This is a genomic window from Azospirillum sp. P4_B5 (genome assembly GCF_056402275.1).
The window spans coordinates 1-55,518 of the sequence record NZ_JBFUHT010000003.1; the positions used below are offsets into that span (position 1 = coordinate 1).

Annotated in this window: 53 protein-coding genes, 1 pseudogene and 1 riboswitch; of the genes and pseudogenes, 33 read left to right on the top strand and 21 right to left on the bottom strand. The window is 68.5% G+C overall.

The genetic code is table 11. The features are described 5' to 3' along the window. A pseudogene (locus AC1DVI_RS02665) lies at positions 1-224 on the top strand (oxalate/formate MFS antiporter); the annotation flags it as partial. Positions 225-311: 87 nt separating this feature from the next. Here the strand turns inward: AC1DVI_RS02665 and AC1DVI_RS02670 are convergent. After that, on the bottom strand, positions 312-500 hold the full coding sequence (locus AC1DVI_RS02670) for a hypothetical protein (protein WP_145626533.1): 189 nt from the start codon (positions 498-500) through the stop codon (positions 312-314). Positions 501-705: 205 nt separating this feature from the next. Beyond that, a riboswitch (TPP riboswitch) is annotated at positions 706-818 on the top strand. Positions 819-933: 115 nt separating this feature from the next. Between AC1DVI_RS02670 and thiC the strand changes: the two genes are divergently transcribed. Then, on the top strand, positions 934-2,775 hold the full coding sequence (thiC, locus tag AC1DVI_RS02675) for a phosphomethylpyrimidine synthase ThiC (RefSeq protein ID WP_476956654.1): 1,842 nt from the start codon (positions 934-936) through the stop codon (positions 2,773-2,775). A gap of 82 nt (positions 2,776-2,857) precedes the next feature. Here the strand turns inward: thiC and oxlT are convergent, their stop codons facing one another. From oxlT to gcl, 5 genes are all read right to left on the bottom strand, one after another. Next, positions 2,858-4,156: an oxalate/formate MFS antiporter gene (oxlT, locus tag AC1DVI_RS02680; RefSeq protein WP_476956655.1), complete on the bottom strand. Its 1,299-nt coding sequence runs from the start codon at positions 4,154-4,156 to the stop codon at positions 2,858-2,860. A gap of 256 nt (positions 4,157-4,412) precedes the next feature. Then, positions 4,413-5,675, bottom strand: a complete 1,263-nt coding sequence (locus AC1DVI_RS02685; RefSeq protein ID WP_476956656.1) for a glycerate kinase type-2 family protein — start codon at positions 5,673-5,675, stop codon at positions 4,413-4,415. 134 nt (positions 5,676-5,809) lie between these two features. Continuing rightward, positions 5,810-6,718 (bottom strand): 2-hydroxy-3-oxopropionate reductase, encoded by a 909-nt coding sequence (gene glxR / locus AC1DVI_RS02690; protein WP_476956657.1) that lies wholly within the window; start codon positions 6,716-6,718, stop codon positions 5,810-5,812. A 63-nt stretch (positions 6,719-6,781) separates the two neighbouring features. Continuing rightward, positions 6,782-7,579: a hydroxypyruvate isomerase gene (gene hyi / locus AC1DVI_RS02695; protein WP_476956658.1), complete on the bottom strand. Its 798-nt coding sequence runs from the start codon at positions 7,577-7,579 to the stop codon at positions 6,782-6,784. A gap of 260 nt (positions 7,580-7,839) precedes the next feature. Beyond that, positions 7,840-9,609, bottom strand: a complete 1,770-nt coding sequence (gene gcl, locus AC1DVI_RS02700; protein ID WP_145626539.1) for a glyoxylate carboligase — start codon at positions 9,607-9,609, stop codon at positions 7,840-7,842. 222 nt (positions 9,610-9,831) lie between these two features. Between gcl and AC1DVI_RS02705 the strand changes: the two genes are divergently transcribed. Continuing rightward, a complete protein-coding gene (locus AC1DVI_RS02705) occupies positions 9,832-10,428 on the top strand; it encodes a thiamine phosphate synthase (protein WP_476956659.1) in 597 nt (198 codons plus the stop codon). Between the two features lie 170 nt (positions 10,429-10,598). Further along, the gene (locus tag AC1DVI_RS02710) at positions 10,599-11,288 is read left to right on the top strand and encodes a GntR family transcriptional regulator (protein ID WP_149165748.1); all 690 of its coding nucleotides are present in this window, start codon (positions 10,599-10,601) and stop codon (positions 11,286-11,288) included. Positions 11,289-11,332: 44 nt separating this feature from the next. Here the strand turns inward: AC1DVI_RS02710 and pyk are convergent, their stop codons facing one another. After that, positions 11,333-12,808: a pyruvate kinase gene (gene pyk, locus AC1DVI_RS02715; protein ID WP_476956660.1), complete on the bottom strand. Its 1,476-nt coding sequence runs from the start codon at positions 12,806-12,808 to the stop codon at positions 11,333-11,335. 193 nt (positions 12,809-13,001) lie between these two features. On the opposite strand from pyk, the gene AC1DVI_RS02720 reads away from it, so the two are divergent. Next, entirely contained in the window at positions 13,002-13,754 is a 753-nt protein-coding gene (locus tag AC1DVI_RS02720; RefSeq protein WP_476956661.1) for an NUDIX hydrolase, read from the top strand. A 235-nt stretch (positions 13,755-13,989) separates the two neighbouring features. Continuing rightward, positions 13,990-15,738, top strand: coding sequence for a PEP/pyruvate-binding domain-containing protein (locus AC1DVI_RS02725; protein WP_476956662.1), 1,749 nt, complete (start codon positions 13,990-13,992; stop codon positions 15,736-15,738). Between the two features lie 86 nt (positions 15,739-15,824). Here AC1DVI_RS02725 and AC1DVI_RS02730 read toward each other — a convergent pair whose 3' ends face one another. Continuing rightward, on the bottom strand, positions 15,825-16,274 hold the full coding sequence (locus AC1DVI_RS02730) for a CBS domain-containing protein (protein ID WP_476956663.1): 450 nt from the start codon (positions 16,272-16,274) through the stop codon (positions 15,825-15,827). A 331-nt stretch (positions 16,275-16,605) separates the two neighbouring features. Here AC1DVI_RS02730 and AC1DVI_RS02735 point away from each other — a divergent pair, with 331 nt between their 5' ends. Continuing rightward, a complete protein-coding gene (locus tag AC1DVI_RS02735; protein ID WP_476956664.1) occupies positions 16,606-17,355 on the top strand; it encodes a sulfite exporter TauE/SafE family protein in 750 nt (249 codons plus the stop codon). Between the two features lie 22 nt (positions 17,356-17,377). Here the strand turns inward: AC1DVI_RS02735 and AC1DVI_RS02740 are convergent, their stop codons facing one another. Beyond that, a complete protein-coding gene (locus AC1DVI_RS02740) occupies positions 17,378-17,929 on the bottom strand; it encodes a gamma carbonic anhydrase family protein (protein WP_476956665.1) in 552 nt (183 codons plus the stop codon). Between the two features lie 125 nt (positions 17,930-18,054). Here AC1DVI_RS02740 and AC1DVI_RS02745 point away from each other — a divergent pair, with 125 nt between their 5' ends. Further along, positions 18,055-18,285: an FmdB family zinc ribbon protein gene (locus AC1DVI_RS02745; protein ID WP_476956666.1), complete on the top strand. Its 231-nt coding sequence runs from the start codon at positions 18,055-18,057 to the stop codon at positions 18,283-18,285. An 8-nt stretch (positions 18,286-18,293) separates the two neighbouring features. Here the strand turns inward: AC1DVI_RS02745 and AC1DVI_RS02750 are convergent, their stop codons facing one another. Continuing rightward, positions 18,294-19,835, bottom strand: a complete 1,542-nt coding sequence (locus tag AC1DVI_RS02750) for a sigma-54-dependent transcriptional regulator (RefSeq protein WP_476956667.1) — start codon at positions 19,833-19,835, stop codon at positions 18,294-18,296. 271 nt (positions 19,836-20,106) lie between these two features. Here AC1DVI_RS02750 and AC1DVI_RS02755 point away from each other — a divergent pair, with 271 nt between their 5' ends. Continuing rightward, a complete protein-coding gene (locus AC1DVI_RS02755; protein WP_476956668.1) occupies positions 20,107-21,417 on the top strand; it encodes a D-amino acid dehydrogenase in 1,311 nt (436 codons plus the stop codon). 5 nt (positions 21,418-21,422) lie between these two features. Here AC1DVI_RS02755 and AC1DVI_RS02760 read toward each other — a convergent pair whose 3' ends face one another. Next, complete coding sequence (locus AC1DVI_RS02760) at positions 21,423-22,172, bottom strand: hypothetical protein (RefSeq protein WP_476956669.1); 750 nt, start codon at positions 22,170-22,172, stop codon at positions 21,423-21,425. A gap of 129 nt (positions 22,173-22,301) precedes the next feature. Here AC1DVI_RS02760 and AC1DVI_RS02765 point away from each other — a divergent pair, with 129 nt between their 5' ends. Continuing rightward, on the top strand, positions 22,302-22,874 hold the full coding sequence (locus tag AC1DVI_RS02765; RefSeq protein ID WP_476956670.1) for a type 1 glutamine amidotransferase domain-containing protein: 573 nt from the start codon (positions 22,302-22,304) through the stop codon (positions 22,872-22,874). Positions 22,875-22,920: 46 nt separating this feature from the next. Here AC1DVI_RS02765 and AC1DVI_RS02770 read toward each other — a convergent pair whose 3' ends face one another. Further along, on the bottom strand, positions 22,921-23,583 hold the full coding sequence (locus AC1DVI_RS02770; RefSeq protein WP_149165759.1) for a LuxR C-terminal-related transcriptional regulator: 663 nt from the start codon (positions 23,581-23,583) through the stop codon (positions 22,921-22,923). Positions 23,584-23,936: 353 nt separating this feature from the next. On the opposite strand from AC1DVI_RS02770, the gene AC1DVI_RS02775 reads away from it, so the two are divergent. From AC1DVI_RS02775 to AC1DVI_RS02845, 15 genes are all read left to right on the top strand, one after another. Next, positions 23,937-24,638 carry a LuxR C-terminal-related transcriptional regulator gene (locus tag AC1DVI_RS02775; protein WP_149165760.1) on the top strand — a complete coding sequence of 234 codons (702 nt, stop codon included), beginning with the start codon at positions 23,937-23,939 and terminating at the stop codon, positions 24,636-24,638. A gap of 121 nt (positions 24,639-24,759) precedes the next feature. After that, entirely contained in the window at positions 24,760-26,226 is a 1,467-nt protein-coding gene (gene xdhA, locus AC1DVI_RS02780; RefSeq protein WP_476956671.1) for a xanthine dehydrogenase small subunit, read from the top strand. Next, positions 26,219-28,543, top strand: coding sequence for a xanthine dehydrogenase molybdopterin binding subunit (gene xdhB / locus AC1DVI_RS02785; RefSeq protein ID WP_476956672.1), 2,325 nt, complete (start codon positions 26,219-26,221; stop codon positions 28,541-28,543). The genes xdhA and xdhB overlap by 8 nt, the downstream gene beginning before the upstream one ends. Before the next feature lie 21 nt (positions 28,544-28,564). Further along, on the top strand, positions 28,565-29,407 hold the full coding sequence (locus AC1DVI_RS02790; RefSeq protein ID WP_476956673.1) for an urease accessory protein UreD: 843 nt from the start codon (positions 28,565-28,567) through the stop codon (positions 29,405-29,407). A 100-nt stretch (positions 29,408-29,507) separates the two neighbouring features. Next, entirely contained in the window at positions 29,508-29,810 is a 303-nt protein-coding gene (locus AC1DVI_RS02795) for an urease subunit gamma (protein WP_014240308.1), read from the top strand. Between the two features lie 11 nt (positions 29,811-29,821). After that, complete coding sequence (locus AC1DVI_RS02800) at positions 29,822-30,127, top strand: urease subunit beta (protein WP_035673497.1); 306 nt, start codon at positions 29,822-29,824, stop codon at positions 30,125-30,127. A gap of 27 nt (positions 30,128-30,154) precedes the next feature. Then, positions 30,155-31,864: an urease subunit alpha gene (gene ureC / locus AC1DVI_RS02805; protein WP_476956674.1), complete on the top strand. Its 1,710-nt coding sequence runs from the start codon at positions 30,155-30,157 to the stop codon at positions 31,862-31,864. An 18-nt stretch (positions 31,865-31,882) separates the two neighbouring features. Then, complete coding sequence (murI, locus tag AC1DVI_RS02810; RefSeq protein ID WP_476956675.1) at positions 31,883-32,734, top strand: glutamate racemase; 852 nt, start codon at positions 31,883-31,885, stop codon at positions 32,732-32,734. Continuing rightward, entirely contained in the window at positions 32,731-33,318 is a 588-nt protein-coding gene (locus AC1DVI_RS02815) for an urease accessory protein UreE (RefSeq protein WP_476956676.1), read from the top strand. The genes murI and AC1DVI_RS02815 overlap by 4 nt, the downstream gene beginning before the upstream one ends. A gap of 49 nt (positions 33,319-33,367) precedes the next feature. Continuing rightward, on the top strand, positions 33,368-34,117 hold the full coding sequence (locus AC1DVI_RS02820; protein WP_476956677.1) for an urease accessory protein UreF: 750 nt from the start codon (positions 33,368-33,370) through the stop codon (positions 34,115-34,117). After that, on the top strand, positions 34,114-34,752 hold the full coding sequence (gene ureG / locus AC1DVI_RS02825) for an urease accessory protein UreG (RefSeq protein ID WP_014240314.1): 639 nt from the start codon (positions 34,114-34,116) through the stop codon (positions 34,750-34,752). The genes AC1DVI_RS02820 and ureG overlap by 4 nt, the downstream gene beginning before the upstream one ends. 100 nt (positions 34,753-34,852) lie before the next feature. After that, positions 34,853-35,737, top strand: coding sequence for a PRC-barrel domain-containing protein (locus AC1DVI_RS02830; protein ID WP_476956678.1), 885 nt, complete (start codon positions 34,853-34,855; stop codon positions 35,735-35,737). Positions 35,738-35,765: 28 nt separating this feature from the next. Then, positions 35,766-36,185 carry a YgaP-like transmembrane domain gene (locus tag AC1DVI_RS02835; RefSeq protein ID WP_149165768.1) on the top strand — a complete coding sequence of 140 codons (420 nt, stop codon included), beginning with the start codon at positions 35,766-35,768 and terminating at the stop codon, positions 36,183-36,185. A 288-nt stretch (positions 36,186-36,473) separates the two neighbouring features. Then, positions 36,474-37,259: an enoyl-ACP reductase FabI gene (gene fabI / locus AC1DVI_RS02840; RefSeq protein ID WP_149165769.1), complete on the top strand. Its 786-nt coding sequence runs from the start codon at positions 36,474-36,476 to the stop codon at positions 37,257-37,259. A 361-nt stretch (positions 37,260-37,620) separates the two neighbouring features. Continuing rightward, complete coding sequence (locus tag AC1DVI_RS02845) at positions 37,621-38,031, top strand: bacteriohemerythrin (RefSeq protein WP_035673510.1); 411 nt, start codon at positions 37,621-37,623, stop codon at positions 38,029-38,031. 15 nt (positions 38,032-38,046) lie between these two features. Here AC1DVI_RS02845 and hutG read toward each other — a convergent pair whose 3' ends face one another. Together hutG and AC1DVI_RS02855 are read right to left on the bottom strand one after the other, a co-directional pair. Then, positions 38,047-38,868: an N-formylglutamate deformylase gene (gene hutG, locus AC1DVI_RS02850; RefSeq protein WP_476956679.1), complete on the bottom strand. Its 822-nt coding sequence runs from the start codon at positions 38,866-38,868 to the stop codon at positions 38,047-38,049. A gap of 189 nt (positions 38,869-39,057) precedes the next feature. Then, positions 39,058-39,408, bottom strand: coding sequence for an ArsR/SmtB family transcription factor (locus tag AC1DVI_RS02855; RefSeq protein WP_014240322.1), 351 nt, complete (start codon positions 39,406-39,408; stop codon positions 39,058-39,060). A 304-nt stretch (positions 39,409-39,712) separates the two neighbouring features. Here AC1DVI_RS02855 and AC1DVI_RS02860 point away from each other — a divergent pair, with 304 nt between their 5' ends. The 5 genes from AC1DVI_RS02860 (at position 39,713) to AC1DVI_RS02880 (ending at position 44,597) form a co-directional block, all read left to right on the top strand. Continuing rightward, positions 39,713-40,183, top strand: coding sequence for a hypothetical protein (locus AC1DVI_RS02860; protein WP_476956680.1), 471 nt, complete (start codon positions 39,713-39,715; stop codon positions 40,181-40,183). A gap of 87 nt (positions 40,184-40,270) precedes the next feature. Further along, entirely contained in the window at positions 40,271-41,488 is a 1,218-nt protein-coding gene (locus AC1DVI_RS02865) for a hypothetical protein (RefSeq protein WP_476956681.1), read from the top strand. Positions 41,489-41,537: 49 nt separating this feature from the next. Further along, positions 41,538-42,785 (top strand): glycosyltransferase family 4 protein, encoded by a 1,248-nt coding sequence (locus AC1DVI_RS02870; protein ID WP_476956682.1) that lies wholly within the window; start codon positions 41,538-41,540, stop codon positions 42,783-42,785. Then, positions 42,778-43,749, top strand: coding sequence for a hypothetical protein (locus AC1DVI_RS02875; protein ID WP_476956683.1), 972 nt, complete (start codon positions 42,778-42,780; stop codon positions 43,747-43,749). The genes AC1DVI_RS02870 and AC1DVI_RS02875 overlap by 8 nt, the downstream gene beginning before the upstream one ends. Then, positions 43,746-44,597 (top strand): glycosyltransferase family 2 protein, encoded by an 852-nt coding sequence (locus AC1DVI_RS02880; RefSeq protein ID WP_476956684.1) that lies wholly within the window; start codon positions 43,746-43,748, stop codon positions 44,595-44,597. Before AC1DVI_RS02875 ends, AC1DVI_RS02880 begins: the two co-directional genes overlap by 4 nt. Before the next feature lie 23 nt (positions 44,598-44,620). On the opposite strand, the gene AC1DVI_RS02885 is transcribed toward AC1DVI_RS02880, so the two are convergent. From AC1DVI_RS02885 to AC1DVI_RS02895, 3 genes are all read right to left on the bottom strand, one after another. Then, entirely contained in the window at positions 44,621-45,088 is a 468-nt protein-coding gene (locus AC1DVI_RS02885; RefSeq protein ID WP_145626568.1) for a helix-turn-helix domain-containing protein, read from the bottom strand. Positions 45,089-45,208: 120 nt separating this feature from the next. Continuing rightward, positions 45,209-46,006, bottom strand: a complete 798-nt coding sequence (locus AC1DVI_RS02890) for a glycosyltransferase family protein (RefSeq protein ID WP_476956798.1) — start codon at positions 46,004-46,006, stop codon at positions 45,209-45,211. 29 nt (positions 46,007-46,035) lie between these two features. Next, positions 46,036-49,131 (bottom strand): SLBB domain-containing protein, encoded by a 3,096-nt coding sequence (locus AC1DVI_RS02895; protein ID WP_476956685.1) that lies wholly within the window; start codon positions 49,129-49,131, stop codon positions 46,036-46,038. 168 nt (positions 49,132-49,299) lie between these two features. On the opposite strand from AC1DVI_RS02895, the gene AC1DVI_RS02900 reads away from it, so the two are divergent. Then, positions 49,300-49,920, top strand: a complete 621-nt coding sequence (locus AC1DVI_RS02900) for a putative metalloprotease CJM1_0395 family protein (RefSeq protein WP_476956686.1) — start codon at positions 49,300-49,302, stop codon at positions 49,918-49,920. Positions 49,921-49,944: 24 nt separating this feature from the next. On the opposite strand, the gene aguB is transcribed toward AC1DVI_RS02900, so the two are convergent. Continuing rightward, entirely contained in the window at positions 49,945-50,841 is an 897-nt protein-coding gene (aguB, locus tag AC1DVI_RS02905; protein ID WP_476956687.1) for an N-carbamoylputrescine amidase, read from the bottom strand. Positions 50,842-51,194: 353 nt separating this feature from the next. On the opposite strand from aguB, the gene AC1DVI_RS02910 reads away from it, so the two are divergent. Further along, on the top strand, positions 51,195-51,719 hold the full coding sequence (locus AC1DVI_RS02910) for a MarR family winged helix-turn-helix transcriptional regulator (RefSeq protein WP_476956688.1): 525 nt from the start codon (positions 51,195-51,197) through the stop codon (positions 51,717-51,719). 41 nt (positions 51,720-51,760) lie between these two features. Here AC1DVI_RS02910 and AC1DVI_RS02915 read toward each other — a convergent pair whose 3' ends face one another. Beyond that, positions 51,761-53,071, bottom strand: a complete 1,311-nt coding sequence (locus AC1DVI_RS02915; RefSeq protein WP_476956689.1) for a pentapeptide repeat-containing protein — start codon at positions 53,069-53,071, stop codon at positions 51,761-51,763. A gap of 181 nt (positions 53,072-53,252) precedes the next feature. Between AC1DVI_RS02915 and phoU the strand changes: the two genes are divergently transcribed. Further along, positions 53,253-53,963: a phosphate signaling complex protein PhoU gene (phoU, locus tag AC1DVI_RS02920; protein WP_476956690.1), complete on the top strand. Its 711-nt coding sequence runs from the start codon at positions 53,253-53,255 to the stop codon at positions 53,961-53,963. Positions 53,964-54,015: 52 nt separating this feature from the next. On the opposite strand, the gene AC1DVI_RS02925 is transcribed toward phoU, so the two are convergent. Together AC1DVI_RS02925 and AC1DVI_RS02930 are read right to left on the bottom strand one after the other, a co-directional pair. Next, positions 54,016-54,240: a ChaB family protein gene (locus tag AC1DVI_RS02925; protein ID WP_149165782.1), complete on the bottom strand. Its 225-nt coding sequence runs from the start codon at positions 54,238-54,240 to the stop codon at positions 54,016-54,018. Positions 54,241-54,477: 237 nt separating this feature from the next. After that, entirely contained in the window at positions 54,478-55,314 is an 837-nt protein-coding gene (locus tag AC1DVI_RS02930) for a hypothetical protein (RefSeq protein ID WP_476956691.1), read from the bottom strand. Positions 55,315-55,518: the final 204 nt, after the last annotated feature.

Consider the following 55,518-nt stretch of genomic DNA (forward strand, 5'->3'; position numbering starts at 1 on the left):
GCGCCAAGGGCGTCGCGGCSCTGCTGGTCCCGCTGGGCAACCTGCTGATGGAAGCCACCGGCACCTGGGCGACCGTGCTCTACATCTGCGCCACCATGGATCTCATCGCGGCCTTCTGCGCCATCGCGGTCCTGCGGCCAATGTTGCGCMRGCACCATGCCCGAAACGCCGAACTCGCCGCCCAGCAGGGTRCGGGTGGGCTGGCGGTGCAGCCCGGCCACTGATCGGCCCGCAAAGCTTCAGGTTTCGTATCACGGACGACTTTATCTTGGATGACGGCCGCCGCGCGCACCCCGCGCGGCGGCCTTCTTTCATTCCAGGAAGAAGGGGCGGTTGTGGCCTTCGCCGGACTGGTTGAAGCGGTCCGACGACCAGAGGCCGTCCGGCTGCTCGTCCTGCGGATCGGAGTTCCACTCGTCGTCCTCCCGCATCAGCAAAGTCAGGCCGTGGCCCATCAGGCCGGCCAGGGCGACGAAGGCGATCATCTGGGATTCGAGCATGGGACGGGCTCCGGGCACTCGGGAGGGGGACGTTGCTTCTTGTTGTTGTGATGCAGCATAGCGGCCCGGCTCAGGCTGCGCAATAGGATTTTGTATACCAGATAATGGATACCAGAACCGCGGCAATTGCATTGATCGGGTGGAATTCGCCGTGAATCGCGCCGTGAATCGCATTGACGTGGGTGGGGCGGATCGTTCAGCATGGCGACGTTCCAAGGGGAGCCCCATAGCACGGGGCTGAGATGATGCCGTAAGGCGCCGAACCCTTTGAACCTGATCCGGGTCGTACCGGCGTAGGGACAGGAACAAACGGGCCACGGTCACGCGCACCCCATCGCGCACCCCTTTATGGGGACCGCTCCGGTCGTCCGTTCTGCCGCTCCGTCACACCCGGGTCTCCAACGATCCTATGTGCGATGGAGATCCACAGCAGATGCCCGACTCTCTTCCCCCCGCTTCGAAAGACACCGCGCCGTCCGACCATTTCTCGGTGACGACCGGCCCGCTGCCGTCCTCCAGCAAGGTCCATGTGGCCGGAGAGCGCTTCCCCGACCTGCGCGTGGCCATGCGCGACATCCATGTCGGCGGCGGCGAGCCGCCGGTGCGCGTCTACGACACCTCCGGCCCCTACAGCGATCCCGCCGTGCAGACCGACATCCGCCGCGGCCTGGCGGAGTTGCGCCGCTCCTGGATCGACGGTCGCGGCGACGTCGAGGCCTATGACGGTCGCGAGGTCCGTCCGGAGGACGACGGGCTGCGCGTCGGCGAGACGCGCGCCGTTCCTGTCTTCGACCGTGCCGGGCGCCGTCCGCTGCGTGGCAAGCCAGGCCGGGCGGTCACGCAGATGGCCTACGCCCGCGCCGGCATCGTCACGCCGGAGATGGAGTACATCGCCGTCCGCGAGAATCTGGGCCGCCAGCGGCTGGCCGAGGCGGCGGCGCGGGACGGTGACGACTTCGGCGCCTCCATCCCCGACCATGTGACCCCGGAGTTCGTCCGCGACGAGGTGGCGCGCGGGCGGGCGATCATCCCGTCCAACATCAACCACCCCGAATCGGAGCCGATGATCATCGGCCGCAACTTCCTCACCAAGATCAACGCGAACATCGGCAACTCCGCCGTCGCGTCCTCGGTGGGGGAGGAGGTCGACAAGATGGTCTGGTCGATCCGCTGGGGGGCGGACACCGTGATGGACCTGTCAACCGGCCGCAACATCCACACCACGCGCGAGTGGATCCTGCGCAACAGCCCGGTCCCCATCGGCACCGTGCCGATCTACCAAGCGCTGGAGAAGGTCGGCGGCAAGGCCGAGGACCTGACCTGGGAGATCTTCCGCGACACGCTGATCGAGCAGGCGGAGCAGGGGGTGGACTATTTCACCATCCACGCCGGCATCCGTCTGGCGCACATCCCGCTGACCGCGAATCGCACCACCGGCATCGTGTCGCGCGGCGGCTCGATCATGGCGAAATGGTGCCTGTCGCACCACCGCGAGAGCTTCCTCTACGAGCGGTTCGAGGAGATCTGCGAGATCATGAAGGCGTACGACGTCGCCTTCTCGCTGGGTGACGGGCTGCGCCCCGGCTCCATCGCCGACGCCAACGACGCCGCCCAGTTCGCCGAGCTGGAGACGCTGGGCGAGCTGACCAAGATCGCCTGGAAGCACGATGTGCAGGTCATGATCGAAGGGCCGGGCCATGTGCCCATGCACAAGATCAAGGCCAACGTCGACAAGCAGCTCGCGCTGTGCGGCGAGGCGCCCTTCTACACGCTCGGGCCGCTGACCACCGACATCGCGCCGGGCTACGACCACATCACCAGCGCCATCGGCGCCGCCATGATCGGCTGGTTCGGCACGGCGATGCTCTGCTACGTCACGCCGAAGGAGCATCTGGGTCTGCCGGACCGCGACGACGTCAAGGTGGGCGTGGTCACCTACAAGATCGCCGCCCACGCCGCCGACCTTGCCAAGGGCCATCCCGGCGCCCAGGAACGCGACGACGCCCTGTCGCGCGCCCGTTTCGAGTTCCGCTGGCGCGACCAGTTCCACCTGTCGCTCGATCCGGAGACGGCGGAGCGCTTCCACGACCAGACCCTGCCGGCGGAGGGGGCGAAGGTCGCGCATTTCTGTTCGATGTGCGGGCCGAAGTTCTGCTCGATGAAGATCACGCAGGAGGTGCGGGACTACGCCAACTCCGGCATGGCCGAGATGTCGGAGAGCTTCCGCGCCAAGGGCGGGGAGATTTATCTGGAGGAGGGGCAGGCGGCGGAGTAACGCCCGAATCGAAAAGGGGACGCCCTTGCGGGCGCCCCCTCGCTTCGGCTCCTTTCCCAGGCGGGGGGAGGGGAAGAGAGCGTCAGGGCGTGGCCGTCACGCTCCGGCCGGCGCGCGTTCCCAGCGACTCCGCCGCCATGCGGTTTCGCATCGGGCGCAGGACGAAGAGCGCCAGCACGGCGGCCAGTGCGTTGACCGCGGCGGCCAACAGGAAGACCGCGTGCCAGCTTCCCGTCGCGTCGGCGATGATGTTGGCGAAGGGGATCAGCAGCGCCGCCGTTCCCTTGGCGGTGTAGAGCAGCCCGGCGTTGCTCGCCGCGAACTTCGATCCGAAGGTGTCGGCGCAGCAGGCGGGGAACAGGCTGTAGATCTCGCCCCAGGCGAAGAAGACCAGACCGGTCAGCAGCACGAAGGCCACCGGGTCGCGGCCGTAGAGGCTGAGCGCGACGATGCCCACCGCCTCGATGGCGAAGGCGATGAACATGGTGTTCTCGCGCCCGATGTGGTCGGACACCCAGCCGAAAAAGGGGCGGGTCAGCCCATTCAGCACCCGGTCGATGGACAGGGCGAAGGTCAGGGCGGGCAGGGTCAGGCCGAGGATGCTGACCGGCGCGTGGGCCAGCCCGAAATCCTGGGCGATCGGGCCGAGCTGGGCCGTCGCCATCAGCCCGCCGCCGGCCACCATCACGAACATGGCGTACATGACCCAGAAGACCGGCGTGCGGACCATCTGGCTCGGCGTGTATTGCCGCTGCGCGGGCGGGGCGGCGTATCCGCCGCGGGTGAGGGGAGCGGAGGGCGGCGCCACCAGCAGCCAGGCGAGCGCGAAGACGACCAGCCCCTGGCCCAGCCCGAAAGCCATGAAGGTGGCCTCGTAGCCCGAGGTCTCGATCATCGTGGCGATGGGCACCACCGTCATAGCGGAACCGGCTCCGAAGCCCGCCGCGGTGATGCCGGCGGCCAGACCGCGCCGGTCGGGGAACCATTTCAGCGCGTTGCCCACGCAGGTGCCGTAGACGGCGCCCGCCCCGATGCCGCCGATGGCCGCCGCGACGTAGAGCAGCAGCAGCGAATCCGCCACCGCGTTCAGCGCCCAGGAGGCGGCGCAGAGCACCGAGCCGAACAGCACGACGATCCGCGGGCCGAAGCGATCGACGAACCAGCCCTCAACGGGCACCAGCCATGTTTCGGTGACGATGAAGATGGTGAAGGCCACCTGGATGGCCGCACGGCCCCAGCCGTGCTTGTCGTCGATGGGTTCGACGAAGAGGGTCCACCCGTACTGGAGATTGGCGATCATCGACATGCAGATGACGCCGGCAAGCAACTGCATCCAACGCCCGCCGACAGGCAGGGCGCTTTGCGCACCGGTTTGGCGCATATGGTTCCTCCCGGATGGGTCCGCTAACTCGTTCTTGTCCTGGCGCGCGCGGGGTGCGTTCGGTGCCCGACCGCTTCGCTTTATCCTTCGAACGAGGCAATCCGGTTGCATGCCGTTGGCATGCCAGACGCCGTATTCGTGATGCCTTGACGGTGAGTGTGGCGGATAATCCGTGGAGTCATCAACAAATTTTCGTGAGCGGGCGCCGCCCAGGCCATAAGTGATATATCAAATCGGCCGGCGGCGCCCCCACACCTCAGACGACCAGCACGGCCCGGAAGTCGTTGACGTTGGTCAGGGTAGGCCCGGTCACCAGCAGGTCGCCGAGTGCGCTGAAGAAGCTGTAGCCGTCGTTGTCGGCCAGCCTCTCCTTGGCGTTGACGCCGGCCTCGGCGGCGCGGGCCAGCGTGTCGGGGCCGAGCAGGGCGCCCGCGTTGTCCTCCGTCCCGTCGATGCCGTCGGTGTCGGCGGCCAGCGCGTGGACTCCCGCCATTCCGTCCAGCGCCACGGTCAGGGCCAGCAGGAACTCGGCGTTGCGCCCGCCGCGGCCCTTGCCGCGCACGGTCACCGTGGTCTCGCCGCCGGACAGCAGGACGCAGGGCTTGGCCGCGGGCTGGTCGTGCTCGACGATCTGGCGGGCGATGCCGGCATGGACCAGCGCCACCTCGCGCGACTCACCCTCCAGGGCGTTGCCGAGGATGACCGGGGTGACGCCGGCCTTGCGGGCGACCTCCGCCGCGCGCTCCAGCGCCATCTGCGGGGTGGCGACGAGGATCGTGCTGACGCGCTCCAGCCGCGGGTCGCCGGGCTTCGGGCTCTCGTCGCGTCCGGCCAGCAGATGGTCCATGACCGGCTGTGGCGGGGTGATGCCGTACTTCTCCAGCACGGCCAGCGCGTCGGCGTAGCTGGTCGGGTCGGGCACGGTGGGGCCGGAGGCGATCACCGACAGGTCGTCGCCCGGCACGTCGGAGATGACCAGCGAGACCACCCGCGCCTTGGTGGCCGCGGCCAGCCGCCCACCCTTGATGGCGGACAGGTGCTTGCGCACGCAATTCATCTCGGTGATGTTCGCGCCGGAGCGGAGCAGCGCCTTGGACACCGCCTGCTTGTCGGCCATCGAGATGCCTGGTGCTGGCAGGGCCAGCAGGGCGGAACCGCCGCCGGAAATCAGGCAGAGCATCAGATCGTCGGGGCCGAGCGAGGCAGCGATGTCGAGGATGCGCTTTGCCGCCTGCTGGCCGGCCTCGTCGGGCACGGGATGCGACGCCTCGACCACCTCGATCCGCTCGCAGGGCACATTGTGGCCGTAGCGGGTGACGACCAGACCGGACAGCGGTCCTTTCCAGTGATCCTCCACCGCCTTCGCCATGGAGGCCGCGGCCTTGCCGGCGCCGACGACGACCGTGCGGCCCTTCGGCGGCTCCGGAAGATGCGGCGGCACGCACAGCGCCGGCTGCGCCGAGGCGACAGCGGCGCGGAACATGTCGGTCAGAAGCGCGCGGGGATCGGTGGTCGTCATGGTCTGGTTTTGTCCCTTCCCTGAGCCGCGCCGTTCGCCGGCGCCGGTCCTCATGTGCTGGGAATGCTAACGGATTTGTCGCCGGGGGCAATGTTTACCCTCTCCCCAGGGGGGAGAGGGTAAACACTCCAGCCTCACTCCGCGGGTTCGGTCACGCGGTGGTTCTGGCCGATCTCGTGGTTGGCGAGCAGTTCCAGCGCGCGGACCATGCCGGAGTGGTCCCACGCCTTGCCGCCTTGGGCGGCGCAGGCGTTGAACAGCTCCTGGCAGGTCGCCGTGTTGGGCAGCGACACGCCGAGCGCGCGGGCGCCGGACAAAGCGAGGTTCAGGTCCTTCTGGTGCAGCTCGATGCGGAAACCCGGATCGAAGGTGCGCTTCACCATGCGCTCGCCATGCACCTCCAGGATGCGCGAGGACGCGAAGCCGCCCATCAGGGCCTGACGGACCTTCGCCGGATCGGCGCCGGCCTTCGACGCGAACAGCAGGGCCTCGCCCACCGCCTCGATGGTCAGGGCGACGACGATCTGGTTGGCGACCTTCGTCGTCTGGCCGTCGCCGTTGCCGCCGACCAGCGTGATGTTCTTGCCCATCTTCTCGAACAGTGGCTTGACCGTCTCGAAGGCCTTGTCCGGACCGCCGACCATGATGGTCAGCGAGGCGGCCTTGGCGCCGACCTCACCGCCGGACACCGGGGCGTCGAGGTAATCGCAGCCCAGTTCGTTGATGCGCTGGGCGAAGGCCTTCGTCTCGATCGGGGAGATCGAGGACATGTCCACGACGATCTTGCCGGCGGACAGCCCCTCGGCGACGCCGTCCGGGCCGAACAGGGCGGCTTGCACATGGGGGGTGTCGGGGACCATCGTGAAGACGATGTCGGCCTTCTGCGCCACCTCGCGGCTGGAGCCGCAGGCGGTGGCGCCCTTGGCCAACAGGTCTTCCGGGGCCGGGTTGATGTCGTAGACGAACAGGGTGTGGCCGGCGTCGGCCAGATGACCGGCCATGGGGCGGCCCATGATGCCGAGACCGATGAATCCAATGTTCATGGCTGTGTCCTCAATTCTTCTGTGTTCGGGCGGTCGAAAGGGATGGCGATCAGGCGGCGGCCATCAGGCGGCGACGGTCTCGCCGGGGGTGGCGGCGCGCATCCAGCCCAGCCCTTCGCTGGTCCCCTTGGCCGGCTTGTACTCGCAGCCGACCCAGCCGTCGTAGCCGAGCCGGTCGAGCGCCGCGAAGACGAAGGGGTAGTTGATCTCGCCGGTGCCCGGCTCGTTGCGCCCCGGATTGTCGGCGATCTGGACATGCGCGATCTTCGGCAGCAGGCGCTGCATGGTCGGGACCAGATCGCCCTCCATGATCTGCATGTGATAGACGTCGTACTGGATGAAGAGGTTGTCGGAGCCGACGGCCTCCAGAATCCGTTCCGCCTGTGCGGTGTTGGTCAGGTAGAAGCCCGGAATGTCGCGGGTGTTGATCGGCTCGACCAGGAAGCGGATGCCGGCCTGCTTCAGCGCCTTGGCGGCGAAGGACAGGTTGTCGACGAAGGTGCGCTCCAGCGCGTCGGGCGCCATGCCCGCCGGGGCCTTGCCGGCGAGGCAGTTGATCTGCTTGCAGCCCAGCGCCGTGGCGTAGTCGATGGCGCGGCCCACCCCGTCCTGGAACTCGCCGACGCGGTCCGGCAGGACGGCGATGCCGCGCTCGCCCGCGTCCCAGTCGCCCGCGGGCAGGTTGTGCAGGACCTGGGTCAGCCGGTTGGCGGCCAGCCGCTCGACCAGCGCGTCCTTCTCGAAGGCGTAGGGGAACAGATACTCGACCCCGGTGAAGCCGTCCTTCGCCGCCGCGGCGAAGCGGTCGAGGAAGGGCAGCTCGTTGTAGAGCATCGTCAGGTTGGCGGCGAACTTGGACATGTCTCTCTCCCGGATGTTCGTTTCGGGCCGGATGTTCGTTACAGGCTTGGCCGGTTGGCGTCAGGATCGGGGGACGCGGGGAAAGGCGTCAACGCCGGGATGACGCTTTTTCACCCTGCGGAACTGTGGATCTGGCGGAGCCACTTGCCCCCACCCTGACCCTCCCCCGCTTCGCGGGGGAGGGGAATTGGCCCTCTCCTGCGAAGCGGGGGAGGGAGGGGACCCACGAAGTGGGAAGGGTGGGGGCAACCGTTATCCGATCAGACCCGCACCAGCTCCGGCTCGTCCGCGGGCACGTCCAGCACGTCCTCGAACTCGGTGATGTTGTTGATCTCCGTGCCCATGGCGATGTTGGTGACGCGCTCCAGGATAACCTCGACGACCACCGGGACCTGGAACTCGTCCATCCACTGCTGCGCTTGCGCGAATGCCGATTGCAGGTTGTCCGGGTCGGTGACACGGATGGCCTTGCAGCCGAGGCCTTCGGCCACTGCGACGTGGTCAACGCCGTAGACGCCGATTTCCGGGGCGTTGATGTTCTCGAAGGAGAGCTGGACCTGGAAGTCCATCTGGAAGGCGCGCTGCGCCTGCCGGATCAGCCCGAGATAGCTGTTGTTCACCAGAACATGGATGTAGGGCAGCTTGAACTGGGCGCCCACCGCCAGCTCCTCGATCAGGAACTGGAAGTCGTAGTCGCCGGACAGCGCGACGATCTTGCGCTTCGGATCGGCCACCCGCACACCGAGCGCCGCCGGCAGCGTCCAGCCGAGCGGACCGGCTTGGCCGCAGTTGATCCAATGGCGCGGCTTGTAGACGTGCAGGAACTGCGCGCCGGCGATCTGCGACAGGCCGATGGTCGAGACGTAGCAGACGTCCTCGCCAAAGGCGCTGTTCATCTCCTGATAGACGCGCTGCGGCTTGATCGGCACGTTGGCGAAGTCGGACTTGCGCAGCATGGAGCGCTTGCGGACCTGGCAGGTCTTCACCCACTCCGACCAGTCGCGCAGCTTGCCGGCCGCCTTCCACTCCTTCGCCACCTCTATGAAGAGGTCGAGGGCGGCCCCGGCGTCGGACACGATGCCCAGGTCCGGCGCGAAGACGCGGCCGATCTGGGTCGGCTCGATGTCCACATGAACGAACTTGCGGCCCTTGGTGTAGACGTCGACCGAGCCGGTGTGGCGGTTGGCCCAACGGTTGCCGATGCCCAGCACGACGTCGGACGCCAGCATGGCGGCGTTGCCGTAGCGGTGGGCGGTTTGCAGACCGACCATGCCGGCCATCAACGGGTGATCGTCCGGAATGGCACCCCAGGCCATCAAGGTCGGGATGACCGGCAGGCCGGCGATCTCGGCGAACTCCACCAGACGGTCGCTGGCGTCGGCGTTGATGATGCCGCCGCCGGCCACCAGCAGCGGACGCTCCGCCGCGTTCAGCATCTCCAGCGCCTTCTCGACCTGGGCGCGGGTCGCCGCCGGCTTGTAGGTGGGCAGCGGCTGGTAGGTGTCGGGATCGAACTCGATCTCGGCCATCTGCACGTCGATCGGCAGGTCGAGCAGGACCGGGCCGGGCCGGCCGGAGCGCATCAGGTGGAAGGCCTGCTGGAAGGCGTAGGGGACCTGCCCCGGCTCCAGCACGGTGACCGCCCACTTGGCGACCGGCTTGGCGATGGACGGGATGTCCACGGCCTGGAAATCCTCCTTGTGCAGGCGGGCGCGCGGCGCCTGGCCGGTGATGCACAGGATCGGAATGGAGTCGGCGGAGGCCGAATAGAGCCCCGTGATCATGTCGGTGCCGGCGGGGCCGGAGGTGCCGATGCAGACGCCGATGTTGCCGGCCTTGGCGCGCGTGTAGCCTTCGGCCATGTGCGACGCGCCTTCGACATGGCGCGCAAGAACGTGGCCGATGCGGCCGTTGCGTTGCAGCGCCGCGTAGAACGGATTGATGGCCGCTCCGGGGACGCCAAAGCAAACGGACACGCCTTCTTTTTCCAGGACATGCACCGCCGCTTCAATCGCCATCATCCTAGCCATGGCTTGGTTTCCTCTCTCGCGTAACGGGTCGCTGTTGCGTTGGATTGAGCTTTCACCAGCGGGGCGGCTATTGGCAAAGTGTTGGCGAATCCTTTCCGCGTGATGGAAATCGCGCCGAACGGGGCAGTCCTTCACGGCGCGCCGGACAATTATGCTGCACTTGCACAGTCCCGATGGCGCTGTCATCGTGATCGGATGATGGCGATCCCGAGTCCCCGCCTGTTGGCGATCACGGACCGGCGGCAGGCGGCGCAGCCCTTGCCGGACCTGGCGGCGCGACTGTTCGCCGGGGGCCTGCGCTGGCTGTCGCTGCGCGAGAAGGACCTGGACGAGTCCCGGCAGGTCGCTCTGGCCCATGCCCTGGTGCAGCGGGCGCGGCCCTGGGGGGCGTTGGTCACGCTGCACGGCGATCCGGATCTGGCGCTGGCCGCCGGAACGGACGGGGTGCATCTGCCGGAGGGAGCCGACGTGACGGCGGCGCGGCGGCGGCTCGGTCCCGGCGCCCTGGTCGGGCTTTCGGCGCACGACGCGGAAGGGATTCGCCGTGCCGTGGCGGGCGGTGCAGACTACGTCACGCTGTCGCCGATCTTCCCGTCGCCGAGCAAGCCGGGCTACGGCCCGCCGGTCGGGACGGAGACGCTGAGACGCTTGGCCGCGGAGAGTTCCCTTCCCATCATCGCGCTCGGCGGCGTGGAGTCGGGCAATATCGGAGAGTGTCTGGCCGCAGGGGCCGCCGGAGTGGCGGTCATGGGAGTGGTGATGCGGACGCCGGACCGCCTGTCCGACCTGCTCAAGTCCTTGAAAGGCGGACAACCGTAGGGAAGAGAAGTGAACGGAAACGCTCTTTCCTTATCGTGGTCCTGGACTTTTCAGCCCGAAATGTGCATCTGGTATCTCATATACGAAAACGATGCGATGCCTTTCGCACGACCGGGCCGGCGCACAGTGGGGTGCTTCCGGACGGCCAGCATTGAGGAACGGTGCCGACCATGAACCCTCCGCCGATCAACGTCCAGCCGCTCGACACCGGATCGACCTTCCGCGCTCAGGCGTATCATGCGTTGAAGCAAGCCATCTCGCAAATGGACATCTATGACCATAACGACGAGATCCGGCTTGAGGAGCGGCAGCTCAGCGAGCTGCTGGGCGTCAGCCGGACGCCGATCCGCGAGGCGCTGACCCTGCTGGAGCAGGAGGGGTTCATCCGCCTCCAGCCGCGCCGGGGCATCTTCGTCATCCGCAAGACCAAGGCCGAGATCGTCGAGATGATCCAGGTCTGGGCGGCGCTGGAGAGCATGGCCGGGCGGATGGTCGCGACGCAGGCCACCGACGAGGACATCCGGACCCTGTGGGACCTGTTCCGCAACTTCGAGATGCGGAACCCCAAGGAGCATGTCAACGAATACTCCGACGCCAACATCGCCTTCCACAAGAGCATCATCCGGCTCAGCGGGTCCAAGCTGATCCAGGAGATGACCGACAATCTGTTCATCCACATCCGCGCGATCCGCAAGCTGACCATCGGCCAGGACAACCGGGCGGAGCGGTCGATCCACGACCACAAGGAAATCATCAAGGCCCTGGAACGCCGCGACGTCGATCAGGCCGAACACCTGATCCGTGACCACACGCTGGGTCTGGCGGCGCACGTCGAGAAGCATTGCGACTTCCTGGAGTGAAGGTGCCCCGCCCCCGGTGAGGAGGGAAGGGCACCGATACGGTGTCAGGCCGGCGCGTGGGTCTTGACCGCGGCGGCGGTTTCGGCCGCGCTGTTCAGCCCGTTCGCGGTGATCGTGACCACGCGCAGGCTGTTGGTGGTGCCGGGCGTTCCGAAGGGGACCCCCGCCGTCACGATCAGCGACTGGCCGGGCACGCCGATGCCCTCCTGGGCGGCGACGAGGCTCGCCCGCTCGACCATTTCGGCGAAGTTCTGCACGTCGGCGGTCCAGACCGGGTGCACGCCCCAGGCCAGCGACAGCAGCCGGGCGGTTCCGCGTTCGGCGCTGAGGCCGAGGATCGGCACGGTCGGCCGTTCGCGCGAGGCGCGCCGCGCGGTGGAACCGGTGCTGGTGAAGGTGGCGATGCCGGCGGCCGAGATCGTCTCGGCGATCTGGCGCGCCGCGGCGGACAGCGCGTCCGGGGTGGTCGCCTCCGGGCTCGGGTGCTCGGAGTCCATGATGCGGCGGTAGAGGGGATCGCGCTCCACCCGGCGGATGATGCGGTCCATCATCGCCACCGCCTCCACCGGATGCTTGCCCGACGCGGATTCCGCCGAGAGCATCACGGCGTCCGACCCGTCATAGACGGCGGTCGCCACGTCCGACGCCTCGGCGCGCGTCGGCGTCGGCTCGGTGATCATGGATTCCAGCATCTGGGTGGCGACGATCACCGGCTTGCCGGCGGCGCGGCTCATGCGGATCATCCGCTTCTGCAGGCCGGGCACGTCCTCCGGCGGCAGCTCCACGCCCAGGTCGCCGCGGGCCACCATCACCGCGTCCGACAGGGCGATGATCTCCTCCAACCGGGGCAGGGCGGCGGGCTTCTCCACCTTGGTCATGATGTGGGCGCGGTCGCCGATCAGGGCGCGCGCCTCCAGGATGTCCTCGGGCCGCTGCACGAAGCTGAGGCCGATCCAGTCCACGCCCAGCGTCAGGCCGAACTGCAAGTCGCTGCGGTCCTTCTCCGACAGGGCGCTGAGGGCCAGCGTGGTGCCGGGGACGTTCATGCCCTTGCGGTCGGACAGGGTGCCGCCGACCATGACCTCGGTCTCGGCGTGGTCGGGGCCGCAGCTCAGCACGCGCAGGCGCATGCGCCCGTCGTTCAGCAGAAGCTCATGGCCCGGCTCCAGGCTGGCGAATATCTCCGGATGGGGAACGCAGACGCGGCTGCGGTCGCCGGGGGTCGGGTCGAGGTCGAGGCGGAAGCGGTCGCCGCCGGCCAGGATCACCGCCACCTCCTTGAAGGTGCCGACGCGCAGCTTCGGACCCTGAAGATCGAGAAGCACGCCGATGGGGCGCCCGACCGTCTCCTCGACCGCGCGGATCTGGCGGTAGCGTTCGGCGTGGTCGCGCTGCGTGCCATGACTGGCGTTCAGGCGGAAGACATCCACGCCGGCCTCGGCGAGGGCGAAAATCTGGCTGTAGGTCGAGCTGGCCGGCCCCAGAGTGGCGACGATCTTGGTGCTGCGGTTGCGCTGCATGGCGCGGGCCTCCTGAGAGGGCGATGACTTTAGGCGGTGACTGTGTGGTGGTGGGGCGATGCTGCGACCGGGGTGGGGTGGGGGTCAAACCGCCGCTATGGCTTTTCCACATAGCGGGAAGTCACACGGTTGGTTTGACCGCGGGCGACCCGCGGGCGGACACTGCACGCCCGCGATCAGCCAGGACGATGCCATGAACACGCCTGTCGAACCGCTTTCCGCCGCCAGCCTGATCTTTCTGCGCGACAGCGTGGACGGGCTGGAGGTTTTCATGATCCAGCGCCACCGCGACCTTCGCTTTGCGCCCGGCGCCACGGTGTTTCCCGGCGGGCGGCTGGACGCGGAGGATAGCGAACTGCCCTGGCGGGAGCTGTCGCTGCCGCTGACCGACGACATGCCGCAGCGGATGGCCGCGATCCGCGAGGCGTTCGAGGAGTGCGGGCTGCTGATGACCGGCGGCACGGTGGATGCTGCCGTCCTCGACGGGCTGCGCAGCGCGTCGGGCGGGACCTTCCTGGACCGGCTTCTGGCGGCGGGGCTGGAGCCGGACGTGGCGGCGCTGGTGCCCTTTGCCCGCTGGGTCACGCCGGAAAGCGTATGGCGGCGCTACGACACCCTGTTCTTCCTCGCCAAGGCGCCGCCGCGCCAGACCGCCGTGGTCGACGGGGTGGAGGCGGTCGCCGGATTCTGGGGCACGCCGCGGGCCATCCTGGCCGAGGCGGAGGCGGAACGGCTGTCGCTGGTCTTCGCCACCCGCATGACCCTGCTGCGTCTTGCCGGCTGCCGCACGGTCCGCCACGCGATGGAGGAGGCCGCGCGCTTCCACCCCCTGACCCCCATCCTGCCCCGTCCCGCCGACACCCCGGAGGGCCCTGTGCTGAGCATCCCGGACGGGCTGGGCTACCCTCTCACCCGTGTCCCTTTGGAGCAGGCACGGTTGGGCTAGGCGCGTCAGGCTATTCCGAATTTCCGGTCACCAACTCGCCTAAAATTCCGCCATGCAGAATTTTCCGTGCCTTTTTGCGCCGCCGAAGCGTTATCGTCGCAAATGCGACTATTTGTGCATTGCACTCAGTGCGCAAAGTGGCATTATGGAGAAATAAGATATCGGTTTGATCGGAGAAACTTTCCGTTCATGTCCGCAGGGCGCCTGAACACCACGCCGACGCGAGGATAGGTCCATGCTCCACCAGTCCATCATCCAAGGCTCCACCGACACCAGCGGCTCCATCGCCGTCGGTGCGGCGGTGGTTGCCGGGCACGCGGCGCTGCCGGCGGCCAATGGACAGGCGGCCGGTGGGCAGGTGGCTGGTGGGCAGCGGTGGGTCTACGCCTTCGGCTGCGGCGGTGCGGAGGGGCACGGCGGCATGCTGGCGGAGCTGGGCGGCAAGGGCGCCGGGCTGGCCGAGATGGCGCGGCTGGGCGTCCCGGTGCCGCCGGGCTTCACCATCGTGGCCGAGGCCAGCCGCCGGCACCGCGCCGGACAGGGCGGCTTTCCCGCCGGGCTGACCGCCCAGGTCGAGGAGGCGCTGACCCGGCTGGAAAGTGTCGTGGGCGCGCGCTTCGGCGGGTCGGAGAACCCGCTGCTGGTGTCCGTGCGGTCGGGCGCGCGGGCGTCGATGCCCGGCATGATGGACACCATCCTGAACCTCGGCCTGACCGACGCGACGGTGAAGGGGCTGGCGGCGCGCAGCGGCGACGCCCGCTTCGCCTACGACTGCTATCGCCGGCTGATCCAGACCTACGGCACGGTGGTGCAGGGGGTGGGCGCCCACATCTTCGACGCGGCGCTGGAGGCTTACAAGGAGGGGCGCGGGCTGACCCGCGACGCCGACCTGGGCGCCGCCGATTGGCGCGCCGTGGCGGCCGCCTACCGCGCGGTGATCGAGCGCGAGGCGGGAGAGCCCTTCCCGCAGGACGCGCGGACCCAGCTCTTCGCCGCCATTGCGGCCATCTTCCGCTCCTGGAGCAACGCCCGTGCCGTGGCCTTCCGGGCGGTGCACGGCATTCCCGACGATTGGGGCACCGCGGCGACCGTGCAGGCGATGGTGTTCGGCAACCGCGGCGTCGCCTCTGGCACCGGCGTCGCTCACAGCCGTGACCCCTCCACTGGCGAGGCCGTGCTGTGCGGCGAGTTCCTGGCCGACGCCCAGGGCGAGGACATCGTGTCCGGTCTGCGCACGCCGGGGCCGCTGGCCGGCGCCAAGTCCTCTCTGGAGGCGGTCGCCCCCGAGGCCTTTGCCGAGTTGGGCCGCATCGCCGACCGGCTGGAGCGCCATTTCGGCGACATGCAGGAGATCGAGTTCACCGTCCAGCAGGGGCGCCTGTTCATCCTCCAGTCGCGCGCGGGCAAGCGGACGCCGGAGGCCGGGGTGCGCATCGCCACGGAGATGGCGCAAGCCGGCATCATCACGCGGGCCGAGGCGGTGCGGCGCGCCGACCTGCCGGCGCTGGCGGACAGCCTACGCCCCATCCCCGACCCGGACGCCCCCCGCGAGGTGATCGCCCGCGGCTTGCCGGCCTCCTCCGGCGCTGCCACGGGTGCCGCGGTCTTCACCTCGGACGAAGCGGTCCGGCTGGCGGCGGAGGGCGTGGCGGTGGTGCTGTGCCGCCCGGAAACCTCCCCCCACGACGTGCACGGCATGCAGGTGGCCTGCGCCGTGGTGACGGCCCGCGGCGGAGCGACCAGCCATGCCGCCACCGTCGCCCGCGCCATGGGGCTGCCCTGCGTCACCGGAGCGCGCATGCTGCGCGTCGATCCGGCGGCCGGCGTGATGACGGTGGGCGACCTGACCGTTCGGTCGGGGGAGATCATCACCGTGGACGGCGGGGCGGGCCATGTGATCCTGGGCAGTGTGCCGATGATCCGTCCCGAGCCGCCGGAAGCCGTGGCGCTGCTGCTGCGCTGGGCCGAGAGCGCCGGTGACTGATGGTTGAGAGGCCATGAATAAGGCCCGCCGTCAAAGGAGACGACGGGCCTTTTGGCTGGGGCCTTCTCGCTTCCGCTGGGCCGCGGTCAGTGGGCGTAGACCGGGGTTTCCTGCGTCGGCGGCTGGGTGTGGGCGACCATCTCGGTGAGTTGGAGCTTGGTGAAGTCACGGGCGCTGACGACGCCGACCAGCGTGGAGCCGTCGAGCACCGGCAGATGGCGGATGTGGTGACGGTCCATCAATTCCAGCGCGTGGACGAGGCTGTCGTCGGGCGAGCAGGTCTGCGGCGCGCGCGACATCAGCATGAAGACCGGCGTCTTCAGGACGGAGGCGCCGCGCTCCAGCAGCGCGTAGACGACGTCGCGTTCCGACAGCATGCCGGCGACGGCGTTGCCCTCCGTCCGGCAGACGTCCTTGACCACCAGGGCGCTGATGTTCTCCGACCGCATCAGCCGGATCGCCTCCTCGATGGTTTCGCCGGAACGGACGGTGACGACGCGGGATTCCTTGGTCCGAAGAATGTCGGCGACTTTCATGGCGAGCCCTCCACCAGACAGCGGGTTGCGTAAGCGCGCCCTGCACGGAGACCCCCGCGGGGACCGGAGCTTGACCGGTGGAACCGCGTCAGGCCGCTAAAGGCCGTTAGCGGCACCTGGGCATCGGGCAGTGGCAGGCGATGGATATTTGGTATACCAGATGCCACGACGCGTCAATGGCTAATATGGCAAACAATCAGTGAAATCGCATTTTTACGACAGTGCTTTGCCCTCGTTCCTATGGGTTCCCCCATTCCTATGGCGTTTGTCAGGGTGCCCACAACGATAGCTGGCATGCCAAATACTCAGAAAGGCTGAGGGTGGGGATGCGATGCTTGCCATGGTGCTGCTGATGGTCGCGGCGTTCGCGTCGGGCGTTCTCAACGCCGTCGCCGGGGGCGGGGCCTTCATCACCTTTCCGGCGCTGCTGTTCGCCGGAGTGCCGCCGGTCAGCGCCAACGTGTCGAGCACCGTCGCCCTGTTCCCCGGCCAAATGGCCAGTGCCTGGGCCTACCGCAACGAGATCCGCGGCGTAACGGAGGTCAGCGTCACCGCCTTCTCCGTGGTCAGCCTCGTCGGCGGGGTGGTCGGGGCCATCCTGCTGCTGACCACGCCGGACCGCGCCTTCGCCGGGCTGGTGCCCTGGCTGCTGCTGTTCGCCACCGCGGTCTTCGCGGTGGGGAGCTTCATGCCGGCGCTGGCCGCCCGGCTGCGGCTGGGGGGACGTTCCGTTCTGGTCGTGCAGTTCGTCATCGCCATCTATGGCGGCTATTTCGGCGGCGGGATCGGCTTCCTGATGCTGGCGGCGCTGACCCTGTTCGGCCTGCGCGACATCCACGCCATGAACGGGTTGCGCATCCTGCTGGCCGCTCTGATGAACGGCGCGGCGGTGGCGGCCTTCTGCCTGTCCGACGCGGTGTCCTGGCCGGAAACCGCCGTGATGGCGGTGTCGGCCATCGCTGGCGGCTACGTCGGTGCCCATGCGGCGAAGCGGGTCAGCCGCGATGTGATGAAATGGGTGGTGGTGTCGATCGGCGTGGGGTTGACCCTGTACTTCTTCATCAAGGGGGCCGGAGCCTGAGGGCACCCCACGCCGTGGCGCATCAGGACTGGCCGGGAACGGTGATCGGGCGCAGACCCTTGGCGTAGCTCTTCCATCGCTCCTGGTAGACTGCGGCGGGGGCGCGCATGCGCTCCACATCTTCGTCCGACAGCGTGCGCACCACCTTGCCCGGCGCGCCAAGCACCAGCGAGCGGTCGGGGATCTCCTTACCCTCGGCGATGAAGGCGTGGGCGCCGATCAGGCAATCGCGGCCGATGCGGGCGCCGTTGAGGACGGTGGCGCCGATGCCGATCAGGCTGCCGTCGCCGACGGTGCAGCCATGCACCATCGCCAGATGGCCGATGGTCACGTTCTTCCCGATGAGCAGCGGGAATCCCGGATCGACGTGGAGGACGGCGTTGTCCTGGACGTTGCTGCCGGCGCCGATGTGGATACGCTCCTCCTCGGCGCGCATGACCGCGCCCCACCAGACGGACACGTCCTCCTCCAGCAGGATGTCGCCGACCACGGTGGCGCTGGGGGCCACCCAGCACTGGAGCGACAGTTGCGGGACCTTGTCGTTGAAGGCGTAGATCACCCGTTCCTCCTTCATTCTTCGTATCGGCATCCTAGCGCGGAACGGATCGGCGGCGTGAGAATGCTGCACTGCGCTATACCCATAAGAAAATTGCGTGATATGATGGGTGCGCCTGGTTCCCGACCCGTGTGAGGACTCCCATGCCGCTCTACTCCTACCGCTGCACCGCCTGCGACCACGACTTCGAAGCGCTGGTGCGCTCGTCGGACACGCCCGTCTGCGCCTCCTGCGGATCGGCGGCGCTGGAGCGGAAGGTGGCGCGCATCGCGCCGGACACTAAGGCTGACAAGTTCCTCAAGACCGCCCGCGGCGCCGCTGCCGCGGAGGGCCATTTCAGCAACTACAGCAAGGCGGAACGCTCGCGCCTTTAGCGCGGCGCTCACGTCCCATCCGGAATCCCGTATTTCCGCAGCTTGTTCGCGATCATCGTGTGCGAGGTGTGGAGGCGGGCGGCCAGCTTGCGGCTGGACGGGTAGCGCGGGTAGAGGCGGCGGAGCAGGCCGCGCTCGAACGCCGCCGCCGCCTCGTCCCAGCTGGACGGCTCGGCGGGCTCGCCGCCGGTTTCCGCCTCCATGCGCGCTCCAGCCAGTTCCAGATCGGCGGCGTCGAGATAGGCGCCGTCGCTCATCGTCACGGCGCGGAAGATGACGTTTTCCAACTGGCGGACGTTGCCCGGCCAGGGATTGGCGAGCAGGGCGGCGCTCGCCGCGACGGTCAACCGGCAGGGCGGGCGGCGGGCCTGGGCGCAGGCGCGGGCGATGAAGTGCCGGGCCAGCAGAAGGATGTCGTCCCCGCGCTCGCGCAGCGCCGGAACCTGGAGCGACAGCACGTTCAGCCGGTAGTACAAATCCTCGCGGAAGCTGTGCTCGGCGACCATGGCGTCGAGGTCGCGGTGGGTGGCGCTGACCACGCGCACGTCCACCGTCTGCTCGCGGTCGCCGCCGACGCGGCGGAAGCGCCCGTCGTTCAGGAAGCGCAGCAGCTTGGCCTGGAGGTAGGGCGACATCTCCCCGATCTCGTCGAGGAAGACGGTGCCGCCATGGGCCAGTTCCAGCAGGCCAGGCTTGCCGCCGCGCTGCGCCCCGGTGAAGGAGCCGGGGGCGTAGCCGAACAGCTCGCTCTCTGCCAGACTCTCCGGAACGGCGGCGCAGTTCAGCGCCAGGAAGGGCTTGTCGCGGCGCGGGCTGGCGCGGTGGCAGGCGTGGGCGATCAGCTCCTTGCCGGTGCCCGTCTCGCCCAGGATCAGCAGCGGCGCGTCCACCGCCGCGACCCGCGCCGCCCGTGCCTTCAGCGAGCGGACCGGGGCGGACTCGCCGAGGATGCGGTCGAAGCCGCCTTCATCGAAATTTTGCAGCGCGTTCAGCCGCTCGCCCAGCCGGCTCGGCGCGAAGAGGGTGACCACCCCGCCGGCGGAACGCCCGTCCTCCACGATGGGCGTGGCGTCCAGCAGGAAGGGCTGGCCGTTCAGCGTGACTTCCTGCCCGGCGGCGAGGCGGAAGCCGTTGTCCACCAGCAGGTCGGACAGCTCGGCATCGCCGAACAGCCGCCCGAAATCGGCGCCGGTCAGGGCGGCCTCGCTGCGTCCGGCGACCGTCGCCGCGGCGGCGTTCGCCACCACGATGCGGCCCGCGCGGTCCACCGCTAGAACCGGGTCGGGCAGGGCGGCCAGCAGCGCGTCCAGATGCAGCCGTCGCCGCGTGCCGGGGAGGATGTCGATCGGGGTGACGGACTCCACCCCCAGCACGGCGCGCAGCGCGGCGTCGAGCGCGCCGAAGCCCGGCACGTCCAATTCCGGCGCGTCGATGTGGATGTGCGGCGGGTCCACCTCCACCGCCACGACGTTCAGCCGCCGCTTGGCGAGCACGGCCAGGATCTCGTGGGCGATGCCCACCCGGTCGGCGAACAGGACGTCGATGCGCATGGCTCTCCCCGGTGGAAGAGGGAGTGTACCACGATGGGCGCGGCCGTAAACATTTGTATACGCCGTAACGTTTTTTGTACGGTTATGGCAAATCGCTGTTTTAGATCAGTTTACCAGGAAAGCAGGAAGCGCTTTCCGACCGCCGTGTAACGATTCATGTACAGCGTTGTCCGGCACCCGACCGTCCGCTCCAGCGTTTGCGCGGCTTCCGGCACTTGGCATCGCGTTTGCGAATGGATGCGAACAAATCCGTGATCTCGGGAGCCTTCACATGCGCGTCATCGTCCTCGGTAGCGGCGTCATCGGCGTTTCCACCGCCTATTTCCTGGCGAAGGCCGGGCACGAGGTCACGGTGGTGGATCGGCAGCCCGGTCCGGCGCTGGAGACCAGCTACGCCAACGCGGGCGAGGTGTCGCCGGGCTACTCCGCGCCCTGGGCGGCGCCGGGCCTGATGGCGAAGGCCGTGAAGTGGATGCTGATGAAGCATTCCCCGCTGGTGATCCGGCCGAAGCTCGACCCGGCGATGTGGTCCTGGTGCCTGAAGCTGCTGGCCAACGCCAACGAGCGTTCCTACGAGATCAACAAGGGCCGCATGGTCCGGCTGGCCGAATACAGCCGCGACTGCCTGCGCGCTCTGCGCGACGAGACCGGCATCCGCTACGACGAGCGCGCCAAGGGCACGCTCCAGCTCTTCCGTACCCAAAAGCAGGTGGACGCCGCCGCCACCGACATGGCCGTCCTCGACCGCTTCAAGGTTCCCTACAGTCTGCTGGACGTCGAGGGCTGCGCGGCCGTCGAGCCGGCGCTGCGGCTGGTCAAGGAGAAGATCGTCGGCGGCCTGCTGCTGCCCGGCGACGAGACGGGCGACTGCTTCCGCTTCACCAACGCGCTGGCCGCGCTGGCGACGGAGCTGGGCGTGGAGTTCCGCTACAACACCGGCATCCGCAAGCTGGAGAGCGATGGGCGCCGCGTCACCGGCGTGGTCACCGACGCCGGCACGCTGACCGCCGATGCTTACGTCGTCGCCATGGGCAGCTACTCCCCGACGCTGGTGAAGCCGTTCGGTCTGGACCTGCCGGTCTATCCGGTGAAGGGCTATTCGCTGACCCTGCCCATCGTCGATCCGGCGGGCGCCCCGGAATCCACGGTGATGGACGAGACGCACAAGATCGCGGTGACCCGCCTCGGCGACCGCATCCGCGTCGGCGGCACGGCGGAGCTGACCGGCTTCGACCTGACGCTGCGTCCGGGCCGCCGCGGTCCGCTCGACCATGTGGTCGGCGACCTCTTCCCGACGGGCGGTGACCTGTCGAAGGCGGAGTTCTGGACCGGACTGCGCCCGAACACGCCGGACGGCACGCCCATCGTCGGTCCGACCCCGGTGCGCAACCTGTTCCTCAACACCGGCCACGGCACGCTCGGCTGGACTATGGCCGCCGGCTCGGGCCGGGTGGTCGCCGACGTGGTCGGCGGGCGTCGGACGGAGATCGACATGGACGGGCTGACGGTGGCCCGCTACGGCCGTTCCGCTGCTGCGGCCAGCCGCCCGACGGTCGGCGGCGTGGCCCGCCCGACGGCCTGACGGGCCTATTCCCGACGCGCCTGGGCCCCCTGGTTCAGGCGCGCGGTGTTGAATTCCTTCATGCGTGCCGCGTCGAACGAGCCGAGCGCCTTCACCTGATCCGGCGTCGCCTGCAATGTGACGGAGGTCAGGCCCGGCTCCAGCGCCGCCGCTTTCCAGGCGACGGCGTAAGGGCCTTCGCCCTCCGGTTCGGGCGTCACCACGACGGCCTTGAGAGCGCCGTTGCGGTCGAACACCAGATCCTCCACCGTGCCGAAGAAGCCGGCCTCCGTCGCCCCGCCCTCCGTGTTGGCCGGTTGGCCGAGCAGGGCGGAGACGCGCCAGTCGCCGGGCCGGCTGGCCGCCTGCTGCTGGCGGCGGATCAGGTCCAGCGTGTCGGGGCCGGTGACCGGATAGGCCAGGACTCCGTCCACCGATCCGGGCATGAGCTGGTGCCAGGGCACGGTGAAACGCGCCTCGCCGACGTCGAGCATGCCGCTGGCCTCGATCACCGCGCTTTCCAGCCGCCCGTCCGGGCTGACGACGAGATCCACCACCTGCCCAAGCTCCTCGCCGAGCAGCCCCTCGACGTCCGTCCCGACGATCACGCCGGCCCGCCAGCCCTGGTAGAGCCGGGGATAGGATGCCTCCGCGGTCCGCACCGTTTCGGCGGACTGGGAAGATTGTGCCTGGACAGGTTGAGGAACGCCCAGAGTCAGGGACGTGGCGACGGCGAACGCGGCGAGGATGCCCGCCGAAGTGCCGCTGTAACGCATGGGTCTGTGCTCCCGATTGTGACGCGCGGTCCGTCAAATGGAACATGGGGGGAGCGCGGCGGTTCCGGAGGGAACTCCCCAGAGGTACGCCGGTTGCTGACCGGACAGGCCAACCGAGGAGGTGATCCCATGGCAGGAAAACTGGAGAAGAAGACCGTCGCCGTTCTGGCGACCGACGGCTTCGAACAGGTCGAACTGACCGAGCCGGTGAAGGCGCTGCGCAACGAAGGCGCCGAGGTGCGGATCGTGGCGCCCCAGGGCGGACAGATCCAGGGCTGGAACCACCACGACAAGGCCGACCGGGTGGACGTGGACGTCACGCTCGATCAGGCGGACCCCGGCACCTTCGACGCTCTGGTGCTGCCGGGCGGCGTCATCAACCCCGACGCGCTGCGGCTGGAGCCCAAGGCCATCGAGTTCGTGCGCAGCTTCGTCCAATCGGGTAAGCCCATCGCCGCGATTTGTCACGGCCCCTGGACGCTGATCGACGCGGGCGGCGCAAAGGGCAAGCGCATGACCTCCTGGCCGTCGTTGAAGGCCGATCTCGGCAATGCCGGGGCGAACTGGGAAGACAGCGAGGTCGTCACCGACCAGGGTCTGGTGACCTCGCGCAAGCCGGACGATCTGCCAGCCTTCTGCCGCAAAATGGTGGAGGAGTTCGCCGAAGGCCGCCACGGCTCCCACCGCAACGCGGCGGAGTGAAAATGCACCGTCCCCTCCCCCTGCGCTGGGAGAGGGGACAAACTCTCTAAACGGACGCCAGCGGCGACAGGCCGTTCTGGATCGCCCACACCGCCGCTTGTGTACGGTTCTGGGCGTTGATCTTCCGCATCACGTTTTTGAAATGCATCTTCACGGTCGATTCCGTGATGTGCAGATTGCGCGCGATGGCTTTGTTCGATTGCCCGGCGAGAAGGCAGCGCAGGATCTGAACCTCGCGCTTCGACAGTTCGTTGCTGGCGGGCTGGGCGCGCTCCGGCTGCGGGCGCTCGCTGTTGGCGTTGGCGATCAGCAGACTGGCGACATGGGTCGGATAGACCACCTCGCCCAGCATGACCAATTGCAGGGCGCGCAGCAGGGACTCGCTCGACATCGACTTGTTCAGATAGGCGTCGGCGCCCGCCTTCAGCGACAGCGACAGCGTGCGGTCGGCGATGGCGTCGGCCAGCACGGCGATGCGGGCGCTGGTGGCGGCGCGCAGGCGCTTCACTCCGCCGGCTTCGTCGTTCGTCGCCTCTCCCAGAGCCACCACGATCAGGTCGGGCTGCACACCCTGGGCGATGGCCGCCTCGGCATCCTCCACCGTCGCGGCGTGGTGGCAGACGCGGAAGGGGCCGCCGCTGATGAGCGTTCCCAGCGCCGCCGAAAACAGCCGATCATGGTCCACGAGCATGACGTTCCAGGTTTTCATCGAAACTCCTCCGTGACGCCACCCGTGACGAGCAGCGCACAACGCCAATCGTTGTCCGTTTTCGCCTGGGAAAAGGGAAAAAAGCCGTCTTTATTGTATCGAAAAAGCGTGCTTTACGCTGGTTGTCCCGATGATTTATACGGATGGTCAGGGAGCGGCGCAAGATGCTTGGAAGAAGCTCGATACGAATGAATCATAAATGGCTTCGAAACGATAGAAATTCGCATGGCGCTGCTTCTGCAAAGTCCAAAAGAGGTACCTTTATACTTTTCCGCTGGACAGAAAGCCGGGCTGGTTTGGGGCATCTTTGTTTTCTAATCCGGTTTCCGGCGGCTTGATGAGGTGGCAAAGCAATGGAAGTTCAGCTGCAGACGCGCGGCAAGGAGCGGTCGGTGGCCGGCAGAGCGCAAACGTTTCTAGTGGTGGATGACCATCCCCTGGTGCGGCACGGCTTCGCCCTCTCGGTGGGGGAGATCCACCCGGACGCGCAGGTGCTGGAGGCTGGCTCGCTGGACGAGGCGATGGCCATCGCCGACCGCACGCCGGATCTGACGCTGGTCCTGTTCGACCTCAATCTGGGCGACCGCAGCGGGCGCGACGGGGTGCGCCGCATGGTCGAGGTCCTGGGACGCCGTCCGCTGCTGGTCATCTCCGGGTCTGACGAGGTGGCGGACATCGTGGACAGCGTGCGGCTGGGGGCCAGGGGTTACATCCTGAAGACCAGCTCCACCGCGGTGCTGGAACACGCGATCTCCCTGGCGCTGACAGGGGAGACCTTCCTGCCGTTGCCGCGCGCCGTCCTGTCCGGCAACGTCGCGGCGGAGGTCGCGCGTCCGTCGGGCCAGATCCTCGACCGTCTGACCGACCGGCAACGCGACGTTTTCCAGCTTCTGCTGGCCGGCCATTCGAACAAGGAGATCGCGCGGGAGCTGGGCGTGCTGGAAGGCACCGTGAAGGTTCATGTGCGGGCCATCATGCAGAAGCTGGGCGTGCGCAACCGCACCCAGGTCGCCGTCGTGGCCGCCCGCAGCGGCTGCTTCCCCGAGGACACCTGACGCCTTCCGAAGAAGCCGTTTATCCATCCGAACCATGCCTTTATGGCTAGACGGCCGGCCCGCCATTGCGGCCTGCGGAGACTTTCCGGCACTATGACGGAAACGCCCGACAGGAGGGACAATGACGGGCTCTGTGCGTTTCGTGCTCGGCGGACGGGTGATGGAGGTGCGGGACGCCGACCCTACCGCCACGGTGCTGAACTGGCTGCGCGCCAACGGGCGACCCGGTTCCAAGGAAGGCTGCGCCGAGGGAGACTGCGGTGCCTGCACGGTGGTGCTGGGTGACCTTGCCCCGGATGGGCGTTTGCGCTACCGCGCCGTCAACGCCTGCATCCTCTTCCTGCCGATGATCGACGGCAAGCTGCTGCTGACCGTCGAGGATCTGGCCGGCGAGGACGGGCAACTGCACCCTGTCCAGACGGCGATGGTGGACAAGCACGCCTCGCAATGCGGCTTCTGCACCCCTGGGTTCGTGATGGCGCTCTTCGCGCTTCATCACGATCGGCGCGCTGCCGATGGGGGGCTGAGCGATGGGGCGATCCACGACGCGCTGGCCGGCAATCTGTGCCGGTGCACCGGCTACCGCCCGATCCTCGACGCCGCCCGGACCATGGCGGCGGAGCGGACCGACGACCGTTTCGACCGGGCGGAGGAGGGCATCGCCACCCTGCTGCGCTCCATCCGGCGCGACGGGTCCCTGACCCTCACCCACGGCGCCGCCAGCTTCCACGCGCCGCGGAGCGTCGATGAGCTGGCCGCTCTGTTCGCCGCGCACCCGAACGCCACGCTGGTCGCCGGGGCGACCGACGTCGGGCTGTGGGTGACCAAGCAGGGGCGCAGCCTGCCCACGCTGATCCACCTCGCCCAGGTGCGGGAGCTTCACCGCATCGACGAGGGGGCCGATGCGCTGGAGATCGGCGCCGCGGTGACCTACACCGACCTGCTGCCGGTTCTGGAGCGCCGGCTGCCCGAACTGGCCGCCCTGGTCACCCGCATCGGCGCGGCGCAGGTGCGCAACTCCGGAACGTTGGGCGGCAACGTCGCCAACGGCTCGCCCATCGGGGACAGCATGCCGGCCCTGCTGGCGCTGGGCGCCTCGCTGGTGCTGAACCGGGGCGGCGTGCGGCGGGAGCTGCCGCTGGACCGCTTCTACCACGGCTACCGCAAGAACGACCTGAAGCCGGGCGAGTTCGTCGAACGCATCCGCATCCCCCTGCCGCGCGACGGCCAGCGCTTCGCCACCTGGAAGGTGTCCAAGCGGCGGGACCAGGACATCTCCGCCGTCTGCGCCGCCTTCCTGCTGACCCTGGACGGGGAGGGGCGGGTGGCGGCGCTGCGCGCCGGCTACGGCGGCATGGCGGCGACCCCGGCCCGCGCCCCGGCGCTGGAGGCGGCGATGGCCGGGCAGCCCTGGACGGCGGACTCCGTGGCGGCGGCCCTGCCGGCGCTCGACGGCGACTTCCGGCCCATGACCGACATGCGGGCCAGCGACCGCTACCGGGCGCTGGTGGCGAAGAACCTGCTGATGCGCTTCCTTCTTCACACGACCGGGGCCGAATTGCCCTCCCTGGAGGCCGTGCATGGCTGACGGCGGCACCATCCAACCGATCCGCGGCGGCGTCCACCGGGGCATCGAGCATGAAAGCGCCCGCAAGCATGTGATGGGCGCCGCGGCCTACACCGACGACATCCCGGAACTGCCCGGCACGCTGCACGTCGCGGTGCGGCTGTCCGAGCGGGCGCACGCGCGCATCCTGGGCATGGACCTGTTGCGGGCGAAGCAGGCGCCGGGGGTGCACGCAGTCCTCACCTACGTCGACATTCCGGGGGACGGCGACATCGGCACCATCCAGCGCGGCGATCCCATCCTGGCCGACGAGCTGGTGACCTATGCCGGGCAGGCGGTGGTCGCCGTGGCGGCGGAGACGCTGTTGCAGGCCCGCGCCGCCGCCCGGCTGGTGGAGATTTATTACGAGGATCTGCCGGCGGTGCTGACCGCCGAGGCGGCGCTGGAAAAGGGCAGCTTCGTCTCGCCGCCGCTGACCTTCCGGCGCGGCGACGCGGCGGCGGAGGTCGCCGGGGCGCCGCACCGGCTGACCGGCACGCTGGAGGTCGGCGGGCAGGACCATTTCTACCTGGAAGGCCACATCGCCTACGCCATCCCCAAGGAGGACGGCGACCTGCTGGTCCATTCCTCGACCCAGCATCCGGCGGAGGTCCAGCACGCCGTCGCCCAGGTGCTGGGGCGGCCGATGCACGGCATCGCCGTGGAGTGTCGGCGCATGGGCGGCGGCTTCGGCGGCAAGGAGAGCCAGCCGGCGCAGATCGCCGCCATCGCCGGCCTGCTGGCGAACGCGACGAAGCGGCCGGTGAAGTTCCGCCTGGACCGCGACGACGACATGCTGATGACCGGCAAGCGCCACGACTTCTTCGTGCGCTACGACGTCGGCTTCGACGATGAAGGGCGCATCCGGGGGCTGGAAATGGACCTCGCCGGGCGCTGCGGCATGTCGCTGGACCTGTCCAACGGCGTGGTCGACCGCGCCATGTTCCACGCCGACAACGCCTACTATCTGCCGGCGGCGCGGGTGACGGGGCATCGCTGCAAGACGAACACGGTGTCCAACACCGCCTTCCGCGGCTTCGGCGGCCCGCAGGGCGTCATCGCCATCGAGCATGTGGTGGACGAGATCGCCCGCAGCCTGGGCAAGGACCCGCTGGACGTGCGCCGCGCCAACCTCTACGGGGGGCCGGGCCGCGACACCACCCATTACGGGATGCCGGTGGAGGAGCCGGAGATCCTGGCCGAGCTGATGGACCGGATCGAGCGGGACGGCGACTACCGCCGCCGGCGGGAGGAGATCGACGCCTTCAACGCCCGCAGCCCGGTGCTGAAGAAGGGGCTGGCGGTGACCCCGGTGAAGTTCGGCATCTCCTTCACCGTCAAGCACCTGAACCAGGCGGCGGCGCTGGTCCATGTCTACACCGACGGGTCCATCCAGGTGAACCACGGCGGGACCGAGATGGGGCAGGGCATCCACACCAAGATGGCCCAGATCGCCGCCCAGGAGTTCCAGATCGACGTGGAGCGGGTGCGGGTCACCGCCAGCGCCACCGACAAGGTGCCGAACGCCCCGCCCACCGCCGCGTCGGCCGGCACCGACCTGAACGGCATGGCGGTGCGCATCGCCGTGGGGACCCTCCGCGACCGGCTGGTGGCCTTCCTCGCCCAGCACTGCCACACCACCCCGGACAAGGTGGAGTTCCGCGACAACGCCGTCTTCGCCGGCAACCACGCCATGACCTTCGGGGAGGTGGCGAAACTGGCCTATCTGAACCGGGTATCGCTGTCTTCCACCGGCCATTACGCGACGCCGAAGATCTGGTGGGACCGCGAGAAATGCGAGGGGCGGCCCTTCTTCTACTTCTCCTGCGGCGTCGCGGTGACCGAGGCGCTGATCGACACGCTGACCGGCGAGTACACGTTCCCCCGCGCCGACGTGCTGCACGACTGTTCCGGCAGCATCAACCCGGCCATCGACCTCGGGCAGGTGGAGGGCGCCTTCGTCCAGGGGCTGGGCTGGGTCACGTCGGAGGAGCTGTGGTGGGACGGCGAGGGACGCTTGCGCACCCACGCGCCCAGCACCTACAAGATCCCGACCTCGCGCTCGCTGCCGGAGGATTTCCGGGTGGCGCTCTACACCGACCGCCCGAACCGGGAGGACACGGTGTTCCGCTCCAAGGCGATCGGGGAGCCGCCGCTGATGCTCGGCATCTCGGCGTGGCTGGCGCTGAAGGACGCCGTCGCGGCGGTGGGCGGCCACCGGCTGCCCGTGCGCCTCGACGCGCCCGCGACGCCGGAACGCGTGCTGTTGGCCGTCGAGGATGTAAAGACAAGGATGTAAAGACAAGGATGGGCTCCGCTGGTGGCTGACGCGTTGATGAAGAAGGTCGCCGTCCACGGCGCGGCGACGGTGCGGTTCGAGGATCGCCATGGAGCCACGCGCCTCGCCACGCTCTACCACCACGACCCGCTGCGGGTGCTGCTGCCCGACCCGCGGGCGGGGGACCTGCCCATCGCGGTGCTGGTCACCACCTCGGGCGGGCTGGTCGGCGGCGACCGGCTGGACGTCGCCCTGTCGGCGGGGCCGGGGGCGGCGGCGCTGGTGACGACGCAGGCGGCGGAGAAGGTCTACCGCTCCGCCGGGCCGGACTGCCGCATCGACACCCGCGTGACCGTGGAGGCCGGCGGCTGGCTGGAATGGATGCCGCAGGAGGCCATCGTCTTCGAGGGGGCCCGCCTGCGCCGCCTGACCCGGCTGGAGCTGGAGGGCGACGCCCGCCTGATCGCCGGGGAAATGCTGGTCTTCGGGCGCGCCGCCTTCGGTGAGACGGTCACCCGCGGCCTCGTCCGCGACGCCTGGGAGGTGGTGCGCGACGGTCGGCTGGCCTGGGCCGACGCCCTGCACATGGACGGCGACCTCGCCGAGACGCTGGCCCATCCGGCGGGCTTCGGCGGGGCTGGAGCCTGCGCCACGCTGCTCTACGCCGCCCCCGACGCCGCGAGCCGGCGGGACGCCCTGCGCGAGGCGGCGGAGGGGCTGGAGGGCGTGCGGGTCGGAGCCACGGCCTTCGACGGGCTGCTGGTCGTCCGCATCCTGGGCGGCGAGGCGCGGTCGGTGCGCGGCGCCTACGCGGCGCTGTGGTCGCATCTGCGCTCGGCGGCGGCGGGCCTGCCGACGCGTTTGCCGCGACTGTGGGAAGTCTGACCCAATCGAAAGCGTACAGCGCCTGTCGAAACGGGATTGGCGCACCGCAGCGACGTGGCATAATCCCGCCAACCCAATGGGAAGGCGGAGAGACAGCCCCATGAACCTGACACCGCGCGAGAAGGACAAGCTTCTCGTGGCCATGGCCGCCATGGTGGCGCGCCGCCGGCTGGAGCGTGGCGTGAAGCTGAACCATCCCGAGGCGGTGGCCCTCATCACCGATTACGTGGTGGAAGGGGCCCGTGACGGGCGCACCGTGGCCGAGTTGATGCGCGACGGCGCGACGGTGATCACCCGCGATCAGGTGATGGACGGCATCCCGGAGATGATCCACGAGATCCAGGTCGAGGCCACCTTCCCCGACGGCACAAAGCTCGTCACCGTCCACCAGCCGATTCGCTAAGGGGAGCCCCGATGAAACCCGGTGAAATCATCCCCGCCGCGGGCGAGATCGAACTCAACGCCGGCCGCGACACGGTGGAACTGGACGTCGCCAACGCCGGCGACCGCCCGATCCAGGTCGGCTCGCATTACCACTTCGCCGAGACGAACGGGGCGCTGACCTTCGACCGTGAAAAGGCGCGCGGCTTCCGTCTGGACATCCCGGCCGGGACGGCGGTGCGCTTCGAGCCGGGGCAGACGCGGCGCGTGCGGCTGGTCGCCTACGCCGGCAACCGCGTGGTCATCGGCTTCAACGGCAAGGTCAACGGCAGCCTGTAAAGGGCGCCAGCGGAGGGGCATCAGACAATGGCGCATCGCATCGACCGGGCCGAATACGCGGCTCTCTACGGCCCCACCGTCGGCGACCGGGTGCGGCTGGCCGACACCGACCTGATCGTGGAGGTCGAGAAGGACCACACCGTCTACGGCGAGGAGGTCAAGTTCGGCGGCGGCAAGGTGATCCGCGACGGCATGGGGCAGGCCCAGACCTCGCGCCAGGGCGGCGCCGTGGACACCGTCATCACCAACGCGCTGATCATCGACCACTGGGGCATCGTCAAGGCCGACATCGGCATCACCGGCGGGCGCATTTCCGGCATCGGCAAGGCCGGCAACCCGGACGTCCAGCCCGGCGTGACCATCGTCGTCGGGCCGGGGACCGAGGTCATCGCGGGCGAGGGCAAGATCGTCACCGCCGGCGGCATCGACGCCCACATCCACTTCATCTGCCCGCAGCAGGTGGACGAGGCGCTGAACAGCGGCGTCACCACCATGCTGGGCGGCGGCACCGGCCCGGCGGCGGGCACGTCGGCCACCACCTGCACGCCGGGGCCATGGCACATGGCCCGGATGCTCCAGGCGGCGGAGGGGCTGCCGATCAACCTCGGCTTTTTCGGCAAGGGCAACGCCAGCCGTCCCGACGCGCTGCTGGAGCAGATCGCCGCCGGCGCCTGCGGCATGAAGCTGCACGAGGACTGGGGCACCACCCCCGCGGCCATCGACACCTGCCTGACGGTGGCCGAGGAGACGGACATCCAGGTGGCGATCCACACCGACACGCTGAACGAGTCGGGCTTCGTGGAGAACACCATCGCCGCCTTCAAAGGCCGCAACATCCACGCCTTCCACACCGAGGGCGCGGGCGGCGGCCACGCGCCGGACATCATCAAGGTGGCCGGTCTGCCCAACGTGCTGCCCAGCTCGACCAACCCGACGCGGCCCTTCACGGTGAACACGGTGGACGAGCATCTCGATATGCTCATGGTCTGCCACCACCTGTCGCCCCGCATCCCGGAGGACGTGGCTTTCGCCGAAAGCCGCATCCGGCGCGAGACCATCGCGGCGGAGGACATCCTGCACGACCTCGGCGTCTTCTCGATGCTGAGTTCGGACAGCCAGGCGATGGGCCGGGTCGGCGAGGTGATCATCCGCACCTGGCAGACCGCGCACAAGATGAAGGTCCAGCGCGGGCGTCTGGCCGAGGAGACAGGCGAGAACGACAACTTCCGCGTCAAGCGCTACGTCGCCAAATACACCATCAACCCGGCCCTATCGCACGGCATCGCCCATGTCGTCGGATCGGTCGAGGTGGGCAAGCTGGCCGATCTGGTGGTCTGGTCGCCGGCCTTCTTCGGCGTGAAGCCGGACATGGTGCTGAAGGCCGGGACCATCGCGGCGGCGCTGATGGGCGACCCCAACGCCTCGATCCCCACGCCGCAGCCGGTGCATTACCGCCCGATGTTCGGCGCCTATGGCCGCGCGATGCAGGCCAGCTCCCTCACCTTCGTCAGCAAGCTGTCGCTGGAGAGCGAGGCGCTGCGCTCGCTCGGCCTGCGGCGCGAGCTGGTCGCGGTGACGGGCGTGCGGGCCATCGGCAAGAAACAGATGATCCACAACGATTCCACACCCCACATCGAGGTCGATCCGGAAACCTACGAGGTGCGCGCCGACGGCCAGCTCCTGACCTGCGAGCCGGCGGACGTGCTGCCCATGGCGCAGCGGTACTTCCTGTTCTGAGTGTGGGGTGACTGGTTCGTGATTGGTGTCTTCGATTCCGGGCATGGCGGTCTGACAGTGCTGCGCGCGCTGGTGGCCGCCGCTCCCGGGCGTCCCTTCGTCTATCTCGGCGACCATGCCGCCGCTCCCTATGGCCCGCGCAGCGAGGAGGACATCTACCGCCTGACGGTCCAGGGGGTGGAGCGGCTGTTCGCCGAGGGCTGCGGGCTGGTCGTCCTGGCCTGCAACACGGCGGCGGCGGTGGCGCTGCGGCGGATGCAGCGGACGTGGCTGCCGGTGGCCCATCCGGGCCGCAACGTGCTGGGCGTCCTGGTGCCGATGGTCGAGGCGATCACCCGCGTGCCCTGGATGCAGGACGGTCCCGCCGCCGACTGGCGTCCGGAGCCGCGGACGGTCGGCGTCTTCGCCACCCCGGCCACCGTCGCGTCGGGCTCCTTCCCGCGCGAGATCGGCAAGCGCGCGCCCGATGTGCGGGTGGTGCAGCAGGCCTGTCCGGACCTCGTCCCGCTGATCGAGCGGGGGGCGGGGGATGCGGAACTGGCGCCCGCGGTGAGCGGCTATGTGCGGGCGCTGCTGGCGCAGTTGGATGGACGCCCGCTCGACGCGGCGGTGCTTGGCTGCACCCACTACCCGCTGGTGGCGCATCTGTTCGCGGAGGCCCTGCCGCCGGGGGTGGAGGTGCTGTGCCAGCCCAGTCTGGTCGCCCGCTCGCTGGACAATTACCTGGAGCGCCACCCCGAATACGCCCCCGCACCGGGCGAGGCGGCGGGCGCCCTTCGTTTCTTCACCACGGGAGCGGCGGAACCGGTCGGCGCCCTCGCGGGACGTTTCTTCGGCCGGCCCACACCCTTCGAACGGCTTTCTCCATGACCGACACGCTCCCCCGCGCCACCCGAGTCCACGCCCGCGGCCATTGGCCCGCCGAGCGCGAGGCCGGCACGGTGACCCTCGCCTTCGACGACCGCCACCGGCGGCGCATGGTGATGAGGGACGATGCGGGGGCCGACTTCCTGCTCGACCTGCCGCGCGCGGTCGCGCTCGACCATGGCGACGGGCTGGAACTGGGTGACGGCGCCTACCTGCGCGTGGTCGCCGCCGACGAGGACCTGATGGAGGTGCGCTGTGGCGGCGGGGCGGAGGGCTTCGCCCGCATCGCCTGGCACCTCGGCAACCGCCACCTGCCGGTGCAGATCGTCGGCGAGACGATCCGCCTGCGCCGCGACCATGTGATCGAGGACATGCTGAAGGGGCTGGGGGCCAGCGTCGCCGCCATCCACGCGCCCTTCGCGCCGGAGGGCGGGGCCTATTCGGGGCAGGGGCACGGCCATGGGCATGGGCACGGCCATGACCATGGGCATGATCACGACCACGACCACGACCACGATCATGGTCATTCGCATTCCCACGGGCATTCCCACGCGCATGGGCATTCCCATGGGCATTCGCATGACTGAGGGCGCTTGCCCCCACCCTAACCCYCCCCCGCKGGGCGGGGGAGGGGACTTGGCCCTCCCCTGCGCAGCGGGGGAGGGAGGGACCCGCGAAGCGGGGGGGTGGGGGCCCGTCTCGGCCGCCCACCTCACCAAGCTCCTCGCCTGGCTGTCGCCGTCCTTTCCGGTCGGCGGCTTTTCCTACAGCCATGGCATCGAGGCGGCGGTGGAGCAGGGTCTCGTCCGCGACCGGGACACGCTGGCGCGCTGGATGGATGGCATCCTGCGCCACGGCGCCGGGCGCACCGACGGCATGCTCTTCGTTGCCGCCCATCGCGCGGTGCTGGCGGGCGACGATGCGGGCTTCGCCTGGGCGGTCGAACGCGCCGACGCGATGCGCGCCTCTTCGGAAACCGCGCTGGAGAGCCGCGCGCAGGGGCAGGCCTTCCTGATCGCCGTGCGCGCCGCCTGGCCGCTGGAGGGGATGGAGCGTTGGGACCGGGTGATCGCCGACACCGGCCGCCCGGTCGCTTACGCCGTCGCCGTGGCGCTGGCCGCCGCGCTGATCGGCGTGCCGGAGGGACCCGCCCTGTCGGCCTATCTGCACGCCTTCGCCGCCAACCTCGTCTCGGCCGGGGTGCGGCTGGTGCCGCTGGGGCAGACGGACGGGCAGAAGGCCCTGGCGGCGCTCGATTCCGTGGTGCACTCTGCGGCGGAGGCCGCGCTGGCCGCCCCGCTCGACGATCTGGGCAGCCGCGCCATGGCCGTCGATTGGACCTCCATGATCCACGAAACCCAATACACGAGGTTGTTCCGCTCATGACCGCCCCGATTTCCAAGAGCCATGGTGGCCCCCTGCGCGTGGGCATCGGCGGGCCGGTCGGCTCCGGCAAGACGGCGCTGACCGACGCGCTGTGCAAGCGCATGCGCGACGACTGGGAGGTCGCGGCGATCACCAACGACATCTACACCAAGGAGGACGCCGAATTCCTCACCCGCTCCGGCGCGCTGAAGCCGGACCGGATCATGGGGGTGGAGACCGGCGGCTGCCCGCACACGGCGATCCGCGAGGATGCCTCGATCAACCTCGCCGCCGTCGACGAGATGAACCGCAAGTTCCCGAACCTCGACCTGATCTTCGTGGAATCGGGTGGCGACAATCTGGCGGCTACCTTCTCGCCGGAGCTGGCCGACCTGACCATCTACGTCATCGACGTGTCGGCGGGCGACAAGATCCCGCGCAAGGGCGGCCCGGGCATCACCCGGTCGGACCTGCTGGTCATCAACAAGATCGACCTCGCCCCGCTGGTCGGCGCCAGCCTGGAGGTGATGGACCGCGACGCGAAGAAGATGCGCGGCGACCGGCCCTTCGTCTTCACCAACATCAAGACGGGGCAGGGGGTGGACGCGGTCCAGTCCTTCATCGTTCAGCGGGGCGGGTTGCCGCTTCCGGGCTGACCGCTTCGCAGAAGAAGCATTCGCGGAACCTCCGTCTTGGCCGTGCTGTTTTCCCCGCGTGAGACGCACACGCACGGAAACCAAGCCGGAGGCACCCACGATGAAACGCCTGCTCCTCAGTGCCGCCATGATCGCGGGGGCGCTCGGGCCTTGGCCGGCTTTCGCCGAGACCTGCCCGGAGGGGGTGAACCGGCTGGGCCAGCGCATCGGCGCGCTGGAGGCCGCCGGCAACCAGACTCCCGCCTCCATCAGCCCGCAGGAGATCGGCCAGCTCCGCGCCCTGCGCCAGACCGCCGAGCGCGCCGGGCAGCGGGGCGGCGAGCCGGCCTGCCAGACCATCCTGGGTGAGGCCGACGCGCTTCTGCGTTCCGTCGAGCACCCGCGCGTGGTCGCCGCCGACGACCTGTCGAAGGCCAAGCTGCACAATGCCAGCGGCGAGGAAATGGGCTCCATTTCCGAACTGGTGGTCGATCCGAACACCGGGCGCGTCGCCTACGCCGTGGTCGAGGCCGGCGGCTTCCTCGGTCTGGGCGAGCGCAACTTCCCTGTTCCATGGGCATTGGTCCAGCCGGCGCAGGCCGGCGACGGTTATGTGCTGAACGTGACCAAGGACCGGCTGACCGCGGCGCCCCAGTTCACCCGCTCCAACCGTCCGGACATGTCGGACCGGCAATGGGCGATGGCGCTGCACACCTATTACGGGGTCCAGCCCTATTGGATGCGCGACGGTGCGGCCCTCGCTGCGGTTGGTATGCCGGAGGGCGGTGCAGCGGGGACGCCGCAGCTCCAGTCGGAGGTGCAACGTCTCTCGCAGGAGGTGGACCGGCTGAACCGCGAGCTGTCGCAGGCCCGCACACTGGCCGATACGGCCCGCAAGCCCGATGGGACGGCGCAGCCGGGCTCATCCGGTTCGACCGGCACCGCGCCGGCGCCGGACCAGGGCGGACACCAGGGCGGGTCCACGCCGCCCGCCCCGCAGCAGTGACCATAGAAAAAGATCGAGGAGAGCAGCGATGGCGATGACGAGCCAACAGGGCATGGGCAGCCGCAACGCGGCCCTGCCGGACGATCTCGAACGCATGATCAACGTCGGGCACACCGAACGTCTGGTGTCGCTGGTCGGGGGCGGGCTTCTCGCCGTGCTCGGGCTTCGCCGTCCGACCGTTGCCGGGGCGGCGCTGGCGCTGGCCGGCGGCGCTCTGGTCGCCCGCGGACTGACGGGCTATTGCCCGGCAAAGGCGATGATGGAGGAGCGGGGTGGCCATCACGGGGCGAGCACCCCCGCCGAGGATGTGGAACAGGGCGTCCATCGGTATTCCCGACATCCCGGTGACATCTACGACGATGCCGACGAGAAAGAGAAGGTGGACGAGGCGTCTATGGAGTCCTTTCCGGCCAGCGATCCGCCGTCCTTCACGCCCGGCGCCGTTTGATCGTTTCCGGTCCTGTGACAAAGGCCCCTCCGAAGGGTGGGGCCTTTGTCTTTGTTGCGGTCTTCTCCATGAATACGCAAGAAAGGGGCATGGAGTGCCGTTGCGGACTTCGCGTCTTCGCTGTGTGAAGGCTGTGTTACGGATAAACAAAGCGATAATGTCGGATATATTGCGACTTTAACAAGTTGCCTATGACCTTCGATTGCATTATGGTGCGTTGCACAATTCGAGTGATCCCGTCGGGCACACTCTGAATCCGGCCACCTTGCAATCCGGGAAAGCCAGCCCATGACCACGATCATCCCCGCCGCCGCCACCCTTGAAGGCAAGAAGGGCCTCGTGCTCGGCATCGCCAACGATCAGTCGATCGCGTGGGGCTGCGCCCGCGCCTTCCGCGCGCTGGGCGCGGATCTCGCGGTCAGCTACCTCAACGACAAGGCGAAGCGCTTCGTCGAGCCGCTGGCTGAACAGCTGGAGGCCGAAATCTTCGAGCCGGTGGACGTCACCGGCGAGGGTGAGCTGAAGGCCATCTTCGAGAAGATCGAGCAGAAGTGGGGCAAGCTGGACTTCGCGTTGCATTCCATCGCCTTCGCCCCGAAGGACGATCTGCACGGCCGCGTCGTCGATTGCTCGCGCGAGGGCTTCCAGATGGCGATGGACGTGTCCTGCCACTCCTTCATCCGCATGGCCCGCTATGCCGAGCCGCTGATGAAGGACGGCGGTTCGCTGTTCACCATGTCCTATTTCGGCGCCAACCGCGTGATCGACAATTACGGCGTCATGGGTCCGGTGAAGGCCGCCCTGGAAGCCAGCGTGCGCTATCTGGCGGCGGAACTGGGGCCGAAGGGCATCCGCGTGCACGCGATCTCCCCCGGTCCGATCAAGACCCGCGCCGCCTCCGGCATCGCCCATTTCGACGAGCTGATGGAGAAGGCCGCGGAGCGCGCGCCGGAGCAGCGCCTCGTCACCATCGAAGAGGTCGGCTACACCACCGCCTTCCTGGCGACGGACGGCGCCAAGGGAATCACCGGCAGCACCACCTATGTGGATTGCGGCTATTCGATCGTCGGCTGACCGAGCAGCCGTTCACAGATAAGTTGGGGCGGCCGATCATCGCCTCTTCTTCATAAAACCGGTGTGAAGGCAGGCGGAAACATGAAGTTTCCCCTGCCTTTCCGCGTCTTTGTCTTGGTGCGGCAAAATGCCATGTGACCATCGTATGCGTTCGTTTTGTAGAAAATGCGCCCATAATGCAGGCAAAGGCCGCCGGTCGCGGAGTCGGCGGTAACAAGGGTCGCGGCGTCTGGTATTTACGGTTTTTTGACGGATTGCGCACCTTCATCTTCAGTTGCGCAGGTACGGCGCGCTTCCCTTCAATGCGGTGGCTTTCGGCGGGACTGCCCGGTGGCCGCGGAAGACAGGGTGCGGAGGGTTCATGGGTGTCATTACGTGGAGGCGGCAGCTCAGCGTCGGCCAGCCGTCCATCGATGAAGATCACAAGCACCTGATCGAGTATCTGAACGAATTGGATGCTGCGCTGAACGCGCGCAGTTTCATGCCGGTGCGTGTCGCAAAGATCCTCATGAAGCTGCTGGAATACACCCAGCAGCACTTCGCCCGCGAAGAGAAGATTATGCAGGCCGTGCATTATCCGAAGTTCGAGGAGCATGTCCGCCAGCATCACGAGGCGGTGCGGACCTTGAGCGAATTGTCCGCGGTCTTCACGCGGGACCCGACCCACCAGAACGCCGAGCGAATCTACACCTTCACGGCGGATTGGCTGGTCCACCACATCATCATGCAGGACACGCAACTGACGCCCTACGTGCGGGGCGTTTGGGTCTGAGAGCCGGACCGGCCGTTACAGGAAGGCGCTGCGCCGGCGGCCGGCGGCGTTCTCCCACGCCCATTCGACGACGAGGCTCAGCAGCCGCTCCAGGGTCGGGCGCACCTGACGCGCCGTCTCCTCGCGGAAGCCGAAGGGAGCCTCCTCGTCCATATAAGTGACCTGCGACAGCTCGAGCTGGATCGAGTGAATGTTGTCGGCGGGGTTGCCGTAGCGGCGGGTGATGAAGCCGCCCTTGAAGCGCCCATTCTGCACGGAGGAAAAGCGCCCGGTGGCGGTGAGCACGTTCATCACCCGGCCGACCAACGCCGGCGAGGCGCTGGCCCCGTCCACCGTGCCCAGGTTGAAATCCTCGATCTGCCCATCGAAGAAACGCGGCACGCGCGACCGGATGGAATGGGCGTCGAACAGCACCGCCACGCCGAAGCGGTCCTTCAGCGCCTGAAGCTCGCCATTGAGCTGTTCGTGATAGGGGCGCCAATAGTCGTCGATGCGCCGCCGCACCTCCGCTGCGTCCGGCTCCCGCCCCCGCCTGTACACCGGCTGGTGATCGAACGTGGTGAGGGGGCAGAGTTCGGTGTTGCTGGCACCGGAGTGGGGGGCGTCGTCGGGAGCGCGGTTCAGGTCGATCACATAGCGTGAAACGATGGGCCTCAGGAAGCCGACCCCCAGCGCCGGGGCGAAGTGATACAGGCGGTCAAGATGCCAGTCGGTGTCCGGCACCGCCAGGGCGGCGTCGGTCATGGTGGCCGCAATGTCCGGCGGCACGACGGTGCCGACATGTGGGATGCTGAGCAGGACGGGGGTTTCCCCCGGCTGGAAGCGGAACGTCTCCATGCCAACACCCTTGGTTTCCTGGCCTCACTCGACAGACCATTCGTGCAACAACGGTTTGATGCGCCGCAGCATAAACGGAACTATGCGGCGCAACCGGCATGGCGGTCAAATCCTATTGCGGATTTGTTATAAAGGCTTCAACGGGTTGTGGCGGCCGAGGCCGCCGCAACCGCCGCAACCGCCGCGGCTTCAGGCTTCCAGGTCGCCTTCGCTTTCCTCCGCCACATGGTCGACCATGTCCGACAGGACGCGCCGGATGTGCTCGTCGGTGATCAGGTAGAAGACGCGGTTGCCGCGCCGTTCCGCCTGGATCAGCCGTCCCGCCCGCAGCAGGCGGAGATGATGGCTGACCAGGGACGGCGACAGGCCCAGCGCCGCCGCCATGTCGCCGACCGAGGTCGAGGTGTCCAGGCAGGCCAGGATGATGCGCAGCCGGCTGGGGTCGCTCATCAGGCGGAACATGTCGGCCAGTTCGGTGGTCTGGTCTTCGGACAGGCGGAGATGCGCCGGCTTGTCCTTCGGTGCTGACCCTTTTTGCATGCCGCGTTGGTTCCCGCTTGTAAGGTTTTTATCGGTTAAGGTTTTTATCGGTGGTTGCCGCTCTTACAAAGTATAGGCCGGAAGCTGCGTCAATCCCATAGGTCGGCGAAGCGAGGCCCGAAGTCGCTGCACAGCGGCCTCTTACGTATGGCCTATCGCTCGCCTGTTGACCTTGGGCGAAGGCTGGGGAACAATTCGACCATAAGCACGACGGTCTGAGATAAGGCCGCAAGGGCGCCTTCAACGATCGAATGAACGGTCGAATGAACGACCGAAACGGGCAGGATCGAGGGGGAGGACAGCCATGACGTCGCGCCGACAGGTTCTGCTGCCGCTCGCGCTGGCCCCGGTGGCCGGCTGGGTGATCTGGGCCACCAACGCCAGCGAGCCCACGCACCCCGCCGGGCCGTTTCATCTGCCATTGGACGACACGACGGCGCTGTGGCGGGATCTGGTGCAGGTTCGTATGGAAGGGCCGGCTGCCAACCCGGTCTTTCCGACCCGCATCAAGGCGTTGGAGGGAAAACTGGTGACGGTGCGCGGCTTCATGGTGCCGCTGAGCGACGCACCCGCCCACAACCGCTTCATCCTTGCCGCCAATCCCAATTCCTGTCCGGCCTGTCATCGGCCCAGCCCCTCCACGATGCTGCACGTCCACAGTCAGATCCCGGTCCGTGAATCGCAGGTCCCAATGCTGATAACCGGCACGTTGCGGCTGAATCCTTTGGAGGGATTGTTCTACCGTCTCGACCGTGCCGAGTTGCGCTACGCCTGAGAGTTGCTGATCTGATCGGTTGTTCCTTTTTTTGCTGTGTCGTGGAATGCTGTCGCCTGTTCGAGTCGGGCCGATGGCGGAGAGCGCGTGGGCGAAGAGGAAGGGGCGCAGTGGCGGGCCGCCGGGTTGTTCCTGGCGCTCGTCTTCTATGGTCTGCTGAGCGCGCCGGCCCCTGCGGAGATCCGTCCGGCGGAGGCGATGATCGGCGCGTTGTTGGTTCTGGGCATAGGGCTGTGGCGCCCCCTGTCGGTGGCGATGGGCCAGACGTTGCTGGAAGGCGATTCGCCACCGTGGGAGACGCCCGCGGTGCTGGCTCTGGCGGTGTTGTTGTGGTGCCCGCTGATGCGCGGTGTGTGGCTGGACTGGGCGCTGGGCGACATGGTGCGCGACGTGGTGCCCCTTCTTTACCTGTTCCTTCCCGTGCTTCTGGTGCCGTTGCTGCGCGCTGCCCCCGACCGGGCGGTGGGGTTGCTGGCCGGTGGTCTGGCGGTGGCCGGTGTGGGGTTCGCGTTGCGCTGGTGGAAGCAGGTGGACTGGGGCTTTGGCGCCGTCGGCGTCCGGGCGATGGCGGATGGCGGTGTCTATCTGCTGAACGCGCCGTCTGTCCTGTTCGCCGCCATCGCGCTGCCGGCCTTCGGTGTCGGGATGCTGAGGCGCGGCGGGTGGCTGCGGCGCGTCGCCGGTGTGGTCGCTGTTTTGAGTGGCTTGCTGTGTCTGGTGGCGCTGGCCGGGGCGGTGCATCGGATGGCGCTCGGGCTTGCCGCGACAGCCTTCGCCGCCTTGGGGCTGTGGTGGCTGCGCCGGGCGCCGCTGGCCGTGCTGGGGGCGGCGGGAACGGCGCTGCTGATCGTGACGCTTTTCCCCGAAGCGCTGTTGGGCGCCCTGGGACAGGTGGCCGAGAAAACCCGGCTGGCCGGGGCGAACGCCCGGTGGGAGGAGGCGGAGGCCGCGCTCGGGCAAGCCCTGTCCTCCCCGGCTGCCTTCCTGTTCGGGCAGGGCTGGGGGGCGCTCCTCGTCAACCCGGCGGTGGGCGGCTGGCGCGTGTCCTACACCCACACGCTCGTGACCTACGCCCTTGCCAAGACCGGTGTGGCGGGGTTGTGCGCGCTGATCGTCTATCTCGGCGCTCTTGCTCCGCGTGTGCTGGCGCTCCTGCGGTCCGATCCGGCGCTCGGCTGGGCGGTGTCGGCGCCGCTGGTGATGGCGCTCGGCGTGCACACCAGTTTCAAGTATCTGGACACCGGCCTTCTGCTCACCCTCGCCGCGCTGGCGGTGGAGCGCGGGAAGCGGTTGCCGACACGCTGAGGGAAATGCATACTTATGCGTGTCAAACCACCGCAGTGATCATTCTCTCGTGGATTCCCCGTCCATCCTGTTCGTCAACCGTGTGTTTCCTCCGGAGAAGGGGGCGACCGGGCGTTGCGTGTCCGATCTGGCGGAGCGGATGGCGGCAATCGGCTGGCGGGTCACCGTCGTCGCGGACGGGTGCGGCCCCAGCGATGCGCCGCCCGGCGTCATCGTCCGCCGCACGGGCGGGGGGAGCCCACCGGATGCGGGGGTGGGAGGCAGAGACGCGCGGTTGACCGCCCGCGGTTATCTCGCGGCCGCGGTGCGTCTGATTCAACGGGCGTTGCGCCTGCCGCGGCACGACGTTGTGGTAACCATGACCGATCCGCCGCTGCTGGCTTGCGCAGGGCCGCTGATCGCCGCCCGTCATGGCGCGGCGTCCATTCATTGGAGCCAGGATGTGTTTCCGGCGCTGTTGCCGGTGCTCGGCATCCGCCTGCCGGAACCGCTGATGCGGATGACGGAGGGGGCGAGCGTCCGGGCGCTTCGCCGCCATGACGCGGTGGTCGCCATCGGGCGCTGCATGGCCGGGCGGCTGGCGGCGGCGGGGGTGCCGGCGGAACGGATCACCGTCCTGCCGAACTGGCCCGATCCGCGCATTCGGCCCGTGCCGCGCGCGGACAATCCGTTCCGGCTGGAGCATGGTCTGGGCAACCGGTTCACCGTGGCCTATTCGGGAAACATGGGGCTGGCCCATCCCATGGACGCCGTGCTCGACGCGGCGACGCTGCTGGCCCGCAGCGATTCCACCATCGAAATTGTACTGATCGGGGAGGGGCGGCGGCGGGCCGCCATGGCGGAGGCGGTGGAGCGGCGTGGGCTGCCGAACGTCCGGCTGCTGCCGCTCCAGCCGCCGGACCGGCTGGCCGAGAGCCTGTCCGCTGCGGATCTGCATCTCGCGACCATGGACCCGCGGGCCGAAGGGCTGCTGGTGCCCAGCAAGGTGGCCGGCGCGTTGGCGGCTGGCCGGCCTTGCCTGTTCTTGGGACCGGCGGGCAGCGACGCGGCGGCCATGTTGGACGGCTGTGGGCAAAGGCTGGCGCCGGACGACGCGGCCGGACTGGCCGGCGCGATCCGTCGCTATGCCCTCGACCCGGCCTTGTGCGCGGAGCACGGGGCGCGCGCGCTGGCCGTCGCATCGGCCTGGGACGCCACGGCAGCGGCCCGTCGATTCGCGGCGTTGGCGGGCGCGCTGCGCCAGACGGGGCTGCGCGGCGCATCCGTCCTGCCCGGGCGGAGCCTGCCGCATGCCTGATGGAATGCCGCTGCGCCGCTCTCCGTTGGAGGCCGAGGCGGCGGAGTCGGGCCTGCGGTTGCGCCGGTTCCTGCGGATGATGCGGGAGGGGTGGCCGATCCTGTTCATCGGTGCGGCATTGGGCGTGGCGGCATCCATAACCGCCTTGCGGCTGGTGGCTCCACAGTACACCGCGGTGATGGTGATCGGGCCGACCGCCCGCGTCGGGGCGGCGGCGATGGGGGCGCGGTTGCCCGTTCTGATCGGCCGGGAAGCCGCCGCCGCCGCGTCGGAACCCGGTCCGGGGGATGAGATTCTCTCGGATTTCGCGCGCTACCTCCAGCTCTTCACCTCCATCCCGGTGGCGGAGCGGATGATGGCCGATCCGGTGCTGCTGCGCGGCCTGTTTCCCGGTCGCTGGGATGACGAGGCGGGGGGCTGGCGCCCTGCGCCCGGACCCATGGCGTCCGCCAAGCGGCTGTTCCTCGCGCTCGTCGGCCGGTCGGATTGGGTGGAGCCCGACGCGGAGCGGGTGGCGAGCGCGCTTCGGGACCGGCTGACCGTCGACATGGTCGGCAGCGGGCCGATGCGGCGGCTGCGGCTGCGCCATCCCGACCGCGCCATGGCGTTGCGGATCCTATCCGCCGCCGCCCAAGCGACCGACGCCCATCTGCGGGCGGAGGCGTCCCGGCGCAGCGCCACTCAGATCGCCCATGCCCGCGCCCGTCTGGCCGGGATCACCGTGGCGGAGCACCGCCGCGCCCTTGCCGACCTGCTGTCGGAGCAGGAGCGGATCGCCATGATGATCGAGGTCGATCTGCCGCTGGCGGCGGACGCCATCGAACCACCGGCCGCGGCGCAGCGCCCGGATTGGCCGAATCCTCTGACGGTCGTTCCCATGGCGGCGCTGGTTGGTCTGGTGGCCGGGGCGCTCGTCGTCAGTCTGCGGCGCCTGTGGCGGGCGGGTGGGGAGGCGGCTCCGTGATCCCCGTGTCGGTCGTGGTGATGACCCGCAACGAGGCGGCCAACCTTCCCCGCTGTCTGCCCGAGTTGGAGCGTTTCGCCGAACGCTTCGTGGTGGACAGCGGCAGCACCGATGGAACGCCGGCCATCGCCGAGGCGGCGGGCGCGTGGGTCGTGCCCTTCCGGTGGGACGGGCGGTACCCGAAGAAGAAGCAATGGTGCCTGGACCGACTGCCGTTTCGTCAGGATTGGGTTCTGTTCGTCGATGCGGACGAGCGACTCGGCGGCGCGCTGGTGGAGGAGATCGCCGCGCTGATGACCGAAGGGCCGCGGCATGCCGGGTACTTCATCGATGGACATCCGGTGTTTCTGGGGCGGCGCCTGCGCTTCGGCGCGCGCAACCGGAAACTCGCCCTGTTCGACCGCAGGAAGGCGCACTTCCCGATCGTGCCCGACCTCGACGTCGCCACCATGTGGGAGGTCGAAGGCCATTACCAGCCGATGATCGCCGGCACCGTCGGACGGCTGCGCCACAGCCTGGACCATGCGGACGACAAGCCGGTCGCGACGTGGTTCGACCGACACGCCCGTTACGCCGACTGGGAGGCGGCGCTGCGGTCTGATGGGAGGATGAAGGATCTGATCGCTCGGGAATCCGGAGCGCGCCGATGGCTCAAGACTTGGTTCGGCGTGGTGCCGGCCCGTCCGCTCCTGGTCTTTCTCTACGGGTATGTTTGGCGCCTGGGCTTCCTGGACGGTGGTCCGGGGTTCCAACACGCTCTGGCGCGGGCCTTTTACTATTGGCAGATCGGCGTGAAGATCGCGGACGCGAGGCGGCGTGCCGAGCCTCCCGCGTCCACCGATGACTGAGGGTCGGTCGAGGGTGCCGTGCCTTACACCGCCTCGTCCAGAGCGCGCTCGCCGCCCAGCGCTTTGAGAAGGTCGAAGGTGCGCTTGCGCACGGAGGAGTCTTCGATCCGGTAATAGGCCCGGACCAGTTCCAGGGTCTCGCGGCGGGCCATCGACTCGAACTCCTCCGTTTCGGACGGCGGAAGGTCGGGCGACGGGGTGGCGATGTGCTCCGGCGACGGCATGTCCTCGAAGAAGTAGCTGACCGGGACGCCCAGGACCTGCGACAGGTTGAAGAGGCGGCTGGCGCTGATGCGGTTGGACCCGCGCTCGTACTTCTGGAGCTGCTGGAAGGTGATGCCCACCGCCTCGCCCAGCTTTTCCTGGCTCAGGCCGAGCAGGGTCCGGCGCAGGCGCAGCCGGGCGCCGACATGAATGTCGATCGGGTTTGGCCCCTCGCCACGGCGTGACAGTGTGTGGGCGGGTGATAGCTTGGATTTCGTGGCACTCATAATAGACCCTCAGTATGGAGGTGGTTCGCGCCACCAGGGAAATTGGTTAGGTCAGAAAGTAAATTCTATGCAACTTTTCGTGCGCATCAATAGCTAGATGCGTGGAACAGTCGACAAAGCTTATGAAAGAAACGATCGTTCATTTGCTGAGAAACGATATTTCGCATAAAGCCATGGAATTGTCTGGCGCAGGGTAAGAGCAAGCCATTGTAATCCCCATAATGTTGCGTTGGCCGTCCGGCCCAGCCCAAGCAGCTCGCGGCGGATGATCGCCTGCTCCCGCCGGCCGCGCGCCGGGTCCTGCTGGGACCGCCCGTCAGCGGCGAAAATGCATACCGCAAGTGGCAATCGGTGGGCCGGGTCCCCTTGCTTGAGGACGGTCAAGGTGAACGCATAGTCGGCGGCCAGCGCGTGGCGCAGATCGAATCGGACGTTGGACAAGACCGCCGACCGGTAGACCATGGCTTGGTGATGCGTGAACATGCCCAGCAGGGCGCGACGGTGCGAGCGCGCCGGCTTCACAACCAGCCGCCCGCCGGGAAGCTCCTCCAGCGCATCCCCGTAGAACAGGCCGGCGTCCGGACGCGCGGCCAGGATGGGAAGAAGCCGCTCCAAAACCCGGTCATCGGCCAGCCGGTCGCCGGCGTTGAGGAACAGGACGTGGCTGCACGGAGGGCCGCAGGAGAATGACCGTTCGGCAACGGCATCCAGCGCGACGTTCATGGCGTCGTACAGGCCGCGGTCGGGCGACGAGCGCCACCAAGCCGCCTCATCCCCCTGGTGGGCCAACCATGCGGCTGTCCCGTCGGTGGAAGCACCATCCGCCACGAACCAGTCGTAGGCCGCCACGGTCTGGGCACGCAGGCTGGCGCGGGTGGCGAGGAGGCCGGGCAGGTCGTCGCGGACCACGGTGACCACGGCCAACCGGACCTGTCCCGCTTTACCCGTCACTCGGAGATCACCGCGATGGCCGCCGCCGAGATGGCGAGTTGGCCGAGAATGGTGCCCATGTTCTTGGAAAACTCCATCAGATCGAACGGCTTCGGGTCGCGCGGCACCACGATGGACGAGCCCGGCGGGATCGCCGTGACGGTGTGGTTCCAAGAGGAGAGGGACAGCGGCTGCGCCCGCCCGTCCGGCAGAACCAGGAAGATGCGGGCGTCGTCGGCGTTGCGGCTCGCACCGCCCGCCTCCCGGAGATAGGCTTCGGCGGTCTTGCCGCTGACGAACTGCGCGGCGGTCGGATGAAGCACCTCGCCGGTCACGGTGACGGTGAGGGGACGTTTCGGAATCAGGATGCGGTCGTCCGGCTCCAGCAGCACGTCCAGTTCCGGTCGCTGGCGCAGAACCAGGGGATCGGCCTCGATGACGATGCGGCCCAGCGGTTCCACGCCGCGCAGCTGGGTCGCGAGCTGCCGGGCCAGCCCGACCACGTCCGAGCGCGCGGCCTCGCCCTTCTCGACCTCCTGCACCATCCAGCGCTCCAGGTCGCGGGCCTGCTGGTCGAACCAGGCGCGCTCGCGCTTGCGCTCGCTGTCGCGCAGGAAGCTGGTCCCGGCGGGATAGGCTTCCTCCGTCAGGCCGCCGGCCCGGTCGATCAGCGACGACAGCGTTTCGCCGCGTGCGACATCGTAAGCGCCGGGACGGCGCACCGCGCCGGAAATGGTGACGGCCCGCGCCTCCAACGCCTGGGGTTTGGGGTTGACGCGCAGGCTGTCGCCCGGACGCAACGCCGTCCGGGCCGACGCGCCGTCGTTGAGGTCCAGGCGGCGGCGCTGGCCGGTGGCGGTGGTGACCTCCAGGCTGGCGAGATCGGCGGTCGCGGCGGGGCCGCCGGCGGTTGCCAAAAGCGCCTCGACGGTCGCCATCTCCGCCACGGGATAGGTGCCGGGGGTTCGCACGGCGCCCCGCACCTGCACCCCGCGTTCCCTCACCAGTTCCGCGATGTCGCCGGGGAGCGGCGGTTCGGTGTCGGATGGTTCGGCGTCCGGCGGTCCGGTGTCGGTCGGTGGCGTCTCCGACTTGCGTTCCTTGTCCGGGGACCTCGCCAGCGAACGGACCTCGGCGGTGGAGAGCAGGCGCACCCGATCTCCGTCGGAGAGCGCGCGGTTGGCCTGTCCGGACGCCACCTCCTGCGGCGAGAAGGGAATCAGTCGACGGGCGAGGGTGCGGCGGTCGAAGCGCTCGATCACGCCCAATAGGGGATAGACGTCCCGATTCAGCGCATCGCCGCCGGTCAGCGCGTCGCGCAGCGTGGAACCCCCGGCCAGCGGACGGACGCCGGGGCGGCGGGCGTGGCCGGTCAGCTCGTAGACGGGATCGTCGGGTTCCACGATGATCCCCGCCGCCGCCGGACGGTGTTGCGATGCTCCGCCGAAGGCGGGCGCGTGAGCGCCGGACTCCGGCCCGCCCGCGGCAAGCGCCAGCTCCGCGGCGCTGCCCCGCCCGGTGGAGGGGTAGAAACCGGGGCGGGGGACACCGCCCATCAGCAGGGTGGAATGCTCCAGCGCAAAGACGAGCAGGTCGGGAACGGCTTCGAACAGGGGTGGGCAGGGGGTGCGTCCGCCGGTCAGCCGCGCCGCCGCCCGTGCCTTGGGGCCGTTGGCGAGCGGTCCGTCCGGCTGGGCCGTCAGGGCGCGGGCAAGGACCACCAGGCCGCGGCACGCGTCCTGTGCCGGCTCGCGCGCCCCGCGCAGAAGCTCCAGCACTGGTTCGGAGGTCAGGAAATCCACATCGTCGGCGCCCAGCACGTAAAGAACATCGTTTTCGGCAAGGGGGCGGCGGTCACGGCCGGCGAGCACGGCCCCCAAGTCGACCGGTTGCAGGACGCGTGTGCGGTTGTCCGGATGAATGGAGGCGAGCACCGCGAAGGGAAGATAGGGCGCCGCCCCCAGATCGGCCGTTGAAACCAGAGTCCCGATGGTCGGGGTCCGCTCCAGCGCCCGGGCGCCGGGGCGCAGGACATGGCCGTCCAGACGCAGGTCGCCGCGCCGGTCCTCCCGGCGGGGCGCCAGCAGCAACAGGTCGCCGTCGCCCAGTTGGGCGGTGTCCGTGTCGGCCAGCTCCTCCGCCCGCTCCTCGCCGTTCGGGCCGATGGCGTAGCGGAGCGCCCGATGCGCGCCGGGCCGCAGCAGGCCCCCGGCCATCTCCTTCACGACGGCGATCGGCAGGCGGTCCTCGCCGGGGGGAAGCTCGTAGACGCCGGGGCGCTTCAGCGGGCCGGCCAGCGCCACCGTCGGGCCGAGCGGCGGCACGAAGACGCGGTCGCCGTCGCGCAACCGGATGCCCGCGTTCGCGCCGTCCCCGGTCATGAACAGGTCGTACAGGTCGATGGGCAACCCGGTCGAAGGGGCGTTTGCCGCGGCGTGCGCATGAAACAGGCGGATGCGGCGGAGCGAGCCGCCGCGGGTGACACCGCCGGCGGCGGTCAACGCGTCGAGCAGCGTGGCGAAGGCACCGATCTCCTGACGGCCTGGACGCGCCACGGCGCCGGTCACCAGGACGCCGATTTGCCGGATTTCCGTCACTGAGACATACACCTCGGTGTTCGGGAAGGAGGCCGTCACGGCGTCGGCCAACTGGGCGCGCAGTTCCGCCAGGGTCAGTCCCTGGGCCACGACGGGCCGTACGTCGTCGACGGTCAGCAGCCCCGCCCCGTCGATGAGGTGGCGCTTGCTGATGGATTTCTGGCCGCGCAGGGACACCAGAAGCTCGTCGCCCGGACCCAGCGTATAGTCCGCCTGCACGCCGCCCGATCCGTCGCGCCGTGGCGGGTCCTGGCCGAACTGGTCATAGCCGAACTGAAGGAGGACGGAGCCCGCCCGCTCGCTGTAGGCAGCCTCGATCGGTGACAGGGAGTCCCAGGCGGGAGCGGGACGGGTGGTGCCGCCGCGAGGCGGCGGGATCGCCTGGGAGGGTGGCGCCGTATTGCGCGCGTGCAGCACCGGAGATGCCGGCTCCGCGGCGGACACGGCGAGCGCCCAGGCCATCAGCGCCGCCAGCGGCACCAAAAGGGCGAGAGTTCTGCGCGCGGAGTCACACATCGATGGTGCTGGCACCGTGGTTTGGTTCCGTATTGGCCGTCAAAGTCTGATGCAATGAATACTAATGCGTGCATGAATCGGAAAAGGCAACGGCCAAGCTGCGTTGCCGCGCCGCCATGCTGCGTGTAGACTGACGGTCATCGCGTGGAACGCGCAGGAGCCGCGGGCATGGTTGCCGGTGTATCGTCCAGTGGCGTTTACGGCGTGCCGCTTCGGCGGCCAGGCCAGGCGGCGCGTGACCGGGCCCCGGACAGCGCTCAGGCCGCCGAACAACCGGGAACGCTGACTGACGATCAGCAGCGGCAGGTTCAGGAACTCAAACGCATCGATGCCAGCGTCCGCCAGCACGAGGCGGCGCATCAGGCGGCGGGCGGCCCTCACGCGGGTGGAGCTTCCTTCACCTTCACCCGTGGCCCGGACGGCAAAAACTACGCAACCGCCGGCGAAGTGCAGGTGGACGTCGGCGCGGAGAGCGACCCCGAAGCCACCGTCCGCAAGATGGACACGGTCAAGGCGGCGGCCTTGGCGCCGTCCGACCCCTCGGCCCAGGACCTTCGCGTCGCCCAGCAGGCCGATGCCGCCAAGATGCAGGCGCAGCAGGAGTTGCAGAGGAAGGGTTCAGGGCCGGGCGCACGGAGCGGCGGTTCATCCGATGGGCAGTACGCTGGAGAGGACGGCGCGTCGCCAAGCGACTCCGCCGCGCCGGCGCTCGCGGCGCGCGGCGCGGCGGCTTATGCGTCGGCCTTCGGGATCGGCCGGCGGACCGGCACCGCCGGCATCATGGTCTGACGCCGGACGGTCCGGTACCGATGCTCAGCGGCGGACGGGGGACTCGCCGTCGAGGGTCAGCAGCGGGCCGTAAAGTTCCGGCCGGCGGTCGCGGAAAATGCCCCAGGACGCGCGCTGGGCGGCGATGCGGTCGAGGTTGAAGCTGGCGGTCAGGACCGTCTCGCTGTCGCAGTCGGCCTGCGCGACCAGTTCTCCGGTCGGCCCGGCGATGAAGGAGGAGCCATAGAAGGTGATCCCGCAGGTGTCTCCCTCTTCCCGCCCGATGCGGTTGGAGGCGACCAGCGGCATCAGGTTGGCTCCGGCATGGCCCTGCATGACCCGCGTCCAGTGGGCTTGGCTGTCCAGCGAACCGTCCTGCGGCTCGGACCCGATGGCGGTGGGGTAGAACAGGATCTCCGCACCCTTCAGTGCCATGGCGCGGGCCGATTCCGGGAACCACTGGTCCCAGCAGATCGCGCAGCCGATGGCGGCGTAGCGGGTCTCGTAGACCTGAAAGCCGGTGTCGCCAGGGTTGAAATAGTATTTTTCCTGGTAGCCGGGGCCATCCGGGATGTGGGACTTGCGGTAGACGCCAAGGACCGTGCCGTCCGCGTCGATCATCGCCAGGGAATTGTAATAGGCGTTCCGCGCCCGCTCGAAGAAGCTGGTGGGAATGACCACGGAGAGCTCGCGGGCGAGCGCGCTCATCCGAGCGATCACCGGGTGATCCTGGACCGGGTGGGCGAGGGCGAACAGGTCCTGCTTCTGGTCCTTGCAGAAATAGGGCGTTTCGAACAGTTCCTGCGGCAGGATGATCTGAGCGCCGCGCGCCGCCGCTTCGCGCACGAGGCGCTCGACGCCGTTCACATTGGCGTCGCGGTCCCAACCGCAGGCCATCTGGGTCGCCGCGACGGTGACGGTGCGTTCGGTGGTGGGGCGCATAAGCTGGTGCTCCTGTGCTCTTGCGTGTGCTGTGCCGTGTTAATGGGCGGACGGCTGGGCGCGCAACCCCATCTCCGCCCTGTCACAAACGTTTCAGATTCATCCACGTTTCCAGGCCGGGCAATTCCCAGCCCCTGCCCGATGTCGGTGCAAAACCTGAAAGTCATACGCATAAATACGAAAATCTCCCCGAGAGATCTCGGGATGGTTATGTGATATATTATTTCACGTACAAGAAATTTAAATCCGCAATTGCTTTGCGATTTTTCCGAGAGGCGGTATGATCGGGCAAGTTGATTTCGTCCGCTGCACCGCACCACGGCCTGACGGACGCCTGCCGAGAGATCGTCGTCATGGTTGGGCGTTTCAAGAGACAGGAACCCATTGTCGCTGAGCCGCAAGGGGAGGACGCCGACGCGCTCCCCCCGTTTGTCATGACCTTGCCGCGGGCCGTGCGGGAGGTGCATCGCGCCATCGCGCGTGCGCTGCAGATCCGCATCGCCGACCACGGCGTCAGCATGGGGCAATGGTATTTTCTTCGTGCCCTATGGGAGGAGGACGGGCTGACCCAGCGCGAATTGAGCCAGCGGGTCGGCATGATGGAACCCACTACGGTGACGGCGCTGAACAATCTGGAACGCTGCGATCTCGTCCAGCGGGTGCGCAACCCCCACGATCGCCGCAAGGTGAACATCTACCTGACGCCGAAGGGCAAGGCGTTGCGGGCCGACATCCTGCCGGGAGCGGAGGAAATCGAGGAAGCCGCCACCCAGGGCATTTCGCCGAGCGAACTGGAACTGACCGTCAGCGTGCTGCGCCGGGTGGCCGCCAATCTCGGCGGATTGCCGCCCGTCGGCGGGGACGATGATCTGGGGTAGGGGGCGCGGCAACCAAACGAGTCCCGCGCCGATCGTTCCGGTCAGTCGTCCGGATCGGGAGGGGGCGGCAGGCTGGCCCCGGTCAGGTTGGCGCCGGTGAAGCGTGCGTCGCGGATGTTCGCGTCGCTGAGTATAGCCCCGGTCAGGTCGGCGCCGGAGAAGTCGCAGCCGGCCAGATTAGCCCCGCGCATGTTGGTGCGGACGCAGGACGCTCCGGTGAAGTTGCTGCCGGTCAGATTGGCCGCCCAGAGCCGCCCGGTCGGCCGTCCGTCCGGACCCTTTATGTCGACCCAGCCGATGCCCGCCCCGTCGAAGCGGGCGCCGGACAGGTTGGTGCCGCGAAGCGTCGCCCCGTCGAGGATGGCGCCGCTGAAGTCGCTGTCGGTCAGGTCGGCGGCGGAGATGTCGCACATGATGAGCAGCGAATCGCGCATCTTGGCGCCGACCAGCCGCACACCGCGCAGGTTCGCGCCGGACAGATTCACGCCGTGAAGGTCGATGTGCGACAGGTCCGCTCCGCTGAGGTCGGCGCGCGATCCCATGGCGCCGTTGGTGTTGATCCAGGTGTAGTGATTGTGAAGCGCTTCCTGGATTTGAATCGAGAAATTCTCGGCGGAGCGCGCCATGTTGGCGCCGGTGGTGTCCGCCCCGGCAAGGTCCGCCCCCTCCATCTTCGCTCCCTGGAGGTCGGCGTTGCGCAGGTTGGCGCCGGCCAGCACCGCGCCGTTCAGGTTGGCGTCGCGCAGGATGGCGCCCTGCAGGTTGACGCCGGACAGGTTGCAGCCGCGCAGGTCGGCGCGGGCAAGGTTGCAGTTCTTCATGGTGGAGCGCATCAGCGTCGCTCCCGCCATCAGCGCGCCTTCGCAATCCGCCCCGTTCATCGACACGTCGGTCAGGTCGGCGCCGGACAGGTTGGCGTTCGACATCATCGCGTCGTCCATGTCGCTGCCGGATAGGTCCGAGCGAACGAAGTCCAGGCCCTTGCTGCCGTTGGCGCCGTTCCCGCCATACAGCAGCGCGCCGCCGCGCAGGTCGGCTTCCTTCAGGATCGCCCGCTTCAACTTGGCGCCGCGCATGTGGGCGCCGCGCAGATCCGCCCGGTAAAGGTTGCAGCCGGTCAGGTCGGCCTTGGTCAGATGGGCGGCGAACAGGTCGGCGTGGCTGAGATTCGCGTTGGACAGGTCGCAATGGGCCATGTTGGCCCCGGACAGCTTGCCCTGCGTCAGTTCCACCCCGGCGAGATTCGATCCCTCCAGGTTGGTCATGGTCAGGTTGGCGCGATTGCCGCCCGACCGGTTCTTCAGCCAACGCTCGTGCTTTTCCAGCACGGCGACCAACTCATGTGGCGTCATGACCCCGTCCGACAATCGGCCCGTTCCCGGCACGGCGCAGGGGGATGGGCGCGGTTACTCCAGCGCGTTAGCAGTGTCATAAGATAATCTGGTTTATTTGTTAACATGCTGTTCCGCTGCCGGGCGCGATGCAACGATGGACCGGTGCTGTGTGGCGAAGCGACAAAGGGAGGGGGGCGGAATGACCGGCGGACATACGGTGGCGGCGTTCGATGCGGAACTGGCGCGCCTGCACCAGATCATCGTCACCATGGGACGGCTCGTGGAGGAGCAGTTCGCCGTCGCGCTTGAGGCCATCGCGGAGCGGGACGCCGGCAAGGGTGCACGGGTGATCGAGGCCGACGCCGAGATCGACCGGCTGGAACTTGAACTGGAAGCGTTGTGCGTGCGGTTGCTGGCCCTGCGTCAGCCGATGGCGAAGGATCTGCGCGACGTCGTATCGGCGCTCAAGATCGCCTCGAATCTGGAGCGCATGGGCGATTTCGCGAGTTCGGTCGCCAAGCGCGCGGTCACCCTGGCGGATCTGCCGGTGGAACCGCCCGTCGCGTCGCTGTCATGGATGGGCGAGACGGTGCTCGGCATGATCCGCGACGTGATTGGGGCCTATGACGGTCAGGATGCCGAGCGCGCGATGGCCGTCCGCAACCGGGATGGGCAGGTGGATGCGGCCTACACCAGCCTGTTCCGCGAGTTTCTGACCTACATGATGGAGTCGCCGGCACAGATCACCGGCTGCACCCACCTGCTGTTCGTGGCGAAGTCCATCGAGCGGGCCGGGGACCACGCCACGAACGTGGCCGAAAACATTTGTTACATCGTTCAGGGGCGACTGCCGTCCGAGGAACGAACCAAGGGTGACCTCAGCAGTTTCACCGTGGTGGAGAAGGAGTGACGGCGCATGCGGCGCGCCCAGGGGTGACGAGCCCAAACGGAACCGTGACGCCTCAATGTTTGGGGCGCCACCCGCTGCCGTCCGGTTCGTAACGCCGCCGCACCGCGGCCCAGGCGACCTTATGGGCCAACAACTCGCGCTGCATGGCGTGGCGAGCCTCCGGTGACCGGCAGCCCTGCCAGGTGTGATTGAAGGCCGACCGGTAGATATCCTGCGCGGGCGGCGGCAGGCATCGCTTCACCGATTCGGGCAGTTCGGTGTTCTTGCGGAAGGTCATGGGGCGTTCCTCCGGCTTATGATTGCCTTGTTCCCACCATTATAGCCGCTATTCCAATGAAGGCCGTAGGGCTTTTTCCAGTGGCGTTGGAGGTAGGTGGCACCTGCGGACGTCCTAGGTCGAACGACCTGTAACGAATGATCGTGGGTATGAAAAAGGCCCCTCCCCAGGCGATGGGGAGGGGCCTTTCGGTAACCCAAGCAGTGTTGCGAAAGACCCGTTCTGGATGGCCCGGTCTTACGGTGTGCGGCGTGCGGTGCGGTGCGCCGGGATCGGAATGGGCCGGAGCGCCTGCTCTTCGCGGCGGCTGGCCGACATGTCGATCTCGATGCGGGCCAAGGCCTTGCGCAGCTCGTGCACCGCTTCCGACAGCGTCTGGATCGACGCTTCGCCCGGCTGTTGGCGCCAACCGCGGTATGCGTTCAAGCAGCCGCGTGCCGTGTCGCGCAGCCGCGCCTCGACGGCGTCGATCGGCGGAGGGTTGGTGCCGGCGGGGCGGCTTCCATCCGCGGCGGCGGGCTGGGATGCGGGCTGGGCAGGCGTCGCTGTCGGTTGGCCCGCTGCCGGTTGAGCAGGGGCCGGTTGAGCAGGGGCCGGCTGGGGAGCCGGCTGCGGCTCCGGCCGGTTGAGGCGCAACGTCTCGGTCTGTGCCGGCGCGGACGGCTGAACCGGCGTTGGCTGGGGTGCGGCAACCGGTGTTGCCGGCGGAGCCGCGTTTTGGGAGGCCTGAGCTGGGGCCGTGGCCGTGGCGCGGCGCGCCAGCTTGGCTGGTGCCGGAGCGTCCGGAGCGGGCGGCGGTTCCTCCGCCAGCGCGTCGCCGGCCGGCGCTTCCGCCGTGGCGTCGTCGGCGGCCTCGGTGGGCGCGCCTTCTTCGACCGGGGCATCCTTGTCGCTGGCCGCCTCGGCCTTGCGGATGATGTAGGAAATGGCGCTCGGCGTGCATTCGAATTCACGCGCGATCGCCGAAAGGGTTGCGCCGGAACGGTAACGCTCAAGAATCTGCGGCCATGCCGACTGGGGGATTCGTCCGCGCTTCTTCGGAGCCTCCGGTTCGGACCCGGTTTCTGCGTTCATTATGTCGCTCGGTTGCCAAAGTGAATTTTGAGTCATGCGTACGCTGCTTGGGCCGTATCGCGCGCCTACTGACGCATCGGCACGCGGGCGCGTGCACAAGCATCACGTCAGGAGCCGTTTTTGCGTGCGATGTTGTCGGTACGGATGAATATCGGGAACTTGCTGGGAAAATGCCAGAAGAACTTTGCGCCACATGGAAAAATT

Excerpts from the sequence above, each read along its gene's own strand:
- AC1DVI_RS02670 (WP_145626533.1), bottom strand. The coding sequence starts at position 500 with ATGCTCGAATCCCAGATGATCGCCTTCGTCGCCCTGGCCGGCCTGATG.
- thiC (WP_476956654.1), top strand. The coding sequence starts at position 934 with ATGCCCGACTCTCTTCCCCCCGCTTCGAAAGACACCGCGCCGTCCGAC.
- oxlT (WP_476956655.1), bottom strand. The coding sequence starts at position 4,156 with ATGCGCCAAACCGGTGCGCAAAGCGCCCTGCCTGTCGGCGGGCGTTGG.
- AC1DVI_RS02685 (WP_476956656.1), bottom strand. The coding sequence starts at position 5,675 with ATGACGACCACCGATCCCCGCGCGCTTCTGACCGACATGTTCCGCGCC.
- glxR (WP_476956657.1), bottom strand. The coding sequence starts at position 6,718 with ATGAACATTGGATTCATCGGTCTCGGCATCATGGGCCGCCCCATGGCC.
- hyi (WP_476956658.1), bottom strand. The coding sequence starts at position 7,579 with ATGTCCAAGTTCGCCGCCAACCTGACGATGCTCTACAACGAGCTGCCC.
- gcl (WP_145626539.1), bottom strand. The coding sequence starts at position 9,609 with ATGGCTAGGATGATGGCGATTGAAGCGGCGGTGCATGTCCTGGAAAAA.
- AC1DVI_RS02710 (WP_149165748.1), top strand. The coding sequence starts at position 10,599 with ATGAACCCTCCGCCGATCAACGTCCAGCCGCTCGACACCGGATCGACC.
- pyk (WP_476956660.1), bottom strand. The coding sequence starts at position 12,808 with ATGCAGCGCAACCGCAGCACCAAGATCGTCGCCACTCTGGGGCCGGCC.
- AC1DVI_RS02720 (WP_476956661.1), top strand. The coding sequence starts at position 13,002 with ATGAACACGCCTGTCGAACCGCTTTCCGCCGCCAGCCTGATCTTTCTG.
- AC1DVI_RS02725 (WP_476956662.1), top strand. The coding sequence starts at position 13,990 with ATGCTCCACCAGTCCATCATCCAAGGCTCCACCGACACCAGCGGCTCC.
- AC1DVI_RS02730 (WP_476956663.1), bottom strand. The coding sequence starts at position 16,274 with ATGAAAGTCGCCGACATTCTTCGGACCAAGGAATCCCGCGTCGTCACC.
- AC1DVI_RS02735 (WP_476956664.1), top strand. The coding sequence starts at position 16,606 with ATGCTTGCCATGGTGCTGCTGATGGTCGCGGCGTTCGCGTCGGGCGTT.
- AC1DVI_RS02740 (WP_476956665.1), bottom strand. The coding sequence starts at position 17,929 with ATGAAGGAGGAACGGGTGATCTACGCCTTCAACGACAAGGTCCCGCAA.
- AC1DVI_RS02745 (WP_476956666.1), top strand. The coding sequence starts at position 18,055 with ATGCCGCTCTACTCCTACCGCTGCACCGCCTGCGACCACGACTTCGAA.
- AC1DVI_RS02750 (WP_476956667.1), bottom strand. The coding sequence starts at position 19,835 with ATGCGCATCGACGTCCTGTTCGCCGACCGGGTGGGCATCGCCCACGAG.
- AC1DVI_RS02755 (WP_476956668.1), top strand. The coding sequence starts at position 20,107 with ATGCGCGTCATCGTCCTCGGTAGCGGCGTCATCGGCGTTTCCACCGCC.
- AC1DVI_RS02760 (WP_476956669.1), bottom strand. The coding sequence starts at position 22,172 with ATGCGTTACAGCGGCACTTCGGCGGGCATCCTCGCCGCGTTCGCCGTC.
- AC1DVI_RS02765 (WP_476956670.1), top strand. The coding sequence starts at position 22,302 with ATGGCAGGAAAACTGGAGAAGAAGACCGTCGCCGTTCTGGCGACCGAC.
- AC1DVI_RS02770 (WP_149165759.1), bottom strand. The coding sequence starts at position 23,583 with ATGAAAACCTGGAACGTCATGCTCGTGGACCATGATCGGCTGTTTTCG.
- AC1DVI_RS02775 (WP_149165760.1), top strand. The coding sequence starts at position 23,937 with ATGGAAGTTCAGCTGCAGACGCGCGGCAAGGAGCGGTCGGTGGCCGGC.
- xdhA (WP_476956671.1), top strand. The coding sequence starts at position 24,760 with ATGACGGGCTCTGTGCGTTTCGTGCTCGGCGGACGGGTGATGGAGGTG.
- xdhB (WP_476956672.1), top strand. The coding sequence starts at position 26,219 with ATGGCTGACGGCGGCACCATCCAACCGATCCGCGGCGGCGTCCACCGG.
- AC1DVI_RS02795 (WP_014240308.1), top strand. The coding sequence starts at position 29,508 with ATGAACCTGACACCGCGCGAGAAGGACAAGCTTCTCGTGGCCATGGCC.
- AC1DVI_RS02800 (WP_035673497.1), top strand. The coding sequence starts at position 29,822 with ATGAAACCCGGTGAAATCATCCCCGCCGCGGGCGAGATCGAACTCAAC.
- ureC (WP_476956674.1), top strand. The coding sequence starts at position 30,155 with ATGGCGCATCGCATCGACCGGGCCGAATACGCGGCTCTCTACGGCCCC.
- AC1DVI_RS02815 (WP_476956676.1), top strand. The coding sequence starts at position 32,731 with ATGACCGACACGCTCCCCCGCGCCACCCGAGTCCACGCCCGCGGCCAT.
- ureG (WP_014240314.1), top strand. The coding sequence starts at position 34,114 with ATGACCGCCCCGATTTCCAAGAGCCATGGTGGCCCCCTGCGCGTGGGC.
- AC1DVI_RS02830 (WP_476956678.1), top strand. The coding sequence starts at position 34,853 with ATGAAACGCCTGCTCCTCAGTGCCGCCATGATCGCGGGGGCGCTCGGG.
- AC1DVI_RS02835 (WP_149165768.1), top strand. The coding sequence starts at position 35,766 with ATGGCGATGACGAGCCAACAGGGCATGGGCAGCCGCAACGCGGCCCTG.
- fabI (WP_149165769.1), top strand. The coding sequence starts at position 36,474 with ATGACCACGATCATCCCCGCCGCCGCCACCCTTGAAGGCAAGAAGGGC.
- AC1DVI_RS02845 (WP_035673510.1), top strand. The coding sequence starts at position 37,621 with ATGGGTGTCATTACGTGGAGGCGGCAGCTCAGCGTCGGCCAGCCGTCC.
- hutG (WP_476956679.1), bottom strand. The coding sequence starts at position 38,868 with ATGGAGACGTTCCGCTTCCAGCCGGGGGAAACCCCCGTCCTGCTCAGC.
- AC1DVI_RS02855 (WP_014240322.1), bottom strand. The coding sequence starts at position 39,408 with ATGCAAAAAGGGTCAGCACCGAAGGACAAGCCGGCGCATCTCCGCCTG.
- AC1DVI_RS02860 (WP_476956680.1), top strand. The coding sequence starts at position 39,713 with ATGACGTCGCGCCGACAGGTTCTGCTGCCGCTCGCGCTGGCCCCGGTG.
- AC1DVI_RS02875 (WP_476956683.1), top strand. The coding sequence starts at position 42,778 with ATGCCTGATGGAATGCCGCTGCGCCGCTCTCCGTTGGAGGCCGAGGCG.
- AC1DVI_RS02885 (WP_145626568.1), bottom strand. The coding sequence starts at position 45,088 with ATGAGTGCCACGAAATCCAAGCTATCACCCGCCCACACACTGTCACGC.
- AC1DVI_RS02895 (WP_476956685.1), bottom strand. The coding sequence starts at position 49,131 with ATGTGTGACTCCGCGCGCAGAACTCTCGCCCTTTTGGTGCCGCTGGCG.
- AC1DVI_RS02900 (WP_476956686.1), top strand. The coding sequence starts at position 49,300 with ATGGTTGCCGGTGTATCGTCCAGTGGCGTTTACGGCGTGCCGCTTCGG.
- aguB (WP_476956687.1), bottom strand. The coding sequence starts at position 50,841 with ATGCGCCCCACCACCGAACGCACCGTCACCGTCGCGGCGACCCAGATG.
- AC1DVI_RS02910 (WP_476956688.1), top strand. The coding sequence starts at position 51,195 with ATGGTTGGGCGTTTCAAGAGACAGGAACCCATTGTCGCTGAGCCGCAA.
- AC1DVI_RS02915 (WP_476956689.1), bottom strand. The coding sequence starts at position 53,071 with ATGACGCCACATGAGTTGGTCGCCGTGCTGGAAAAGCACGAGCGTTGG.
- phoU (WP_476956690.1), top strand. The coding sequence starts at position 53,253 with ATGACCGGCGGACATACGGTGGCGGCGTTCGATGCGGAACTGGCGCGC.
- AC1DVI_RS02925 (WP_149165782.1), bottom strand. The coding sequence starts at position 54,240 with ATGACCTTCCGCAAGAACACCGAACTGCCCGAATCGGTGAAGCGATGC.
- AC1DVI_RS02930 (WP_476956691.1), bottom strand. The coding sequence starts at position 55,314 with ATGAACGCAGAAACCGGGTCCGAACCGGAGGCTCCGAAGAAGCGCGGA.